A 53,993-nucleotide genomic window follows, 5' to 3' on the forward strand; every position below is an offset into this window, starting at 1 on the left:
TCTATTTTACTGTATTTTTTATACGTTAAAACGGAAGTGCATAATATCACCGTCTTCTACGATATATGTTTTTCCTTCGACAGATAGTTTTCCAGCTTCTTTCACTGCTGCTTCTGAACCATATTTAATAAAGTCTTCATACTTGATAACCTCGGCACGGATAAATCCCTTTTCGAAGTCTGTGTGGATTACACCAGCTGCTTGCGGAGCAGTATATCCTTTCTCAATTGTCCATGCGCGAACTTCCTGAACTCCTGCTGTAAAATAAGTAGCAAGATCTAAAAGCGAGTAGGCTGCGCGAATTAACTTATTAACGCCAGATTCTTCTAGACCTAAATCGTCTAAGAACATCTTGCGTTCTTCGTAATCCTCAAGCTGTGCAATTTCTGATTCAATTTGTGCAGAGATCACTAAGACTTCGGCATTTTCATCTTTTACTGCTTCTTTCACGCGTTCTACATAAGCATTTCCTGTGTTTACAGAAGCCTCATCCACGTTACATACGTAAAGAACAGGTTTTACAGTTAACAATGTAAGATCAGCAATGAATTCAGCATCCTCTTCAGAGATAGGAGCTGTTCTTGCAGATTTACCAGCTTCCAAATGCTCTTTAACAACAGAAAGGATTTCAAATGTTTTCTTAGCATCTTTGTCACCACCTGTTTTAGCCATCTTTTCTACCTTTTGAATACGTTTTACAACAGTATCCAAGTCCTTCAATTGAAGTTCAGTATCAATGATTTCTTTATCACGGATAGGGTCAACCGATCCATCAACGTGTACAACGTTGCCATCATCAAAACATCTCAATACGTGGATAATAGCATTCGTTGTACGAATATTACCCAGGAATTGGTTTCCTAGTCCTTCGCCCTTTGAGGCGCCTTTTACAAGGCCGGCGATATCTACGATCTCTATATTATTTGGAACGATACGTTGTGGATTTACTAACTCAGCTAATTTGTTTAAACGTTCGTCTGGTACAGTGATTACACCTACGTTAGGCTCGATAGTACAGAACGGGAAGTTTGCTGCCTGTGCCTTTGCATTCGATAAACAGTTAAAAAGGGTTGATTTGCCTACGTTCGGTAGGCCAACGATACCACATTGTAATGCCATATTGATTTTTCTTAAAAATTCACGCAAAGATAATAAAAGGAGAGCATATTCGGGACTATCCCATTAGGATAAATTAGCAGCCTTCAAATTGCTTACAATTTTAAGTTAATATGACCTTTTTATGAACTTTAAATTACTTAGAATGAATAGAGTAGCTTGATATTTACAAATTTTAACATTTTCCAATTAATCTTTCGGCATGATTTTGCGGTCATACCATCAAATTAACAATAAAAAACGAACCCAAAATAAGGAGGTTAATATGAAAAAGTTATTCTACGTTGTTGTCTTTCTAAGTGCTTTTGCTTTCGCAAAGCCAGCTAACGCTCAAGTAAATGTTAGTATTAATATCGGTTCACAACCTCTTTGGGGTCCAGGTGGATATGATTACGCGAGGTATTATTACATGCCGGAAATGGATGTTTATTATAATGTTTCCAGCCGTCATTACACTTACTATCATGGCGGACGTTGGGTAACACATCGCAGTCTACCAAGTCGTTACGGACGCTATGACTTGCATAGAACCTATAAAGTGGTGATGAATGATGCGAATCCATGGAGAAATCACCGTCGCCATCGTAGCAACTATCATGGATATGCAAGAAACTATAGCCAAGTTTCCATCCGCGACTATGGTAGAGGCCATAAGCACTACGGAAAGAGCTATAAAAAAGCACATAAAGAATACCGTAAGGCAGAAAAAAGACATGCAAAATACCACAAGCAAAGAGAATCTAGAAGAGATAGAGACTATAGAAATGTAAGAGGAATGTGGTAGAAAAAAATATACCTACAAAAGGGAGCTTAACAGAAAGCTCCCTTTTTTGTACCTCTTTATAAATAGTTAATAATTCGCTACTTTTGTAAAAATTTTAATTGCGCATTGCGAAGCCATGTTGAAAAAGAAATTGCTTATTACCTTTTCCATCTCCCTATTTCTCGGAGCTTTTTATTCATGTAATCAAATTGTAGGCTCGACGACAACGGCGAACGCCGTCGAAACACCGGACCAAAAGCCAGAGATAGAAGAGCCTGTTCAACAGGATACGCTATACCTAATGGATAAATTAGATTCATTAAATCGCAATTTAATTGTATTTCCTGCGGTTGATTCTTTAAATAAGATCGAACCTAAACAAGCAAAACGTAATCTTCGGGATTCTATATACCGCGAGCTGAACAAAAAGTATAAACATATCTACCTTACTTTTGATGATGGTCCTTTGATTGGCTCTCGTGCAATCGATTCTATCGCCACAGCGAAGGATACCAAATTGAGTGCTTTCTTAGTAGCGAAGCATGCAAATATGAGCAAGCGTTTGAAGAATGACTTTGAGCGTTATTCGAAGAACCCACTTGTGGAGTGTTATAATCATAGTTACACGCATGCGAATAATAGATTCCATGCCTTCTATAGCAATCCTGAACTGGCAGTTGCAGATTTCGAACGCTGTGAAGAAGCGTTAGGATTAAAACAAAAGATTGTTCGTATGCCAGGACGTAATATCTGGTTATTTGACGATGTTCGCCGGGTAGACTTAACGAGTGGCAGTCAAACTGCTGACTTGTTAGGAGCAAATGGATACCGTATTTACGGTTGGGATGTCGAGTGGAAAATACACGGATTGTCAGGAAACCCTGTTCAGTCGGTAAACGAAATCTACACACGCATTCGCACCATGTTAGGCAATAAGTCTACTTTAAAACCGAACAATATTGTCCTTTTAATGCACGACGATATGTTTCAGAATAAAAAGGGGCAGCAATTGCTTAGTGGTCTGATTGACAGCTTGAAACAACATAAAGACTATCACTTCGAGTTTATTTCCACTTATCCGCACAAATACTAAACTTCAAATTTCGAGGGAATATTGGTAAATTGATTAAACTTTTCAATGAAAAAGAAGTTTAGTCCATATGACCATATCTCAGTTATTCAAGAAAATTACTCCCTTCACCAAACCCTATAAAAATCTAATTTTTTATACGCTGGTTTTAACGGTTATCGGATCATTTGCCGCACAAGTAAATGCCTTCATCTTAAAATATACCGTCGACTCGATATCCGAACTGCTTGTCAATAAAACACCGCTGCGCATGGGATTGCATTTGCTCGGTATTATTTCGGCAGTTCTGTTGGGTAAAGAGATTATCTATTCCATCGTTCAATTCGGTCAGAAGTTTTATGGAGAAAAGCTTAGGATTATGATTGCACGCGACTTCTCGCAAGCAATAGTCGATAAGATATTAACCTATAAAATGGCGTTCTACACGTCGAGCATCAATGAGTCCGGAAAGTTGCAGACACGAATCGATGCCGGTATCAGCTCACTCACGCGTTTAGTACAGAACTTCTTTATCGATATCTTGCCGCTATTTGCCAATGCTATTATCGCCTTGGTATGCATGTTTATTGCCAATTTCTATGTCGGATTGGTCGGCTTGATCATCATCCCGATTTATTTCTACGTGTCGCAAATGCAAGCGCAAAGGCTATCGGGCTTTCGTAGGAATATGCGTAAGTATAGAGAAAACAAAAATAACCAGATTATCAATCTAATTGATTCCATTACCGTTATCAAGTCGTTCGTTCGGGAGGACTTGGAGGCAGAGCGTCATAAAGAAATACAATATGAGATGACGGAGAATCAGATGGCAACACGCAAGACTAGTTTCATCTTCGACAGCATCAAAAGTTTCATAGAACAGATCGGCGTAGTTATCGTGATCATCCTGACCGCCTACTTTGTGCTGAATGAGCAGATGTCTATTGGTGCAATCATGTTCCATATCATGTTGTTCAACAACGTTTCGGCACCTATCCGACAATTACACCGTATTTACGATGAGGTCAATGATGCATTGATCTATTCCGAGAGCTTCTTCGAGATCTTGGAAGATGAAGGGCAGAAGGAGCCAAGCGGAAACTATAAACCCGATTCTATCAAAGGCTTAATCGAAATCAAGAATATCAACTTCACATATCCTAATGGTCATCAAGCAATTACAGATGTCAGTATGACCATCTGCCCGAATCAAAATACCGCCTTGGTAGGACTATCGGGGGCCGGAAAAAGTACGATTATCAACTTGCTGGATAAGTTTTACGAACCGGATAATGGACAAATCTTATTGGATGGCGTAGATATTAGAGAGTATGATACCGACTTTTTAAGGGAGAATGTGGGATTAGTATTGCAGCGGAACCACATCTTTAAGGGAAGCATTGCCGATAATATCCGCTATGGTAAAACCGAAGCAAGTTTGGAAGATGTAATCGAAGCGGCGAAGAAAGCGTACATACATGAACAAATAATGGAGCTTTCGAATGGTTACGACTCGGAAGCACATCTTTTGTCGGGGGGCCAGCAACAACGTATTGCTATTGCCCGTATGTTTTTAAAGAATCCGCCTATTATCTTCTTGGACGAACCTACTGCTAATCTGGATGCCATTGCCACCGAGCAGATAAAAAACAGCTTAGACGCCATCAAAGTGGGGCGTACGGTAATCATTGTATCCCATAGCATCTCGCAGATTATCGACTCCGAACATATTATTGTTATGGAGAAAGGCCGGCTAGTGGAAGATGGAACGCATGAGGAACTTTTTGATAAACATGGGACCTATCACAAGATTTTTAGCGCTATGGCGAATAGCTTGAACATCCACAAAATAACAGAATCATTGAAAGAAGATTGATAAAACCAATTTCAGGCAAGTTTTTTGTGTTAAATTTACCGATTAAGAAATTTAGCACAAGAAAGAATATATGTTGTACCCGCTTCTTAGATCCTTCGTGAAATTTGGATTAAACTGGTATGTAACGGATTGGCAGTTGAAAAATATGGCGATCGCTAGTCTTCAGCATCCGACTATCGTTGTTTCCAATCATCCGAATTCCTTTTTCGACGCGTTAGTATTGGCGGTCAATAGCCCCAAGGAAACGCGTTTTTTGGTGCGTGGTGATATTTTTAAGAAGGAGTGGGCGAATTGGACATTGCGGACATTATTCATGATTCCCATCTACAAGAAATCGGATGACCCTGATTTTGAGGTCATGAATGCTTTTACCTATGATGAATGTGCTAAATGGTTAAAATCAGCCGAGAATATCGTCATTTTTCCTGAAGGTGTTTCTCGCAACTCGCATTTGTTGCGCCCCTTTATGCCTACGGGTTTTACTTCCCTGATCAAGCGAGCAATCAGCATGGATATCCCGGTTCAGATCCAACCTTTTGTCATTGGCTATAGCTCGTTCGACTATATCCCTAAATCTGTGTCCTTGGAGGCATTGAGTCCGATTGACAGCACCGATTATATCAGTGATGGAGATGTAGACGCTGCGCGCATCCTGCAGTTGGTCCGCGAGGAAATGGAAAGTGCTATGCCTTCAGGCCCTGTTGAACCAAGTATTGATTATTTAAAATCGAGAGAATGGATGAAGATTCCGGCAAAGGCGGGATACTATACGCATAACTGGTTGTATAAATTGGTCAAACAACAAATCGAAAAGAAAACATCGGGAACTATTTTCTATGATTCATTAATGTTCGGCGTGCTATTGTTCGGCTATCCAGTCTTAGTATTGCTAATAAGCCTAATTATCGGAAATATCATCGGCTTTTGGACTGGCCTGCTATTTTTCGTGCTGATGCCTTTTCTTTCCTACTGCTGGGTTCAATATCAACCTGTAAAAATCAATGGCGAGAAAGAAAGTCTTAAGGTGAATCGACTAAATTAGATTAGTTATTAGATTTTAGATATTAGACATTAGAACTGCAGCAATGCATTTTTTTTGTCTCGAACCAGGAGAAGAATGATGTAAGGATATACAGGATCTGACATCATAGGTCTTAATACTAAGTACTATTTCTGGGAACATTTGATTTCAATTTGTTCCCTTTAACTTTGCTCCAAAGTTTCTTACTGTATTTGATGATCAAATAGAAAAATACCGCTACGAGAATGATAGCGAGAATCGGTAGAAAGACCGCTAGAATACTCATTAAAGTCGACCCCACAGTTTCTACCGTTGATATGACGGGATTTCCGATCCCTCCGGTAGTTCCACTCGATGCAGCGCGGGTGCCCGCTAAGGCTGAGCTGATAGTTGCCGCCGTACCTCCACCAGCAATTAATGCCAACGACCATTGCGTCCAATCGTTTACTTCGGTGAATTGCGAAGCAAATAACAAAGAGCCTGCAACCGTTGCTAATGGTACGGATATGGTATCAAGAAGGTTGTCGACAAAAGGAATATAATAAGCAAGAATTTCAATCAAGGTAGCCGTTCCAGCACCAATGACGGCAGGCAAGGTTCCAACCCATGCAAAGCTTTCATTCGCCGGAATCCATCCCATATAGGTTCCTAAGCTAAAGAAGAAAATAGGGAGAAATACACGAAATCCTGTAGCAGCCGCTAGGCCAATACCAACAAAAAGGGAGAGCAAATATTCCATGCTAGATTTGAGATATGAGGTGTAAAACTTTAGACATTTTATTCCACAAAATAAGGTTATCTAAGATTCTTATAGCAAAAATAAGTCCAAGTGATAAGAGGGGCCATAGGTCTTTATACCAAGTACTAAGCATTAACTACTATTTCTGAAAGGAAGGAGAGTTTGTCTTGAACCAGGAAAGGAAGGATTCTAGGATGACCAGGATCTTGCAGAGTTGTTAGCATAGGAGTTTACAAGAAAGCGTTAAATTATTAACTATCTAATAATTTACCACTGCCTTTTCATAAGCGTATCAAACCCTTTCCGGAGCGGCTCTGATAGGGTTATACAATGGGAGTGAAAGGGGAGTGAAAGGGGAGTGAAAGGGTTTTAACTGAACGAAGGTTTGCGGTTTTGCCATAGAAGCAGGAAAGCTAGAGAGAATATTGCATGATCCTGCCCATCCTAAAATCCCTCCTTTCCAGAAATAGTAGTTAGTAGTTAGTAGTTAGTAGTTAGTATTAAGACCTATGGCGGACGATATGGGTAGCAAACCAAACCTCCTGCCCATCCTTTCATCCTTCCTTTCTTGGTTCAAAACAAAGCTCATACAAGAAAGGCGCCTAATCGGCGCCTTGTGTCTTATATCTAATGTCTAAAATCTAATATCTTCCTCACCCTTCCAATTCCATAATCTCTTCAGCAAGTTTTTCCCAATCGCTTTGGAACTGATCGTATCTTGCTTTTTCGGAGTTATAATTTCTGGTTGTCTCCTGGAGCTTGACGGCGTCGGAATAGATTTCTTCTTTTGCGAGCTCGGCTTCCAGATTTTTGACTGCAACTTCTTGGTCGGCAATCTTTTGTTCTAGAGCTGCTAGTTCTCTGTTTTTCTTTTGTAAGGTTTTCTGTAGATCGTCGGTAAGTACCGGTTTTTCCTTTTTAAGCTCTTCTTTGACCTTTTTAGGTTGTTTTTCTTCCGGTTTTACCACGCGTTTGGAATTCCAAACCTCATATTCCTGATAGGTACCAGGATATTCTTTGATTTTCTTGTCTTCGATATACCAAATTTTATTGGCAACATTATCCAGGAAATAACGGTCGTGGGATACGACGATGAACGTTCCTTCGTATTGTTGCAAGGCTTGTATAAGGATGTTTACAGACGCCATATCCAGGTGGTTGGTCGGCTCATCGAGAACTAGGAAGTTAGCATCCGCTGTTAAAGCTTTCGCTAGCGCGACTCTGGATTTCTCGCCTCCCGATAATACTTTGATTTTCTTGAATACATCATCTCCGGTAAATAAGAAACAACCAAGTATCGAGCGAAGTTCCGTTTCGGTATGCTTAGGGGCAAAAGCGACTAACTCCTGAAGAATAGAATTCTCTAGGTGTAAGGCCTCCAGTTGATGCTGGGCGAAGAATGTCTGCGAAACATTATGACCTTTTGTGCTCGTACCGGTATATTCGCTGTCGGCATCTGCTACGATACGTAGCAAGGTTGATTTACCTTTCCCGTTTGCACCAATTAATGCTATTTTGTCGCCCTTTTCGATCAATCCGTCTGTCTTTTCTAAAATTTGAAGATTAGGATAAGATTTAGATATTTGGTCGATCGTCACGACGTGGCGGCCCGAAGGTTTGGAGAACTTGAAGCTGAAGTTTACTTCCGGATTGTCATCATCGATATCATCAACCTTTTCCATACGGTCTAAAGCTTTGATTCTCGACTGTACCATCTTCGCCTTGCTGGCTTTTGCACGGAAGCGTTCGATTAGCTTCTCTTCTTGCTTAATCTTTGCTTGTTGGTTCTTGAATTGATTTCCTTGGATTTCCTCACGTAGGGATTTCTCTTCTAAATAGAAAGAATAGTTCCCAGCATATAGCGTTAGCTTCCCTTTACGAGATTCAACCGTTTTATTGATGATTCTGTCAAGGAAGTAACGGTCGTGGGAGACGATTACAATCGCACCTTCGAATGCCTGTAGATAGTTTTCCAGCCATTTGATAGAGGGTAAGTCTAAGTGGTTGGTAGGCTCATCCAGTAACAGGATATCCGGTGTTTGCAATAAGATTCGCGCAAGCATCACACGCATACGCCATCCTCCGGAGAATGTCGCCAATGGTCGCTGTTGTTCATCTTCAGAAAAACCTAGTCCGGCTAGGATTTCATGGGCGCGGAATTCGATGCTGTAGCCATCCAAGGCTTCAAATTCCATCTGCTTATCGCTTAGTTTATTGAGGATCTCGTCGGAGTAGTCGGTCTCTAGTTTCTTTAATAGAACTTCGATTTCGCTATGCAATTGATTTTGACGTTCGAATGCCTCCATAGCCACGTGCAGGATGCTTTTATCCGAGTGGTAGGATAGGAGGTCCTGGTTCAGATAGCCAATCTTTAAGTCCTTCGCCATCGAAATGGTACCGGCTGTTGGGCTATATTCCCCTACGATGATTTTCAGTAGAGTCGATTTACCAGTACCGTTTGCACCGATCAATCCGACCTTATCTCCTGGCTTAATATGCCAGTTCGCTTCATCGTATAATGCGCGAGCGCCAATTTCAAATGTTAAATTATTTATTGATATCATTTCGACGCAAAAGTAATGAATATTTCTGCTTCTTTGGCTACCTTTGCGGTATGTACAAATTAGTTAAACCACTATTTTTTCAGATGAACCCTGAGCAAGCGCATCATAATGTGACTTCGGGGTTGAAATTTTTTACTAAAATCTGGGGATCTAACGCGCTTTTAAAATCATTATATACCGTTGAAGACCCGAGATTACAAACTACAGTTTTTGGTTTAACGTTCAAGAATCCGGTGGGATTGGCAGCGGGATTTGACAAGAATGCGGATTACATTGAGCAGATGTCAAAGCTGGGGTTTGGATTTATTGAAATCGGAACCGTGACGCCGAAACCGCAACCCGGAAATGATAAGCCGCGTATGTTCAGATTGGTGAACGACCAGGCATTGATCAACCGTATGGGCTTTAACAATCAAGGTGCCGATGTGGCGGCAGGACGATTAAAGCACCTGAAGGAGAAGAATGGCGTTATTATCGGTGGGAACATTGGTAAGAACAAAGTAACTCCAAATGAGGAGGCCGTGAATGATTATATTTATTGCTTTAATTCCTTGTTTGATTATGTAGATTATTTTGTTGTCAATGTAAGTTCTCCAAATACGCCGGGTTTACGTGATTTACAAGAGAAGGAACCGCTGAAGAAGATTTTGAATAAGCTTCAGGATTTAAATAATGCGAAGGCGAGTCCTAAACCTATCTTATTAAAGATAGCTCCCGACTTGACGGATTCGCAATTAGATGATATTGTGGAGATTGTTCAGGACACCAAGATTGCCGGTGTCATTGCAACCAATACGACGATTTCGCGCGAGGGACTCTATAGCGATCCTAATTTAGTGAAGGAAGCAGGTGGGGTTTCAGGAAAGCCGTTGACAAAACGTTCTACCGAAGTCATCAAGTACTTGTCGGATAAGTCAAATAAAGCATTCCCAATTATTGGGGTCGGAGGGATTCATTCGGCCGCAGATGCGATAGAAAAGCTTAATGCTGGTGCTAGCTTGATTCAGATATATACGGGCTTCATCTATGAAGGTCCGGGGCTGGTGGCTGAAATCTGTAAAGGAATATTAAAGGGGAAATAAAATTTCCCCTTTTTTTGATGCTAATTAAAGCTCTTTCTTCAAGATATAATGGTCTTTCAGTGGGCCATCAATTGGGTTTCCATCTTGATCTAGCGAGAATAGCTGATTCTCACCAACCTTCAATTTCATATTGACTTCTTTCCCCATCAGATGTACGACGCTGCCGTTGTCATGCCACATAAATTTACCAGCATCTTCGATTTTAGTATCGCGCTCTTGATAAACTCCAGTGTACTTAAAGGTTAAGTCATTATTTAAAACAACAGTTGTTTCAATTCCTGGACAATCGGCGCAAGGAATAACTCCTTTATATGTACCTGCCCAGTCGACCGAGTTTTGCGAGTTATGCGCATTATCCACAGTGTCAGCGCTCGTGTCGTCAGACATAGTAGTGGTATCAGCTCCGGCACCTTGTTTATTCGCATTCGATTCACAAGCGGCGAAGGTTAGTGCTCCAACGCAGAAGGAAAGTGATAATAATTTCTTCATAATACAACGATTTTTGTTGCTTAAAGTTAACCAAAAACCAGACCAATAGAATTGAATTGTTTTTTTAATTAATAGCAGGCACAAAAAACGTAAGCCTACTTGCTGGAAAAGTAGGCTTACAAAAAGATAATGAAGAACTTTAGTATTGGTCGATGAAATAGTTGAGTAGGTCAGTTGTCGTGACTATACCTACTAGTTCTTCGTTTTCAACGACTGGAATTGAATGAAAGGAATGCTTGGATAAAATTTCTGCAGCTTCTTTAACCGTGCTGCTCGGCAATATGCTGACTGGCGTTTTTGCCATAAGTTGCGTAACGGTGTATGCGTCGTAAACCACTGATTCGATATCGTCGTCTTCAGTTACATCAACATAGCTTATCTTTAACAAGTCGGAATAACTCACTACGCCTACTAATTTCTTGTTTTCTACTACAGGTAGGTGACGAATATTGTGTTTTTTGAAAAGATTTTCCGCGTCGTAAAGACTGTCTTTTTGGGATAGAGTAATCAACTCTTTACTCATGATTTGCGATACTGGGACTCTTTGTTTCATAAACTATCTTATTTGTCTATCGCTCCATTAGCGAATAGTCAAATATCCATCGAATATGATTGAAATACCACGACGCTCATTACATTTTAAAATGATTGTAGTCTTGTGAATTTAATAAAGTATTTCTTACCTTAGTAGTTTGCTCATATCAAATCCCCAATACTTTCTTTTAATCATATAGCAATGCTAATTAAGCATCGGCGTTTTCATTCTTGTAAAGGCAATATTAGCGCTTGAAAAAATGATCCAAGGGGCCATTGCCCTTGCCGAGCGATCTGTCTTTCGCTGCTAATATAGCGTGATGTACATAATCCAACGCTTTTTGGCATGCCCCAGGCAGGGTATCGCCTAGCGCAAGGTAAGATGCAATTGCTGAGGAAAGGGTACATCCCGTTCCGCGAGTGTTTTTGCTCGCTATTCGTTCAGACTCATATATTTCAGGATCTTGGCCTGCTATTTTTAATATGCTGCTAAGTTTTTCGCTATCCAAATGTCCGCCCTTGAGCAATACGGCATGCATCCCCATATGGATAAGCTTATCAGCAGCTTGGTTCATTTCTTCAAGGTTGGAAACTTTACATTCAGTCAGCATACTTGCTTCATCGAGGTTGGGAGTGACTAGGGTAGCCATCGGATAGAGGAGTGCTTTGGACAATGTAATGGTTTCCTGATCTACCAACAGGTGCCCCGATGTAGAAACCATGACGGGGTCAATAACAATGCTTCCCTGATATCCTTTTAATAAACGAGCAACGATTTCGACTTGGTTAGGATTTGGAAGCATACCAATTTTAATGCTGTCGGGATAAATATCGTCGAAAATACAGTTTAATTGATCTTCCACTGCTTGATCAGGAATAGGGTAGACCGATCGAACTCCCATTGTGTTCTGTATAGGCAAGGCCGTCAGTACATTCACGGCATAACAGCCTATTGCAGAGATGGTCTTCATGTCTGCCTGTAAGCCTGCCCCGGCAATGCTGTCAAATCCGGCGATACTTAGAACTGTTTTGGCACTATGGTGGGTTGCTGTGTCTATCATTTACGCACAAAGATAGGGATGTTCGGGAACATTCGCTGAGCCTTTGTCCGTCACAAAATGTTAATAGTTAATTCATACAATAAATGATGTTTTACGATTAGGTAAGCTTAAATTCCTATTTGATAATAGGATAGGATTAAATCGGAACTTAAATCGAGAGAATTTTAACAATTTTATAAATAATGGTAGTTGGCTTGAACGATATAAACGAAATGTTTTATGATTGTATTTTTAGATATTGACGGTGTGATGGTACATGCAAATCCGCATAGACCTGTAGAGCTTGATGCCGACGGATTTTATAAGTTCAACGATGTTGCTGTTAAAATTCTTCAATCGACCATATATTTTACAAAAGATCAAATAGTGCTTTCTAGTTCCCATCGCTATAGATATAGTATTGCAGAATGGAAAGAGATTTTTGGTCGACGTGGATTAAAATTTAAGTTTTTAAGTATTTTAGATTTCGTGAGACGTGGTCCAAACGCGCAAGATTCTGTTGGGAAATTTGATAGAATTAGCAGGAAGGCCGAGATCTTCGGATGGATAGCAGCAAATAAGGTTTCGGAACAAAATGTTGTTATAATTGATGATGATAAGTCGCTAAATGATTTACCAAAAGAACTTAAGAAAAGATTAGTTTTAACCAATCCCTATAATGGTTTAATTGAGCAATCTCAATTGCATCAGGTTCTGAAGAGAAGGGTGAAGAGGAAGTTGTAGTTGATATAGCACACTCCCTCTCTAATGAATCTTATAAAATCTCTTAAATAAGTTTATGGATTCTTAAAATTGTATCCCTATCTTTCTGTTTCTCTGCTTCTGATATCTGCTCCCATGGTACTAAGGAAGGATGCAGTTTAAGATCATCATTTCTGGTTGTTCCAAAATCCCATCCATGTAGATATCGATGCGCCACCCACCTTTTGTGTTCAATTATTGCTAGGTATTCAATTTCTTCAGACGTGAATTGGAAATCCTTAGGGTTCGTTGTTTCCAAGGGTTTTCCGGTCAGTAAAAGTTTGAAAGGAATATGATCTGCCTGCGTTCTATTTGCATCCTTCGCATCTTCGCTAAGTGTGTGCCAGTCGGAGGTATATCGGCTGCTTTCTGTGGCTTCCCCGGAGGTTAGTTTTTGATAATCATCGTGGATTGCCTGCGCTATTTTGTCTTGTTTTTCACCGGTGATAAACTCAATGCTGCAGGTTTCTTCGATCCCTCCAAAGAAGTGAATCCTTTTGTTTTCCTTGCTGCCTTCCATCAATGCTCTTAATCCTTTGCCTTCTGCATTGAGCGTATAAATCGCAAATTCGGATAGTCTACTTTTTTGGAGGAGTTCTAATGCGTTGTTTAGGTTTATTTCATCGTCATCGAAGGCATTGATGACAATTGCTTTTTTATTTAATTCGCCTAAGTTTTGCTCATGCAAAATCGGCGTAAAAGACCCTTCAAATTCGTGAAAACTGATCTCACCAATTTTATGAGCCATAGGATATCTTTCCTGAAATTGGATTTGTGCCTTATTAGCCCCCTCGGTATAAATAGCGATCTTTGGTTCTTTATTCGGGTGCAGGTGCATAATACGAAGTGCCTGCAAAAGGATAGCTTTAGCAAAATCTCCAAATCCAATGAATACTATTTTCTCCAGATCTTGAGATTGTCCGGCTTCCAGATCGTTGACGAGCTTGGTAAAGAATTGCCGAGCAACCATCTTATGGACATTAAAGAAATGTAGGTCTACGCTGTTATTAGCGAATTGGAGATCTGCATTTTTCACTAAGTCGATCAGTCGAGGATCTCTTAGGTGCACATAACAGCGAAGCGCATTATCACAATTGGATTTCTTGTAGATTTGCTGCACTGATTCTACAATCTCAATTACTGTCTGCTCGTTTTCAAGAAATACGATTAGGTCTGAGGCTCTTTTGATACCGGCTTCCAGTAATGTATTTTCATCCTCCGCATTTCCAATGATTACTTTATGTCCCTGTTTTTTAACCGCAGATATGTTGGCATGTTCCGTTTCTTTCTCAATCACAATTCCTTGCTGATTCTTGTCCTCTTTAAGGCTTTGGAGAAGCTGACGTCCTTTTTTTGAAACACCTATGCTGATGAGGTGATTTTGTTTGAAAGAAGCCATCAGGAGCGTGTATTGCTCACTAAAAATCTTTTGTATAATCTTAAAGGCTCCAAATAGTAGAATGAAAATCGTGAATATCTTTGCCACAATGAGTTCCCAAGGGATACTTGCATCTTCCAGTGAGGTTGCAGACGGATCACTCCCGAACACAATTTTGATGATTCGGTAGATGCGATCGGGTAAATATCTGAGCGTATTGCTTTCGGGATAGAGTTTGGATAGCCCTATCCAGGAGAGTACGATCAGTGCGACGATAAATATGATTCCAAATATGCCTTTTTGCCTTCTATTGAGCTTCATGCTTGTTATTGTTTAAGTTTTTGTGCTGCTGTCTGTAAGATTTGTTGTACCTCTTTTTTCAAATTCTCATTCCTAATCTTCGGAAGCTGAATTGTTGTCAATTCATACATTCGTTGCCCTATGTATTTGGTTTCGGGCTTTGCACCGAAGTAGTCTGCAAGGATGGCGCGAGATAGGGGATGCTGTGCATAGTTTACCCCAAGGAACTGTACATCAGCATCGGTTTTGATCGGGTAGTGCTTTTTGATGATTTCGACGATTCCTTCTTTTGAGTTTGGAGAGAGTGTTCTGACATCCGGATCCTGAAAATACCAGGTATTGTAGGTTTTTTTATTATCATTGAACGCTAATATGGCGCCCGTTTCTTCGTCGTATTTTTTTCCATAGAACTTTTCCAGATCTTCAGCAAGTTGATCTTTCGAAGTTTCCACATTCCCTGGAATCTCCCATACGCTTATCGCTTTGCCTTCCATCAAGCCTTCAACGGTGAGTATCTTTTTCTCGCCTGGAAGGATATGGATATAGTCGAATTTCTTGTTGATGAACGGCATAGTTAATACATTGCCATTGCTTGCATCCACAAGTTTGGCAACATAGCCAAAGCCTTCGGCATCGTCCTGAACGAAGATCTTGGAATCATCTTCGGAGAATTGAAAAAACTTAGAGTATTTGCTGATGATGATATTCTGCCCGAACGACTTTTTCGTGTCCAAATTCCACAGACGCATATGGTTTGCATCTTCTGAGATCGCTAGGACATTGCCTTTGTTGTTGAAGACCACAAAAGGGAACTCGATGGTTGGAATTTCGAAGATCGTCTTGTAGTCTTTGGTATTCATCACACTTGCTTTGCCGTCGTTTCGCACGACAACTAATGCTGTTCCTTGTTTATTGAAGGTCCCGCTATTCAAAGTACCCTTTTCTTCTTTTAAGACGCTCTTGGTCTGCACATCGATAATCTTCCAGGAATTCTTATCAACAACTATGATAGTTTTCAGGTCAGGACTGGCGGTGAATCCGCCCAGTACACCTTCAGTTTCGTAACTGATGAGCTTTTTGCCGGTTCTTAAATCCCAAATCCCAAAACCATTGTTTCCTGTACGAGCTAAGACCTGCGTTTGTTCGGCATTGAAAACATAGGTCTTGACCTGACTGTCGAAGGCTTTCCCTATTTCCTTTCCTGTATTGGCATCAAAGGAATGCGTTAAACCATTTTTGTCTTTAGCAATAAAGATATTGGAAACTGGAAGAAAGTGGATAAAGCTAATCTGTTCCTTGATGGAGAAGTATCCTTTTGTAATCTCGCCGGTCTGTGTGTTTAATAAATCAATCGAGTTCCTGTTTCTATTCAATACGTACAGATCGTTTACATTTTTACCGGGAATGCCCGCTAAGAAATTGTCATCCGCATAATATTGGGCTAGTTTTAGGGGTGTGTTTTTCACATTTTTAATGAAGCTTAGCGGATTAGCATTTACGATTTCCTGTGTCCAATCTGGCGAATGGTAATCCATATCCATAGGGTCTTGCGCTAATATCTTTGTTAAATCTGTACTGAAGAATAGATTTTTCGAAAGCTTGGTATATTTGATTCGCTCGCCATTATCGTTGAACAGATCCAGAATATCATCATTACCGGCACTGATTGTCCCATTCTTGTTGATGCCCGCGAAAGAATAGGGAAGACCGGGAGGTTTAATTTCAAACTGTTTCTTTTGTTGATAGTCGACATAATGAAGTCCTTGCTGATTTGTGAATGCAATCTGCTTTCCAGACGCACTGAACATCGGACGCTTAATACTTGAGTTCAAAATTTTGGTAAACACAGGCTTAGGCTCTGCGCGATGCAGGTCGAAGACGCGTAGTTCAGTCGCATCATCTTTTAGCATCGTAACGACCAAAGTCTGGTCAACCTGATCGAAATATGCTGCATTAGGCGTAATAGATGAGAAGCTCAACAGTGGTTTTTCCTGCTTTTTGTCGATATCAAATAAGACGAGTTGATTCGACTGCTGAAATACAAGGTATTTCCCAGAGGGTGCTACAGCGCGAATGGTCAAGAAGACGCTGTCCGGATTGGGTCTTAGCACCTCTATCTTGTCATCAGCGATATGGTATCTGATGATTTTATATTCATCAATTGCCGTATAGATTCTGTTTTTATTGTCGAACTGCGGTCTCGAGGCTTGGCGGCTGCTAATGTCCGCACGCTGTTTGACCAGTTTTCTGTCGATAGCATTCCAGACCTGCAGCACGCTATTATTTGCGCCTACGTTGGCATATGTTGCTATCCATTGGGCATCTGGTGAATAACTGGCATTTCCGGCCATACTGTTTTGCATGACAGTGAGATCATCTTGTATAGCGAGCATAGAGTGTGCAAATAGCTTCGCACTTTCGTCGCCCCGGCGTGTTGCTTCTGCGATATACGCAGCGCCATCCCCGTATTCACTTTCCGTTAATTTGTTGATGCCGGAAGCATAGAGCGAACGAGCAAGATTGCGAAGTGCCGCATTCTTCTGATTCCATGCTACGATACCTGCGATAATGGCAATGATGCCTAAAGCAGCGATTGCGATAGCAATACGCTGTATATTTCTATTCTTCTTCTTGATTTTCTCCAGTTGATAGGCTTGGTCGCGTTTGGTCAGCTCGCCGAGCGGAACGCCGAGAATACCAGCAATAATTTTCAAGAGGGCAAGATCAAGACGTTTCTTATACTCATCCACCGCCATCTTAATTTCATGGTTAGACTTGCCTTCTAGCTGCAGCTGATGCCGATAGGCTTCAGCGGAAGTATAGCCTTCTTTGTCCGTATGAGGAATCCTGACATCAGCAGCGAGGACTTCTTCGGGTTGATCTTTCTGAACGGTGCCATCTGCATCAACGTTATATCGAAGCTCGTCTGGGAAACATTGGTTTTCAGTTTCCTTGCCGCTATATTCAGGTTCTCCTGACAATATTAACGCAATTATCTGCTTCGACTTGCCGGTCTTTTTAAAATAGCGTATCTCGTCCCGAACATAGTTTGACTTTGCAGATCGTGGCGAGCTTAAGTAGATTAAAAATTCAGAGCGATCGAGCGCTTCGGTTAAGGAGCTATTGAGGTTTGAGCTTGCCGATAACTCCTTTTCATCTTGAAAGACCGGGTAGATTTGCCGGGGAATTTCCTGTCCCTGTTCATTCTTCTTCCCAATAAGATCTTCGGGTATCTCGTAAGTCTCTAAAGCATGGTGCAACCAATCTGCCCACTTTCTCCCTTCTCCCTGGTTGTTTCCATGGCTATAGCTAATAAACGCTTTATATCGTTTTGACGTGTCTTTCGATCCTTGCTCCATAATAGGTTATCTATTAGTTTATTGTCGGTCTCTTTTCGATAGCTAATAGTGCAAAAACCAAACCTATTTTTACCGAAAGTGTCATTTTTCAAACGACATCAGGAAATTTTATCCCCGCCCTTTTGTTTCAAGGGAAACGTGGAAGTTTTCTTTACTGTATTATTTTTATCATATTATAGGTGAGAACAATAGATTTTTCTACCTTTAGGCACCTTTTTAAAACTTACGATATAACAGTTGCATAAAAGTAAAGTATCGTAAAAATATGACTTACAAAAACAATAAGATGTTCTGGGCGCTGGCATTATCGCTGTGTATCGCGCAGACATCGGAAGCGAAAGCTATACAATCCGCTGTACCAACTGTTGTATGTGCTACGGACAGTCTTTCTATTTTATCTGCAGAGCAGATAAATGCTACAACAATAGATCTTCTTTTATCCAATCAAAAGCGTATTAGCTTTGATTTCTATGGAGATAATATCTTTCGTGTATTCTTCGATCCGAATGGAGGGATCATTCGAGATCCTCAAGCGAAGCCTGAGGCTAATATACTTGTCGATAATCCTAGAAAGGCCGTCAAAGGCTTAAGATTTGAGGATGCTAATGATAGAATCCTGATCAAAACGGAAAGAATCCGTATTGATATATCTAAAGATAACAGCCTATTCGAGATTACTGATTTGAAATCGGGAAAGACGGTCCTTCAAAGTTTATCTGCTATACAGTTTGGAGATAAGAAGAGTGGTATCAACCTGAAAGAGCAAGACGACGAGTATTTCTTTGGTGGGGGAGTCCAGAATGGGCGCTTCACGCATAAGGGAAAGGCAATTCTGATTGAGAATACCAACTCATGGACCGACGGCGGTGTGGCATCGCCTACACCTTTCTATTGGTCCAATAAGGGATATGGGGTGATGTTCTATACCTTTAAGAAAGGTCGCTACGATTTCGGAGCGAAAGAAAAGGGTACTGTGATGTTATCCCATGACTCGGATTACTTCGACGCCTTTTTTATGGTGAATCCTGATGCAGTATCCCTGCTTAACGACTTCTATCAACTCACAGGGAATCCTGTACTCTTACCTAAGTTTGGTTTCTATCAAGGGCATCTTAATGCCTACAACCGGGACTACTGGAAAGAAGATGAAAATGGAATTCTATTTGAAGACGGAAAGCGCTATAAGGAAAGCCAAAAGGATAAAACCGGTATTCGTGAATCGTTGAATGGAGAGTTGAACAATTACCAGTTTTCAGCGAGAGCAGTTATCGATAGATATAAGAATAACGATATGCCATTAGGTTGGTTATTGCCCAACGATGGTTATGGCGCTGGCTATGGCCAGACCAAAACACTGGATGGCAATATTGCGAATCTAAAAAGCTTGGGCGACTATGCACGCGAAAAGGGAGTAGAGATTGGTCTGTGGACACAATCTGACTTACACCCTAAAGACAGCATCGACGCATTGTTACAGCGTGATATCGTGAAGGAAGTGCGCGATGCAGGAGTGAGAGTGCTCAAGACTGATGTAGCATGGGTTGGGGCAGGCTATTCTTTCGGACTTAATGGCGTATCTGATGTTGGACATATTATGCCGTATTACGGAAAAGATGCACGTCCTTTCATCATCTCATTAGATGGTTGGGCAGGGACGCAGCGTTATGCTGGTATTTGGTCAGGAGACCAAACAGGTGGTGTATGGGAATACATCCGGTTCCATATTCCTACATATATAGGGTCAGGGCTCTCCGGACAGCCTAATATCAGCTCTGATATTGATGGTATCTTCGGAGGCAAAAATAAGATTGTCAATACGCGCGATTTCCAATGGAAGACTTTCTCGCCAATGCAATTGAATATGGATGGCTGGGGTAGTAACGAAAAATATCCACATGCCTTGGGTGAGCCAATCACTTCGATCAACAGACACTATTTAAAGTGGAAGTCGCAGTTGATGCCTTATACTTATAGTATCGCAAAGGAAGCGGTTTCAGGACAACCAATGATACGGGCGATGTTCTTAGACGATCCTAACGCTTATACGTTAAGCACCGCAACGCAGTATCAATACCTATACGGGCCCTCTATATTGGTTGCACCAATCTACCAAGCCACAAAAGCTGACACGCTAGGAAACGATATCCGTAATCATATTTATTTACCTGAAGGACAGTGGGTAGATTATTTTACAGGCGAGGAATACGCAGGAAATCAGGTAATCAACAATTTTAAAGCACCACTTTGGAAACTGCCAGTTTTCATTAAACGAGGAGCCATTATTCCTGTTGTTCCTGCGAATAACAATGTTTCAGAAATAGATCCTGGACTTCGTATTATTGAGTTTTATCCGCATGCGTGGAATACGTTTAAACTCTATGATGATGATGGTACAACGGAGGCTTATCGCAGCGGCAAGTCTGTAGAAACGATTATTACATCTGGAATTGCCAAGAGTGGAGAAGTGCTACTCGAAATCCAGAAAACTACAGGTGATTTTGATGGCTTTCAGAAAAACCAAGCGACAGAGTTTCGGGTAAACTTGACCCAAAAGCCCAAGAAAGTCGTACTGAAAATCAATGGCCGCAAATATAAGTTGCAGGAAGTTGATAGTAGAGAGAAATTAGAATCCATAGACTACGGATATTATTATGAAGCTCGTCCGAATCTTAATCAATTTGCTACTCCAGGTTCTGAGTTCGCAAAGGTTCAGATCATTAAAAACCCGGAATTAATTGTAAAGGTAAAATCTTTAGACATCACTGAAAATGCGCTTGCCTTGGGTATTACAGGCTATCGCTATGAAACCGAGAACAGTTATTTGAAGCAAACCGGTGCCTTATCTGCACCTAGCAATGCGCAGGTAAAGGATGCAAACGCAAAAGCGTATACCTTACGTCCAACATGGGACGCTGTTGCCAATGCTGATTACTACGAGATTGATTTTCAAGACGTACATTATGGATTGATCCAAGATACCACTTTACTGTTTGAAGGATTAAAAGCAGAGCGTGATTATCAGTTCAAGATCCGTGCGGTAAATAAAGACGGCTTTTCGGATTGGACGAGCTTCGCGGCGAAAACTAAGGCTAATCCGCTATTGTATGCAATTCCAGGGATCGTGGGGACTACAACTGTTCCTAATCAAGGAAGTGAGGGGATAGAGAAGTTATTCGACTATGATGAAGGCAATATGTGGCATACGCAATGGGGAAAAGAAGCTGTTCCATTTGATATTGTTATGGATTTAAAATCTTTCAATCAATTGGATAAGTTTCAGTACCTACCTCGTTCCGGACGTGGAAACGGCGTATTGCTGAAAGGTAAAGTAGCATATAGTAGCGATCAATCACATTGGGAGGATGCAGGCGATTTCACGTGGGCTCACAATGATGAGGTGAAGACGTTCGTGTTTGATAAGCAACCTAATGCGCGCTATATCAAAATTTCCGTATCTGAAGCCGTTGGTGATTTCGGATCAGGGCGCGAACTCTATGTTTTCAAAGTTCCGGGAACCGAAAGTTACATCCCGGGAGATATCAACAATGACCGCTTGATCAATCGTAACGATTATACCTCATATATAAACTATACAGGCTTGCGCCAAGGCGATGCGGACTTCGAAGGCTATGTAAGCAATGGCGATGTCAACAAGAATGGACTTATTGACGCTTATGATATTTCGGTAGTAGCTACTCAGTTGGACGGCAAAGTAAAACCGGAGAAAGAAGAGAATCTGAAAGGCACTATTAAATTGTCTACGGCGAAAACTCGTTATGCTGCAGATGATGTAGTAACCATCAAAGTGGAAGGCGTCGATTTAAACGCTGTCAATGCATTGAGTTTCGCGTTGCCATATAGTGCTCAAGATTACGAATATCTAGGAATTGACAACCTAGGTTTGAAGCAAATGGATAACTTAACCAATGACAGGCTTCATACCAACGGACAGAAGGCATTATATCCAACGTTTGTGAATGTGGGCAATAAGGAGACCGCCAAAGGAAGCAATGAACTGTTTGTTATCAAATTGAAAGCAAAACGCAATGTTATTTTTAATCTGAAAGCGATTGATGGCATATTAGTCGATAAAAACTTAAAATCAAAAAGCTTCTAGAATTGGATAAAATAGAATAGAAAAAGGCTGCCTTGATAGGCAGCCTTTCTTATTAATATCGAGAGTAGCATATAAAAACTTTAGGAACCCATGATTCCCTTAGAAGGAGTATCCAAAGCTGACATACGGCCAGTAAGGAATAAAATTCCCACTAGTGATAAGCGGTGCGAAACCTGCTCTGAATAGAAAACCACTATCAACCGGCTGTTTTCTGTAGCCGAATACCAAGTTTCCTGTTATTGTGGTATTGCTATCAGAATCGACGAAAAAGATTTCACCATCCTCTTCCGTACCGGAAATGAATGTAGCGCCGGCGCCCATTTCAAAGTAATGTCCGTTCTTCCCTAACAAGTAGTTTAAGCCTACAGGAAGCGTGAAGAGTTTTTCCCCATCGATAGCATAATAACTCAGACCAATACGAGCACCAAGCCCATCGGGTCTGTTTTGAAAGCGGGTATCGTAGTTGAATGAGTAGGTTAATCCAGTACCTAATATTTCAAAGAATACACCTTGTTTTCTTTTGCTTTCCGTTTGATCTTGTCGGAAAGCCAAATATCCAGACTTATCGTTTTTATTCGATGACATGTTTTGAGCACCATTGTACGTCAAAGTGGACTGAGCTGATAGACTGCTCACGCATAATGCAGCGGTTAAAATGGCTAGTAGATTCTTCTTCATATTTTCGTTATTGGTATAATAGTTTTTTTAAGTAACGTAATCTTTGAGAAAAACGCAACAAGCGGAATGAAAAATCTTTCATCTTTCCTTTTAAAAGCTCTCAAGGATGAAAGTTCTTGATGGCCATTGAAAACAGACACTTTCAGAAAAAACTTTCTTTTTAAAAACTAACAAGAATGAAAGTTTTTGAAGACTTTCGAAAGCAATCACTTCTAAAAAAAAGACAGGCCCTAAAGCCTGCCCTCGACGAAATTAAAATTGAAAACAAATATCTTTTAATCTTTACGATGCGCGTAATAGAAAATAATTGGAATAATGGAAAAGGAGAGGATCAAGCAAATAATAAGCCCGCCAACAATCATAATTGCTAATGGCTTCTGTATTTCAGATCCCATCCCCGTCGACAAGGCCGCCGGTAATAATCCAAAGGACCCCATCGACGCAATCATAACGACCGGTCTTATTCGGCTCCTAACACCTTGAATAATCGCCTCTTTTAATGGGATTCTATGAGCGATATTGTCCCTGATAACACCGATCAGAACAATACCATCAATAGTTGCCACGCCGAATAGAATAATGAATCCTATGCCTGCGGATATACCAAATACAGTTCCTGTTGCCCACAGCGAAAGGAAACCGCCGATGAAGGCAAAGGCCAAGGTTATAGAGCAGATTGCTGTATCCTTGATGTTTCCAAAATTAAAATAAAGCAGCATCAAAATAAGCACTAAGGAAATAGGTACAACGAGTGCTAACTGCTTGCTGGCGCGCTCTTTACTCTCAAATTCGCCTGCCCATTCCATGTGTTTGCCCTTTGGCAATTTAATCTCTTTTGCAACCAGTTGTTTTGCCTCCGCAATGGTGCTCCCTAAATCGCGGCCCTCAATACTGAAACCAACCCCGATATAGCGACTGTTTCCTTCGCGATAAATAAAGGCAGGACCCGTTATATACCCTATGCTAGCAATTTCTTGTAGGGGAATATGCTGTCCATTGCTACTGGGAATCATGATATTGCCTATTTTCTCGGGGCTGTTTCTATATTCTTCTTGGAAACGTAGGACCACATCAAATTGACGATCTCCTTCGTAAAATCTCGTCGCCGCCTGCCCACCAATCGTCATCTCGATCACAGCTTGAACATCAGCCGTACTGATGCCATATTTCGCCATCTTATGGTCATGCAGCTGAATCCTTAGTTCCGGTAGGCCGATATTCTTATAGACGTTGATATCCGTAATACCCTGCACTTTCTCTATCGTACCGGCTAGTTTATTCGCATAACGCTCAAGTTCGTACAGATCATCGCCAAATATTTTAATGACCAGAGCACTCTTTACACCGGCAACATATTCCTCGACATTATCTTGAATTGGCTGACTGAAACCGAAATTAATCCCCGGATAATGCTGTAGTTTAGTTCTGATCTCCTGAATTATATCTTCCTTAGTTACTTTTCTTTTCCATGTTGATGGATCGTTCAGTTGAACCAGAAATTCAATATTGAAAAATCCCGTAGGGTCTGTTCCATCATTAGGTCTACCTGTTTGGGTCAGTATAAAATCAATCTCCTCCGTACCTTTTTGAATAAGCTTCTTCATTTCCACCGTCAATTCCGTCGATTTCTCCAGATTCACACTATTGGGAAGGGTAGCGCGGATGTAGATAGCGCCTTCATTTAGTTTCGGAAGGAACTCCGATCCGTATTGGGAAAACAAGGCTATACAGATCGAGAGTATTCCGATAAAGATGCCAATACTGGCTTTTTTATATTTAAACGAGACTTCATAAAGCCCGAATATTGCTCGTTGAAAGAATTTCGTAATCCAGTTCTCGCGTTCTTCCATCTCCTTTGTGAAGAGAAGCTTGCACATCGCCGGAACATAGGTCAAACTCAGAATGAGTGAACCTAGCAGGGCATAGCCCAAAGTAAAAGCAAGTGGGGTGAACATCTTACCTTCCACCTTTTGAAAGGAGAATATCGGCAATAGCGCAACGATTAGAATCAATAAGGCAAAGAAGATATAAGAAGCAACACTTCCTGTGCTTTTCTTGATGATTCCCATCTTGCTCATTTTTGCAAATCGCTTAGCGCCGACCTTATGCGACATGGTCGCCAAGGCAACAAATACCGTCTCGACAATGACCAATGTGCCTTCTAACAGCAGACCGAAGTCTAAGGAACCCATCGATATCAGATTGGCGGGCAAGCCCTGAATCTTCAACATGATGATGGCAAACAGAAATGCCAAAGGAATTACAGAGGCAACTATTAAAGTAGACTTCCAGTTGTATAAGAAGATAAACACAATCAGAGACACCAATAGTACGCCCTCTATTAGATTTTTCGAAACCGTTTTAACTGTATTGTCGACTAGCGTAGTCCGATCGATGACAGGCTCTATCTGTACATTCTCAGGTAGAATCCGTGTATTGAGTTCTTCAATCTTAATCTTTAAATTTTCAACGACCGACGAGGGATTCTCGCCACGCAACATCACCACAATTCCCTCAATCAAATCGTTGTTATCATTATAGCCTACCTGGCCGAGCTTGGGTTTGTTAGACACCACAACCTCTGCCACATGCTTCACCAGAATAGGCGTGGTACCATTTAGTTCGATAGTTATATTTCCGATATCATCGATGCGGTCTAATAATCCGACACCTCGAACAACATAGGCTTGATCGCCCTGCTGAATCATATCGCCGCCTACATTGATATTAGACTTCGAAACCGCCTCATATACATCCAACGGGGAGAGGTTATAATTCCTCAATTCCGTAGGGTTGATCTTGATTTCATAGATTTTTTCGGCACCCCCAAAACTGATCACGTCGGCGACTCCCGAAACCGAAAGTAGTTCCCGCTCGATAACCCAATCTTGAATAGCTGCGATTTCACGCGTTGGCAAATCCGATTTAATGACGTAGCGGTAAATCTCTCCGGTTGCTCCCGATGGCGGTTCTATACTCGCCTCGGCCCCCTCGGGCAGATTGACAGCCGAAATCTTATTCGATACATATTGCTGAGCAAAGAAATCATCAACCCCATCTTCAAACTGCACGGTCACGACCGATAACCCGAATAGGGAAATCGACCTTATATTAGACTTCTTCGGAATATTATTCATCAGCTTGGAAACTGGCAGGGTGACCATCTTCTCGACTTCCTCCGCACTGCGTCCGGGCCACTGCGTGATAATCCTAGCGCGGGTGTTGGTCACATCGGGGAAGGCTTCAATTGCTGTATGCTTCAAGGCATAAAGCCCAACGAACAATAGGATGAAAGTCGCAAAGAGGATGAACGTACTGTTTCTAAGTGAAAAAGTAACTAAGGCTTGTACAAACTTCTTCATCGCATTAGGGAATTAACTGTTCGAAGAATAGTAGTGCATTTCTAGTGATGATCTGCTGGCCCTCGGCGAACTCTTCCTTCACATAGGTGAATTCCTCATTGCTGGCAATGCTCTTTATTTCTTTCACCTGCAGGTCACAATCTGTATTATACAGAACGACGTATTCTTTGTTATTATGGAATATCTTTGCGCCATTGGGTATCGCGAAAGCATCACCTAGATTTGTACGCTTATTAACGATAATGTCTGCACTTAGGCCCGGAAGGAGCTTAAGATCCTCATTCGATAACACTACCCGTGCTTTTAATACATGTTCATCATCGTCGAACACATTATATATCTTATCGATTCTACCGCGGTAAGTTCGGTCGGGGTAGGCCAGGGTGCGAATTTGTACCTCATCGTTAAGATGGATGTAAGGAAGATTGGTCGCATGTATGTTGATTAATATCCATACCTGTTTCAGGTTTGATATGGCGAATAATGGCGAATCATTATCCTCGGGACTGATTGTTTGACCCGCGCTGATATTCTTCTTGACGATAATACCATTTTTAGGAGCAATTAGTTGAAAGGATCCCTTGCTGGTCGCTTTGAATAACTGTAGTGCTGCATTTATTTTGTCGAGTTCTATTTTCGCTGCCGCAAGTTCATACTCGCTCGTGAGCAGTTCTGGCTTCGCGATTAAACCGTCTTTCAACATTTCCTTTTTGCTGCTGATCTGCTTTTCAAGAAGGCTAATTTGACTTTCCTGATATCGGCGATCTTGAAGAAGTTGCTGGATATCAGATGAGCTCACGGTAGCCAATAGTTGTCCTTTTTTAACTTCGTCGCCCAGTTCGAAGTTCACCTGTTCGACAACCCCCTGAATTAAACTCTTGAAGGAAACGAGGTCGTTCTCATTGTATTCGACTTTGCCGCTAAAGGTCAGTTGTTCTTGAATAGGACGTTGATGAATAATATCAAGACCAATCAAGTTCTTTGATTCCGTCGAGATGCAGTATGTGGTATCCAAGCCGTCAGATTCTGAAACTACCTGATCGTTGCCGTTTTGACAGGCAGATAGCTGTAGAAGCAAAATTGGAATACTTAGCAATAGTGTTTTAATTTTCATAAATAGGAGTTTCAGGGCCAATAAGGAGTTTTAAATCCGCTAATTGATGTTGATAGGTTTCATGGAGCTCGATATATGCAGTTCTGGCATCTTTAAAGGATTCTATGTAATCAATAAATTGAATTAAGGATATCTGTCCTGCCATTAAATTTCTTTGATAGATTTCCAAGATTGCGGACTGATCTTCTTTCAGGTTTTCAGACCAGAGTAGTAGGGTTTTCTCGGTTTCTGATATTTGATTGATCAATTTGCTAAGCTCTGCTCGCAGTTCAAAGTCAACTTGCTTCGCATGAGCTTCCTGCTGATTCAGCTCAAGTCGAGCAGCCTTGATATGCTGTTTATTTCTATCGAATAGTGGAATGTCAAAGGATAGACCGACACCAACGAAGTTTCGCATGATGTTTCCACCCCGGTCGTTGTTTATTATCAGTTGCAAGTTTGGAATCCTATTGGCATGCTCCAGACTCCAATTCGCACGCGCTATTTCTATATTATTTGCTTTTCGGAGAAGCTGGATATTGTTCGCTAGCTTTTGATCGATACCTGAAAGATAATTATGCTCCATGTTGCTTTCCGATGTTGCCTGTAGATTCAGGGAATCGAAGGTCAGCTGCGGCATCTGAGTTAGTACGGCTATTTGATGCACTATTTCTAGTTGCTGATGATGTAGCAACAAGTTCTCGCGCTGTAAACTCAACAGTGCAGCTTGAATTCTTAAATAATCAGCTTTTGAGATATGCTGAGCATCAACATGCTTTTTGAATTTTTCTGTTTGGCGTCGGTATAATGCCTCAATTTGCTTATTTACTTCTTCCTGTTGGTATAAGGCACGGGCAATGTAAAAAGCCTTATGAAGTTCAGATTTTAATTGAAATAATAATTCCAGGTAAGCATATTCCGCGTCTTTCTTTTCAAAGGCTTTAACCTGTATGCGAGATTTACGTTTGCTCGCCGTTTCAATCAATTGCTGCAGCTCGATAGCATATTGTTGCTTTATTCCCTGATCAACGGTTTGATTCGTCCAAAGATTGACCTCACTTAGCTCGAAGCTCGGATTGTTCCAAACCTTGGCCTGCATCCGGTGCGCCTCTGCTTTACTGATATTGAATTTCTCAATAAAGAGGCTCTGATTGTTGAGCACAAAGCTCTTCTCTAAGTCGTCTAGCGTAAGCTCCTGTGAAAAACAGCTAGTCAAGCTATAGAGAATAGAAATAAAGGAAAGAAATGCTTTTTGCCACATACTTTTATTTTTCACAAAAGTATGTTCAGCAAATTAGCTGCGCCTTTAAGCTAGATTAGAATTTGATTAGAAAGTAGGAAACTTCAAGATTACGACCGTGCCATAGGGCTTGTTTTCTTCCAGTGACATTTCAATTTTATGTATATTGAAAATGATATGAGCCATAGACAGACCAATCCCTTTCCCTTGATAATCCTTACTGTTTTGACCTCGGTAGAAGTTTTGCCTAATCTTCTCTATATCTTCTTTTAAAATTCCAATACCCTCGTCTTTAATACTTAGCGCTAACTGATTGTTTATCTCGTATAGTTCAATATGGACCGGACGGTTGTTCGAATACTTGATGGCATTGCCAACAAGATTATTAAGGGCCAACTCAAGTAATTTAGCATCCGCTTTTATTTCCATCAGCTCAGCATTTTGAACGCTTACCTGTACGTTGATCTTTGCCTCATGATAAAGTATGCCATGTTCGGCGACCTCCCAAACTATTTCATCTAGCCGAGTTGGTCTAAACTCGAAACTTTTCTTTGCTCCCGAAAGTATCATCATCTGATCGAGCGCATCGTTCAGATCGAGACTATATTGCTTTAAACTACGGAGCGTATTTTTATATTCTTCGGAAGAGCGATCCTTCGTTTCCGTCACTTCTAACGTTCCTAGTATGGCCGTGATAGGCGTCCTCAGCTCGTGAGAAACATAATCGATGAAGTTTTTTTGAATCTGGAAGTTTTGAGAAAGCCGATCGATGAAGCGATTGTAAGTCCCGATAAGGTCATGTATTTCTGCATAGGATTGCTCTTCTTTTAGCGGCTCGTAAAAGCTATTTCGGTCTCTAGTTTTAATTTGGTCTACGATGCGGTTCACCGGATCGTAAGCAATATTACCCAGATATCTGGAAAATAGGTAGATCAAGATCAATCCGACCAAGGAAACGATGACCAGTATCTTCAATAAGGAGAACATTTGTTCATTGAAAGCAGACTTCGGTTCTCTGGTGATAACGACAAATTCGCCCTGATTATCGAGATAATAAAGCCCGTGATAAAAAAAGTCCTTATTCGAAAAATTCGCCGACTTTGAATTTCTTACTTGCTGTATAAAGGAAGTCGTAATGTTTGAATCGATGAGCATATCACCTTTAAATCGGATGTTTTCACCATCATAAACGGCAATATTTCTTCTTGATATTGTTTTCAGAAGTAGATTCTTCGTTTTCTCATGCTCGGATTCAGTGACCTCATCTTGTTCAAGATAATAGATTGCTGCAAGTACAGATTTGTTGGCCAGGTTTTGTCGTTCCTTGTTCTCCATTTGTTTATAGTAGGAGACATAGATTATTCCAGATGCAATCAGTATGATTACACTGAAAATGACAATGGAATACAATGAAAGTCTGTGTTTCAGTTTCACCCTTTAAGATTTAAATATATACCCAACTCCTTTTACGGTGTATATGAATTTATTGTCTGCGTTTTCAATCTTCGATCGCAAATAGGAGATGTAGACATCCACAACGTTTGTTTGATTATCAAAATTGAGTCCCCAGACGGCGTTTAGAATTTGTGTTCTGCTAACGGCGCGATCTTTATTTTCCACTAAGTAGATCAAGAGCTTGTATTCCCGAGGCGAGAGTTTGACATCCTGATTGTTGAGGGATACCCTAAATTGATCCAAATCGATTTGGAGATCATTGAAAGTACGAATATTGAAACGCTCTTCTACGGCATTGAGTTGGTTTCGACGAGCAAGTGCATTGATTCTGGATAATAATTCATCGAAATGGAAGGGTTTGGTCAGGTAGTCATCAGCACCACTATCCAATGCGGCGACTTTGTCTTGTGTGCTGTTCAGTGCACTCAGCATAATGATCGGGCAATTCACCTTTTTGTAGCGCAGGGTCTGCACCAATTGGATTCCATCCATCTTGGGTAGCATGATGTCACAAATGATGATGTCCCAGGGAAGAGTAGTATAGTTTGCCAATACCTCTTCTGCAGACTTGCATAAGGTCAGTAAATGTCCGTTCTCCTCCAATCCCTTCACCAAGAAATCACTGATCCTTTTATCGTCTTCTATGACTAAAATCTGCATATTTTAATGAATAATTCACAAATTTACTTATTTGTTTAGAATTAAAATAAGCAGGTATCGAATCGTAATAAAAATATTATGATATTAGCTTGGCTTATCTTCCAAATTTAAACGCTTCCGAGAGCTTATGTTTTTTTCCTTTCAGCCACTCAGAAACCATCTCCATACCGGTAACGGAGAATGTAATTCCATTTCCCCCAAAGCCTAATACAAAGTAAGAATTCTTAAAATCCGGATGTGCGCCAATGTAAGGAAGGGCGTCTTTTGTCTCTCCGAAGGTGCCCGCCCAACTAAAGTCTAATTGGAAATCATGATCTGGAAACATTTTTCTGAAACTTTTAACGAGCTTTTGCTCCTTGTCGGCAAGTAATTCATCGCGCTTTTGGGGATTTCTGAAATCCTCATCTTCTCCGCCAACCAAGAAACGATAATCGTCTGACGTGCGCATATAAAGGTAAGGGGAGGAGGTGTTCCACATCAAGACGTCCTTATATTTCTTCCATAGCTCTTTATCTACTTCAGAAATGATGGCGTAAGTGCTCAATAGATTAACAAATTTTTCCTTTATCATGTTCGCACTTTCATATCCTACACAATAGATGATCTTTTTAGCCTTGATGCTGGCCGAAGTGCTCAAGGTACATAAATTGAATCCTCGCTTGTAATCTACCTTCGTCAGTTCGGTCTTATCAAAAATCCTCAATCCTTTTTTCGCATTTATTGCTAATAATTCATGCGCTAGGGTAAACGCATCGACACTGGCTCCCTGTTTCGATAAGATGCCGCCGTGATTCTTCTGTATATCAAATCTTGAGGTTATTTCTTCATCAGTTAACCATTCCACCTTGAAACCTGCCGCCTTCCGGGCTTCGAATTCTTTATAAAGCCATTTGGAATCTTTTTGCGTACTAGCAAAATAAAGGGATTTCTTGCGCTCGAAACCAGCATTCGACTTTATAGATTTTGATATTTCCTCTAAGCGATCAATAGCATCCGAACAGGCTTGATAACTTGCTAAAGCTTTCTCTTCGCCTACAGTCTCCTTCAACTCGTAAAGCGGCGCGTCAATTTCATACTGCAACATGGAAGTGGTGGCCGAGGTACTGCCATTACAAACCTCCCGCTTATCGATCAGTACGGTGTTGTAGCCATCCATAATACATTGATGCGCTATCAGCGAACCGGTGATGCCCGAACCAACAATGAGCACGTCGCATTCCGTATCCTCTTGAAGAGAAGGATAACTGTTTAAAATACCATTCTTAATTAACCAAAAGGGTTCATTCGATTTTAAGTCCATATATCAATTTTGTTAGCTGTGATTTACCTTACACAAGGATTTTATCTTGTCGTAAAACAGCAAATTACTGGTTTTGTTTAGGATATGGCATGAAAAATTATCGGCTTTGAAGCAAGGGTTATCGTTCCAAGACATTTGGACACATAATAAGGCCTAGTTGGAACAAAAGAATAGATCTAAGAGCAGAGATATACAATCTAAAATTTAATCAAACCCCAATCATACCCAATCCCAAACGGTTATGAAAGGGTTTTACATTGGGTTTGAAAGGGCTTTGAATTGGTTTTGTGTCGAATGAGTTGGGACAAGGATGCGATGCTGCCTTTTGCAGAAACCATTTAAAAACAAAGAAGCCGGCTCAAAAGACGGCTTCCTACTTTTATTTCTAGTTTTCTTACGCTAATACAAATTGTAAATCAGCTTGGAATTTCACATCATCACTCACCATCACGCCGCCTGTTTCCAGGGTAGCATTCCAAGTCAATCCGAACTCACTACGATTGATTTTTCCGGTTACTGTGTATCCTGCTTTTTGGTTACCCCAAGGATCTTTTCCGATACCGCCAAATTCAGCTTTAAAAGTTACTGGCTTCGTAACGTCTTTAATCGTTAAATCACCTGAGATTTTATATTCATCATCGTCCTCTTTGGTAATTCCTGTAGATACAAATCTGATTTCCGGGAATGATGAAGCATCGAAAAAGTCACCACTTTTTAAGTGCTGGTCTCTTTGCTCGTTTTTGGTATTGATTGATTCAGTTTTGATATCAACAACTACCTGACCGTTATCTAATTTGTCAGATGCGTTGTCTACAGTTACACCGAAGTCTTGGAAACTTCCTTTTACTGTAGAGATCATCATGTGTTTTACTTTGAATTCGATTTCACTGTGTGCAGTGTCTAATGTCCATTGTGCCATAATATATGCTATTTGTTTTTTCTTAATTTTTGTACAACAAAGGTAGGGGCGTTTTGTGTGTTGTGCATTGATGTATGGTAAGAAATGATTTTTCTATCCGAAGTTCGGATCATCCCTTGATTAGTATTTTCAAGAGAGTGGTTTATTTTTTCACAAAGTATCATTTTTCATGTTATCAATTTGTTAAATTCTTAGTGCAAAACAGTTAAATTAAAATATTTAAAGGTAATTGCTTGATTTCTACTCAACTTATCTGTTTTGAATGGTGTAAATTCTATTCTTTTTCGTATTTTTGAATTAACCAGTTGTTAAACATATTAGATTCCTTTTAATCCAAAAGTTTTCTAGCGATTCCAAGGGAATCAAATTAAAGTTCGATTAATCTCCATAGATTAATATATTAGTTGTTTTGAAGCCTATTGCGGGATGCAATAGGCTCTTTTTATGGTATTCCAATCCTTTTCTCATATATTTTCATCGTTTAGTGCTGATTGAGTTTTGTTGCCATTTATTTAATTTATTATTGTTATTTTGTAATCACTAAGTGATTTTGCGATTTTGGATGATAAAACCCATCCAACTATGTGATTGATTATGAGAATTACCTTAAAAGACATTGCCAAGGCTTTGAATCTGTCTGCATCTACTGTTTCAAAAGCTTTGTCGGATAGTTATGAAATTAGTGCAGAGACCAAGAAGACTGTTAAGGAGTATGCGGCGAAGCATAACTTTCGTCCTAATAAAGTAGCGCAGAATCTCAAAACCGGAAAAACCAATACGGTTGGGGTCGTATTATGTAACATCAGCAATAACTTTGTCGCGCAGTTGCTCGACGGCATACAGACCGCATCAGAGGCCGCTAATTACGATATTATTATTATGCAAAGCCGCAATCAGGAGATGCTGGAAAAGCAAGCGATAGAAGTATTGCGCATGCGTGGTATTGATGGGCTGCTGTTGACTCCGATGGCGTCTGATTCAAGCGAAAGGGAACTAAGGGAGCTGCAGGATGACGGAATACCTGTAGTATTGGTGGATCGCACTTTTCATAGTCTAGAGACGCATAAAGTCGGCGCAAATAATTTTGATGGAGCCTATCAGGCGACCATACACTTAGCAGAGCGTGGAAAAAAACGTATTATGCATATTACCGGCCGTGGTCTTGGGGTGAGCAAAGAACGTTTTAAAGGATTTCTTGCTGGTTTGGAAGATTCTAAACTTAAATTTATTCCCGAATTGAATTTAGAAATCGACTATGCGGGTCAACCCATCGAAGAATTGATCAAGGAGAATTTAGTGCCGATTTTAAAATCGGAGGCGCGGCCAGATGCGATATTCTGTGCTACTGACGAAATCACATCGCGTACATTAGGCGTATTGGCCGATTTAGAAATTGCCGTTCCAACGGATATTGCGGTCATTGGTTTTTCGAATACCCCGAATGCGAATGCACTTAATCCGGCGCTTTCGGCCGTAGTCCAACCGGCAAGGAAGATGGGGGAGCTTGGTTTTCAGAAACTAACCGAGATGATCAACTCCAAAAACAAGGAAGTTACCTTCGAAACAATTGCACTCGATACGGAGTTGGTTATACGGAAATCGTCTTTATAAGATTAACACAGTCTTACTACTGCCGCTTCAACGATTGTTTTAATTTCCATATTTTATCGCTAAAAAGAAGGATCAATACGACATAAACTAACATACTGACTAATTGTATGTTGCTCTTAAGCTGTACGTCGAGTTTGGACTTTTCGACAAAATCTGCTATCAAATAGTTCGATGCCATTCCGAAAAGTGAACCAATGGCGAAAAATATCAAAGCATATTTTCTCGAACTATCCATACGAGCTCTCTGTTCTTCTGCTTCGGCAATCTTATTCATGACGCTATCTTCAAAATCCTGAAAAGGGAGCTTGACAGTTGAAGATTTCATCCATTCTTTTATTTGTTCTTCCTTAGCTTCCATAATTTAAATTTAAAGTGAGACCTTTCATGACGGTGCTTAGGCTCTTGCGAGCACGATGTAAAATCACCTTACTATTGCTTTCTGTCCAGCCTGTGATTTCTACAATTTCCTTCACGCTTAATTCTTCCAAATAAAATAGTCTTAATAGTAGACTCTCGTTTGCAGGGATTTTCAGTAATGCTTCGTTAATAATTTGGCTCTGTTCTTTTTGGAGTAATTGCTGCTCGATATTTTCAAATGCTGATTGATCATGCTTCTCAATGACAAACTCAATATCGCTGATCTTGTTCTTCTGCCTATATTTATAAGCCGTTCGCACGACGATTTTATAGAACCAAGTGCTGAATTTTGCCTGTTTTTTGAAGCTGGCGAGCGATAAATATGCCTCAACGAAAGAGTCTTGTACGACTTCTTCTGCAAAGAGCTCATTCTTTACCATGGAAATAGCAACGGAAAATGCCATGTCCTTATAGGTACTTATGAAATACCTAAAAGCATGGCGATCTCCGGACAATATTTTATCGAGGTAAATATTATCCATCAATTTCTTTCTCGTTCGAGCTGACGCGATCCGCAATGAATAGAGAAGTACCAACGCAGAAGGTTATGGTCCCGATAATAAAAAATCCTCTGCTGTCGTTCGCTTGAATGACATTTAGATTCTGTAATATTCCAACGAGAAGTAAGCCTATAGAGAATCCCAAAACAACGATACCTGTTCTTTTCCATGAAAATCTCGACTTCGAGGATCTCGGAATAGGGCCACCTAGCGTTTTGATGGCATCATAACGGAATTTAGTTACAAAATAAATACTTAATGTCACACAGGCACATAATGCAGCTGGAACCAAAATTCCTACTAATTCTTTCATAGCTTATTTGTTTTTCTTCATTAGTGTATACCAATAAAGAAAAGGTTACAAGAATTTGAAAAATTAATTCAGGGATGCTAATATATGGGATTTGTTGCTGTGCTATTGGGAAGTCGAGCCTCGAAGTATCTTCTCCATTTTTTTGCCTTTGGCTAGTTCGTCGATAATCTTATCAAGATATCTTGCCTTCTGGGTCAGCGGGTTTTCAATTTCTTCCACTCGGTCCCCACAGATGACACCAGTAATCAGATGCGCATTCGGATTCAGCTTCGCCTGATCGAAGAATTCTTCAAAGGTTACCTTTTGATCTATAAGTTCTTGAATTTTCTTCTTATCGAAGCCGGTGAGCCAAGTGATAACCTGATCGAGCTCTTCTATCGTTCTTCCTTTCGCTTCTACCTTCTGCACATACATGGGGTAGACCGATCCGAAAACCATCTTGGCAATACGTTCATTATGTTTATCTGTCGTTTTCATAGTTTAAGCTGCTTATCTTGCAAGTTTACAAATTGTTTGATAATACAGCAATACGGACATAAAACTATACTGTGAAAGAAAGCTCCTTAGGATATAATGACTTTAGCTTAAATGATAGCTTTGGTTCTTAAACTCCATGGACGCATAAACGGCATACTTATCTTTATCCAACGGATAATCCCAGCAGCCCATTCTATGGTATATCTGTCCACCAAATCCGGACTTGAAGCGATATAATCCATACATAGGGTGTGCGGGGTCTGCTTGAGGTGAGATCCCAAAGAAATCATATTCTGTACAGCCTTTTTCCTTCGCAATCTGCATGGCTTTCCATTGCAGGGCGTAAGTTGCCATGTAATTGCGGTTTTCGGTCGCCGAGGCACCATACAAGTAAGTCCCTCTAGTTCCGGTCATCACGAGAAACATCGCTGCTAAGGGTTGCTCATCAACTTCAGCAATCAATAGGTATACATCTGCAGGCGATTGCGTATCATTGGCCCTTGCCGTTAGCACAATACGGAAATAATTGATGTCGTGCAATACGAAGTTATTGCGTTGCGCCGTCTGTCTATAGAGCTCATACCATATATCCAAACTATCTAAACCGAGCGATTTGATCTTTACGCCCTTTCGTGCAGCAAGATTAATATTATAGCGCGTTTTCGGTTTCATGTTCCCTAAAAGCGTTTCTGAATCTTTTTTCAGATCCATAAATATCGTATTGGAAGGTAAGATATCCGTATTGGCCTTTCGTAGATTCCAATGCTCCGTACTATAGTTTAATCGGATTTCTTGCAATCGCTTATCTGGCGCTCCTAACCAGTTGCCATGAAGGTCATAGCAGTCATCATCCTTTGCCCATAAGGATTGCCATGAAAGATCATACCGGATCATGATACAGGTAGCAGGTAGGAAGGTTCGTAAAGCTTCCGACAATTGCTCTAAGAAGTATCCCTGCATATCTTCAGCAGGTTCAATTTCCGGGCCGTAAGGTACGTAGGCAATGCAATGTTCAGCGTCGAGTTTCTGTAAAATAATCAATAAGTCGCCGATAAAGAAGGTATCAGATTGATATTGTGAAATGCCCAAGTCTTCGGGGTCAAGTTTAAAGTTGAATGCTAATGTTTCTACACCCTGCAATAATTTGACTTTCGACCAATATGCGGTTTGTTGAATAATAGACGTCCTGTAAATATCTTTGATTTCCTTTTCCTGTAAATCTGCAACCATGATTATGTTCTTCTAAAGTCTTGACCATCGGAAACTGCCGAATAGGCCAAAAATGGCAAACATAGCCATTATAAAGGAGAATAACATCCCCGTTTGTCAGGACTTTGTTAAAACTGGTTAACTTGTTACCGTAGGATTCCTTTGATGTACCTAAAAGTCGTCTTCGATAATTTCAGCGACGCGTCCGACGGATCCATCGGTCAAGCGCACTTTGATTCCACGGCTATGGTAAGGGGCAGATGTAAGAATGTCTTTTACTTCGCCTTCGGTCAAATTACCTGTGCGTTGATCCTTCTTTAGGATGATATTCACGATCATTCCCGGTTTGATATTCGCTCTCGTATTTCCTTCGCTCATGTTATTTGTTTTTTACAAAAATAAGCGAAGCTTTAGAAATTAGATCTATTTATGGAATTCTTTCCTAAATTTAATCTTATCTATGATATGTTCATAAAGCTACAAACAGAAAGATTAGACATCCGTCCGTTGGACGCATTTGATGCAGCATTCATTCTTAAGTTGTTGAATACCCCGGGCTGGCTTCAGTTTATCGGGGACAAAGAGGTACATGACTTAGTGGATGCCCTAGGTTATATCAGATGGATTTCTGAAAAGGATGGGTTTTTCTATCATGTTGTGAGGACGCAGGAAGATTATGAGCCAATTGGTGTTGTTACTTTGCTATATAGGGATAACCAAGAACATCCAGACATAGGATTTGCATTTTTACCGGAGTTCTTTGGAAAAGGCTATGCCTTCGAAGCGGTGAGCGCCTATATGAATGCGTTGTGCGCTAAACTTCCGGATTTAATTCTGCAAGCGATTGTTATGCCTGCAAATCATCGCTCAGTTAGACTGATCGAAAAGCTTGGTTTTATATTCTATGAGCGCTTTCTAGAAGCTGCAGATGAATTAGATATCTATCGCCTGAAGGGGCAGCACAGATAAGTAGCGATAAATGTGTACCTTGAACACAGTTTTATGAAATTAATTTGTTTAGAAAGATTCTAAACAGCTATATTTGCCATTGAAATATAGGGACGTTCTTCACATCTATCGGCCCGAAAAACATTTATTGATTTATACTCGCATTTTTGCAGATGAAATTTAATACCATTACGCTCGGAATTATCGGGACTTGCTTTAGTATTTTTTCTTCCCATCACCTAGCCGCTCAAGAGAAAAAAGCAAATCTTACAGGTACAGCCTTCGAAACTGTTAATGGGCAATTACGCCCTTTAAGACAGGCCACGCTTAGTATTCAAAATATGGGTATCAGTCTTTCGACGGACGGTTCTGGCCGATTCGAATTTAAGGATATTCCTTATGGGAGATTGAGCTTGCAAGGTCAGTATGTTGGGAAAGTACCACTAGACACTGTCTTTACGCTATCTGGTAATCAAGATATTCAGTTGGTTTTCAAGGACAATTCCTTTAGGTTGGAAGAGGTCGGGGTAACGGCAGAGGCTTCGAATAAAAATTTAGCGACAAGCTCTGTTATCGGGCGGTCAGCAATCGAACATTTACAAGCGAACAGCTTAGCCGATGTGATGAGCTTAATGCCTGGGGCAAGAGCTTCCAATCCGGATTTAACCAATGCTAAGGAAATTCAGATCCGTAATTTCGAAAGTAACAATCGGAATCCAAATTCACAGGCCGCCAATGAATTTAATGCGTTCGGAACTTCGATTATCGTGAATGGAGCGCCTACATCAAATAACGCGAATTTGCAGGTTATGAATACCGTTGGATCTGGAGGATCAGCGTCCATGTCGGGCGGAGCAGCCCCTTCAGGAGGGATTGACGTACGAAATATTCCGATTCAGAACATCGAATCTATTGAGGTAATCCGCGGAATTCCTTCCGTTGAGTACGGAGATGTGGCATCAGGAGCAGTCATTGTTAATCAAAAAGCTGGAAAGCAACCACTTGTTATCGAAGCAAGAACAAATCCTAATCTGTATTCCATAACCATGAACCAAGGGATACAGTTAGCAGAGTCTAAAGGTGCTGTGAATTTTGGTGCGGATTACAGCTATAATGTGACCAAGCCGGAGGAAGCCTATGTGTCCTATCAACGAGCAACTTTTAATACGTTGTACAGTAATCAATTCTTCAATAATAAGCTCTCGACGAACAGCTCATTCGCATTTAATTATGGAAAGAATAAGCGAGACCTTAACCCGGACGACATCCGTACGTTGACAGAATCATACGGCAAGGAAGTCGGTTTCACATTGAATACCAACGGGACGCTAAACTTTAATGAGAAATGGCTGAAGAATATCCGCTACACGCTAAACGGAAGTTATCAAAATAAAGATTCTTATTTATCTGAGCAGAAAAACAATGCCACCGCTCCATATTCCATGACTTATACGGACGGTGCAGTTTTATCGAACCGACCGGGTGTGCCGGTTTATGATGCGAATGGCAACGAGATTACCAATATTCCGGCTAGCGAGGAAAACTTATATGCAGTGTACCTACCTTCGACCTATGTTGGTCAGTACACCATTGATGGGCGTGAGTTTTCAGGATTTGCAAAAGCGATTGCTTCATTTTACAATAAAGTAGGGAACACTGAACATAAATGGTTTTTAGGAGCTGATTTTAAATACGATAAGAACTTTGGTGATGGCAAGCAATTTGTTGATTCATTGCCACCGGTACGGCCAGCTCAAGTGCCCAATGCCACTTTCCGCAGACGTACATTTCGCGAGATTCCGGCGCTACAGCAGTTCGGATTATTTGCGCAAGAGAATTTTACTGCCCATATGGGTGACCATAAGTTAAACATTGAAGCGGGCTTACGCTATGATTTGTTTAGCGAAGGCAAGTCAGCCTTGTCGCCACGTATCAATGCGACTATCGATGTTATACCGCGGGTACTGAGCCTTCGCGGGGGCTATGGTTTGTTAGCGAAGGGGCCAAGCTTAATGTATTTGTATCCAGAGCGCGCCTATTTTGAATATATCAACCTGAATGAATTAGCAAGTACGAGCATTCCTGAAGAAGAACGTTTATTCTTGACGACTACGCGTGTATTCAACACCGAGAATGCAGATCTTAAGATTGCGAAGAATAAGAAGGCAGAAGTCGGATTCGACCTGACTATTGGGAAATCCTTATTACGCGTTACGGGCTTCAGCGAGGAGCTGATCGACGGCTATAGTTTTAGCTATACGCCCAATTCATTTCAACCGGTAGACTACGTAGAATATAAACGTGCAAGCGCCAATTCTCCATCTTTGGTCGGTACTTCAAATCCGGTATTAGCAAAATATACGATGCCAAACAATACGGGTCGTTTTCAAAAGAAAGGGGTTGAGATGGAGTTACAACTGAAACGAATTGACGCAATCCGTACGCAATTTAGTGTCAACGGTATCTATTTATGGCGGAAATCATTTTCTTCAAACTACAATTATTATGATGATGAGAGCGGTCTTGGTGCCGCAAATAGAACGCATATTGGATTATATGCGCCAGATATGGAAGTCGGATACGACAGGGCATTGAATACTTCGATTCGTGCTACTCACAACATCCCTTCGATCGGATTAGTGGTTACTCTGACGGCCGAAGGAATTTGGCAAGAGTCGGATTGGACCGTTTATGGAAATGATTCCATTCCGACAAGTTACATCAGCAAGTATGATGGACAGGTTTATGACTTTGATGTAACTAAAAAAGATGACCCAGAATTCAAATCAATTATGCGTAAAGTGGCTAGACCATACGCAGTGATGGAAAGTCTTCCGACATTCTTTAATTTCAATATCAATATTACCAAAGAGATCAGAGACTTTATGCGTGTATCCTTCTTTGCGAACAATATGTTCAGGTCTTATCCTAACCACCGCTCGGATCGTAACAAGACACAGTACATCAGCAGAAATGCAAGCAATCCTTTCTTCTTTGGGTTGAATCTAGGTCTTACCATTAAATAATGCTTATCATGAACAGAAAATATACTTTATATGGATTGTTGGCTGCGGCGAGCTTATTCAGTTCCTGTAGCCGAATAGATAATGGACTCGATACGGACGATATAGCCTATATGACGTTGAATATTACGGCGAATCCTGTAGCAGAAGGGATTGAGCGCACCGAAGGCTTGAAAATAGTTTTAGAAAACTTTACAGAAGGCTATCGTATCGAGCAGGAAATGACAAATGGGGTCAATCGTATTGAAAAATTGATACCAGGAACCTATTCGATTAATATCACCGGCAATGTAGAGCAGGAAGGAAAGACCTTTTATCTAATTGGAAGCAAAGTCAATTATCTTGTTGTGAAAGACGGGGAATCGCTAAGTATTGATGTTAATGGAGCTTCAGTTGGGCCATTGGCCTTTAGTGAGTTGTTCTACGCCGGAACAGAACCATTTTACTTCAGAAATCAATTTTACGAAATCATCAATAACTCCGATGAAACCGTTTATCTTGATGGTCTTCATTTCGCGAACTTGGTACCGAGTGCTGCAACGGTTAACTTACCTGTTTGGCCAGAGTCAGATGCGGGGAAATATGTTTATGCAGAGCGAATTTGGAAGATTCCGGGAACCGGAAAGGATTATCCTTTGGCACCTGGAGAATCCTTCAGTATGGCTCAGTTTGCCGCAAATCATCAGTTAGCGCAATATAATCCGAAATCTCCGATCGACTGTTCTACATCGGAATTCGAGTTCAACATGAACAATGCGAACTTCCCAGACCAGCCGGCGACGGATATGCAGCATGTCTTTTATAATGGTTTAGCTGGAAAAGGTAGCCTTCCGCAGTATTTGACCTCCGTAATGGGGGGAGCTTATGTCATCTTCCGTGTACCGGAAGGCGAAAGCTACGACCCGGTAAACAACAAGTCTTTGCAAACGAGAAACTTAGCGACAACTTCGGCGAATCTCTATGCAAAAATACCGTTGACCTATATAATGGATGCCGTTGAGTGCGGACAGAACGAAAATATGATTACTGCCAAGCGGGTACCATCGTTGTTGGATGCGGGGATGACCTACGTTGGGGCAACTTACAATTCTAAAGGCGTTAGACGTAAGAAATCGGGTGTTGACAATGCAGGTCGTCCAATCTTACAAGATACCAACAACAGTACCGAAGACTTCGAACGTCTTGTGACACCTGAATTTCGTCATTATGGCGAGGGGATTCCTAGTTGGTCAACCGCAAAATAAACAGCTAAGCAAAACATCATGAGCATACCATATAACAATTTATATAAAATACTTTCACTATCTGCTTGTTTCGCTTGGGCAATGCCTAGCTTAGGGCAGGAGGGGAACCACTCCATTATCGAACAGGAGCAGGAAATAGAATATTTACAATGGGAGCATAGTCAGAACGCAGCCGGTCTACAGCTTGATAAGCCGAAGCAGCATTCCAGCCTAGCCGCGGGCTATAAGAAAACTGACGGTAATTTCCGTCGTCCGCAAGCTGGTGAGAGCATGGGCAATCTGCATCTTTATACACGCGGGAATGTATATTTAAAGAAAGGCTACCTGCAAGGTTATTTTGATTATTCGCGAAATAATATTCGCAATGCGGAATACAATTCATCACTGATCGATCCATTTCGAGAGATGCCCTATGTGACAGCAGATACTAATGCATCGGATTGGCTGAATCAGCACTATAAGATAGGATTTAAGGCTTCCAGTGCGCCTATCGCCGAGAAGTTACATTTAGGTTTAGGGGCTAACTTTATTGCTTCTTCGGGCGCAAAGCAGCGTGACATCCGTACCGTCAATCGCTATTATCAACTCGATTTGCAACCTAGTTTGAGCTACAGTCTAAATGATCAGCATCACTTGGGCGCTAATTTCATGTATAAGAACTTTAAAGAGGAGGCCAATAACTCCAATTCTGTGACGCATATTTCACAAGGTTACTTTGCTTTATTGGGATTAGGGAATTCCATTAGCGGATTGGGAGCGGGTCGTACAATGAACTATCAAGGAGATGCTTTTGGCGGAGGCGTACAATATCAGTACCAGAGTGCAATCAACGTGTTTTTGAATGCGAACTATACCGTACAGGCAGAAGACGCGAACATCACATTCTCTAACCCAAGACCCGGGGGCTCTATTTTAATGAAGAAATGGGATGCGAGCCTTCATCTTCAAAAAGACGGTGAAGCTTTTTTACACGGTTTCAAGGCCTACTTGTTACACTCGAATATGAATGGCATTGAATATATCAACGAGTTTATCAGTGGTACAGAAAGCGAAGGTTTTTACACGAGGTTTCAAAGCGTACGATCGAAATATAAGTGTCAAGCGGTTTCCGGTCGTTATGAGCTTTTGCGTAAATCCGGAGATGCGTACAATTGGAAAGCAGCAGCAATTTTAAGATATAACAAGTTGGATGATCGCTATCTGATTCCTGCATCCCAAATGTTTACAGAAAATATGGGATATGGACTTGAGGGTCATAAATTATTTTCGCTGTCTGCCAATTTAAAATCTCAGTTATCCCTTGGCGTCCGTGTATTATTGAATAATAACCTCGATGCAGCTTATGAGTATTCTGGGGCGGATGCAGAAACCCTGCCTGTTATGGATTTAGAGCAACGTAATTATCAATTCTATAAAGCGGATTATCAGCAATTCGAAGTGCCGATTTACTATGCGCAGCAATTGCGTTCGAACTCGAACGTACAGGTCTTCGTGAAAGGAAATTTACAGTTGATCAAAACCAATAGTTTTACATTCAACGATAGAAAGCATTTTAATTTAAGCATAGGGGCGACCTTTTAATGTAATTAAGGCTTTATATTTGTAGTAATAGCAAGGATTAATAATAAAAAAAGAATAAGATGAAAAGATTGATGAGTTTGATCGTGCTGATCGCAGCGATGGCGATGAATGCACAAGCACAACAGACGAAAGAAGTAAAACCAAGAGCGGTATTGCCTGCGGAGGTTCAGATTAAAATTGCAGAACACGCAGCACCTGCGGAGTTCCGTGCCGGTTCTAAAGTATTGGGATATGATCAAGAAGGTAAATTTGTAACCCTTCGTGAGGGTTCGAACGGCTATATTTGTTTGGCTCCAGATTATAAAATGTCGGTTTATTACGCTTACTGTTATCCAGAGAGCTTGGAGCCATTTATGGCTAGAGGGCGTGAGCTGACAGCTGAAGGAAAGCGCAAGCAACGTGATGAAATCCGCGAAGCTGAGTTTAAGGCTGGCAAATTAGCAATTCCGCAAACACCAAGCATGCTTTACGGATACTGGGGGCCTGCGGATAGGTTAAATCCTGAGACTGGCGAAATCGCAGACGCTAAGCGCCGTTACGTTATTTATGTACCATATGCTAAAGCGGCGGATTATGGTATGTCGAATAAAGGAAACAACATCGGAATGCCTTGGTTAATGGACGAAGGAACTTACAAAGCACATATTATGATTACGCCTCCATTGGATCATAATCACTAATATATTCAACAATAAAAAAAGCCGGTTTTGAATGAAACCGGCTTTTTTTATTGTTATCCTATGCTAAATCTTATGCGATGCAGCATGAATTCTATTTTTTGTTTTCAATGCTTCTTTCTTTACTGCTTCAGGAGCCTCTGAACTTAATATGGCTTCACAACCTTCCACAATGGCGTCGCGTTGATACGATAGGGTGAACCATCCTAATGCTTCCAAAGCGGTGGTTCGAACCACATCTGAATTCTTATTGTTCTTAGCCACTTCGATCACTGCCGGAACTACTTTATGATGTCTGTACAGTCTCAAGGTGGTCAATTCGCTTAGCTTTTCTTTCTCCGATAATTCTGGATTTTGAATAGCTTTTAATAAATCATCCGATTTCTTTTTATAGTAATCTAAATCTTTGTCCAATTTGCTTGCCAGGGCATCACGTCCAGCTACTGCAGGATTATTGCGGATCAATGCATCCACATGTTGCTTTGCAAGATCGGGATTTATAAATTGAAGGGCCCAACGCGCACGGTACGCGATACGCTCAGAGTGCGGATCGTTAATGTAGAATTCAATTAAGTCTTTTGTGAAGTCGTCAGAGCCGAAGTCTGTTAAGTCGTATATCGCACGGCGGCGGATGTATTCATATGAATCACCTTTTGCGGCATGCAATACATCTTGATAATCTTTATTCTCGAAGCGGCGCAGCAGTTGGAAAGCTTGCATACGCGTTGGTTCAAATGCCGAATTGAAATAATATTCCTTCAGAATTGGAGAAACCTCTTTTTCAGGAAGGATGTTGGTCAATTTATTTAAAGCTAAAGATTGCAGATCAGCGTCATTTTCATTCAATACTTTTTTCCAATAGCTTGCTGATTGATTTAATACTGTAGCTTCATTCAATTCCTTTGCTTTATCTGAAGCATAGTGGAACGTAGGATCTCCGAAGATATGGGTTTCTAAGTAAGCAATATGCTTCAACCAATTACCAACGCGATAACCATCTTTCAAAAGTCCCATCATTTCCGTAGGCCATAAATCTTGTAATACGCCTACTGAATTCGCAATTGTTGCAATGTTCTCGTTGTTCGAGAAAGGGTAGTAGCCAGCGATATAATTGTCAAGGTGGAACGAACCGGTCAGACAACTATTCAAGTAGGCTACCTTCGCCTTGATGCCTGCATCTTTCAGGTCATCGATCTGCACATCTAAGTTGATATTATAAATAGAATCTGCTTCGATAGACTTTTGGTCGAATGCATCTGCAAACCATTTATCCGAAACGCCTAAAGAATTCTTAAAGCCATCGATTGTTTTTTCAACATCGCGTCCATCTTCCTTCGCGCTGCGAACTTTGGAGCGTAAATATCTTGCGACATTCTCCATTGATGGTTGTGGGCTAGATACATAAGGGTAACCATTGATCAGTTGCAGAGTAGATGTTCCGTGTCCGGTCATATATGCAAAATCAATTTGGTCGCGTTTCAATTCCGATAAAAGGTTGAACTTCATGAAATCTGCATTTCTAAAGTTCAAGAATTTGATCGAACCTCCCGGTTTAAACAGTTGCGGCATTTGAGCTTTCAACGCGATTGCTTCGCCAGCGATGGAGTTTACCGCATTGGAATTATAACCATGTCCATACGATGCAATCATATCATCCAGAGGGTATTGCTTGCTGCGCAATGCTACTAAACGTGTGAGGTATTCTTTAATTTTCTGAACTCGATCTTCGCCTTCAGTCACCGGTGGTTTAATTCGTGCAGAATAGATGTCCATCTCCAAGAACTGCGGAGACTCGGCTTTTAACGAATAATAGTGAAGTAATTTTCTCGACGCTGCTGTATCTTGCTTCAGATAATCAAATTGCAGGTCAAAGTCGTCATAGAATCTATCTGACGGTACCGACGAACGATCCCATCTAATCTTTTGGTTGATTTTCAATGCTGAGGTCATAAACTGCGCATCACGAATCATCGGAATAGGAATTTCGCCGACAAACACAGTACCCTCCAATGGGGCTTTTTTATTCTGATATAATCCTTTGAGGATCTCTCTGATTTTATCAGGAGACTCCCAGTTTGAATGTATAATGTATGTTCCAAGTCCGTCTTTTTCAACAAGTTTCTTATACGCGGCAATTTCATCTTTTGCAGCCTGATATGTTTTACTATCGACAACGATAGCGAAGCTTGTTTTTGACGAGATGTTTGGTTTTTCAATTTCTTGTCCTGTTGCTGCCAGCGCTGAGATTGCCAGAGCAAAGGTTAGGGTAGATTTAATTTTTTTAAAGAACATTGCTAATCATTTCGTTTACACATTACAAAAATGCAATAAAAAGGTAATGAAATGATAATATATGTGTAAAGATTTGGATAGTAATTAGTAGTTAGTATTTAGTAGTTAGTATTTAGACTTGTCTTTGAACCAGGAAAGGAGGGATGCAAGGATTGGCAGGATTGGTTGTCTTGAACCTTTGGTTTAAACTTGAAAAGAAGGAGGGTTTGTTTTAACGAGAAAAGGAAGGAAAGGTTGTCTTTGAACCAGGAACGGAAGGATTTAAGGATTGGCAGGATTGGTTGTCTTGAACCAGGAAAGGAAGGATGAGAAGATTTACAGGATCCTGCCAATCCTTAAATCCTTCCTTTCCTGGTTCAAAACAAATTTCCTTCCTTTCCTGGTTCAGAAAAAATCTTATGTCTAATATCTAACGTCTAATATCTAATCAAATTTATATATCAAGTTTTCCGCGTTGTCGGTCATCGAGATCGCTGTTGCCGGCTGGATTGTCTCGGTAGTCATCGTCGTTAAACATATCGTCTTCTTCTTCCTCCTCTTCTTCTTGTTCGAAAAAGTCTTGTTGATTTCTACGTTCGTTTCTGTCGTTATTGAAATCGCGATCATCGAATGTTTTTGGTTTTGGCGATGATTCGGGATTACTGTCGTTGTATTCTTCATCATCTTCTTCGCTGTCCTCTTCTTCCTCTTCTTCGTAATCCTCCTCAGGATATTGCGAAATTTCTTCTTCTTCTTCGATTTGTTCTACGCTTTCAGCGGGCATATCCATATCTCGGGGACTTACGGGAGGGTTGTTCTCGTCGATTTCGGGCTGGTCTTCGTCGCGGTTCTCTGGTTGAGGCCGCTTATCAGCTTCAGGAATGATATCATTAGGAAGTTTATCATTTTCTTCTTCGCCTCCTCGTCTAGGATTATGAGGGTCATGATTATCCGCTATAGCTGCAAATGCAAGTATTAAACCTAGTTTATTACTTACTTCATTTTGAATCTTTCTCATCGATCTATGTTTTTAAAGGGAACAGCTAGCCGCAGAAATAGTTAGATGAATTTATCGCCCTTTTGGATGATTTATACTTGTTTTAGAATGATAAATACCTATACAGATAACGGATTACGCTCTTGTGACGAAATAAATACGGGAATGTAGAATGATGCCAACGAATTAAACTGTGATGTTTCCAATAACTGTAGTTATCAACAAGAATACGTAAAATTTAAATTTCAGAAAATATGGAAGATTTAATGAACAACCCCGCCTTAAAAGAAGGCGAAATGACCAGAAAGATTGAAAACGAAACGGCTAAACTTCCTTCAAAGTTTTATCTATGTTTGGGTATTTCGGCCATGATAGGTGCAGCGGTATTAAAATGTTGCAAAAGAAACCATGATGCTCTGTTTGTAGGGCAGTGGGTAGCACCATTTTTATTGTTTGGAATTTATAATAAAATCGTGAAAACGGAAGGGCATGATTAGGTACAAACGGTTTTTGTTTCTCGTTTAAACCAAAGTTTCAACGGAACGAAGTTCAATTAATTTGAACGATTTTCTGCTGTAGCTGTTCAATTAGTAAAACGACTAAAGTTATGGCTACAAAGAATGAAAGCGAAAAAGTTGGGATAGTCGATAAAGACAGACATCCTAAGAAACAAAAGACCTTAACGTCTGTGATGGAAAAACGAGAGAAGAAGCGTGACGCTGACGGTGAGGCGGGTGTAGATCCGCAGGTTGATCAATTGAATACCATGCCTGATCCGGATGTGCATCCTAAAGAGCCTAAGGGCACAAAGAAAAAATTATAGATCGGAGTTAATATGAAATTAAATAAAAGAAATGGTTTACGGATGTTCGGATTAGGCTTAGGCGTGTTAAGCATCATGTCTTGCAATAATCCGGCAAATGATAACGACAGGAGAGTAGATCCCGTTAATCCAGATACGATGTTGGACGAGCGAGACACATCTATGCGTGATACCGTACTCAGCGACACAACTGGACTACAAGATTCTATCATTATCAGTCCAGCAAACCCACCCATGTAAATTTGATAGAATATCCATTTTCTATATTTGTGTGTAGTTTTCTATGAATGATTATTCATAGTAAATAATAAGACAGGATGCTAGGCAGTAGCATCCTGTTCTGTAATTTTAGACACTTACTGTGTTCCTAGAATAAGTTAAAGTTTACAAACCCGCCAATGTTATGGTCGCGCATTTTTTGCGGGCCGTAGTAATCCAGGTTGCCACCAACGCCGAAGGTCACATCTTTGAATGTTACACCAGCTCTTAGCATAACATAGCTTCTCGCATGGTAATCATCCGGTAGATTTTGTGTGTAAAGTGCTTGCGCTCGGGTGTACAGTTTTAACTTTTCATTCAACTGCGGCTTGTATTCCACTAAAGCTAATATCTCTCCGTTAGTTTTCTTATGCAAGTCTACACGTGGATTCGCCACCAATAACCATTCTCTGTTGGCGTAGGTATACATAATTCCGGCAGAAGGGCGTATTCCCTGAAACGGTACCCAAATAAAGCCGGAAGAAATATCCAGTCCCTTGATAAGATTAAAGGTTAGATTTCCCTGAATCATATAATCATTCATTTGAGAGGATTTCCAATCTGTTTGAAAATTCATAACCGAGAAGACGCCTAGTCTTGGAACACTTTGGAACTTCTTATTGATGATAGCCTGATAAGAAAGGCCTCTATCGCCCACTAGCATTTCCATGTTTACGGGAGGATTCGGGATAGGGTTTGGAGGTGCTTGCTGTGCGAATGAGTTCAAGCTCAACATGCAAGTCAAGCTGATGACAAGTAAATAGTATTTCATGCTCTCTAATTTTAAAACACTGCAAAATTAGTGACGAGCATCACGATTTAACACGACAAAAGGAGCGGTAATTAGTACGAATCAATCATTTTTCTATACTTGGATGGACTTGATCCGGTTTGTCTATTAAAAACTTCCCGAAATGTGCTACATCATAATAGCCGAGTTGTCCGGCAATTTGTGAGATTGTCAAGTCAGTTTGCAAGAGTAATACCTTTGCTTCCTGTATGATGATCTCGTTCAGTATTTGGGAGGCCGTCATCTGCATATTTGCTTTGACCGATTTATTTAAGTGGTTTGCTGTGACGGAGAGCCTATCGGCATATGTCGTTAGTGGCCATGCTTCCATATAATGTTTTCTGGCAAGTTGTAGAAAGGCTTGTGTAAGCTTGGTCTTTTTATCAACTATATCTTTTTTAGTTCGTTTTCCGATCTGATAAATTTCTGCCAGGATAGTTTGCAAATAAAAGGGAATAAGTTTGAATTTATCGGACAGGCTTGGCGGCTGTTGATAGAGTTCATGCATGGTGTGGAAAAGAGTTTCCAATCGCTGCTGCTCCTGAGGCGTTAGTTTGAGCTTCAGCGGGAAATTTGGATCGAGGAACATATCCAAGAGAAAAGGTGCATGCTCAAGGAAGTCGTCGGCGAAATGGCAATAATAACCATCTAGATCATCTGACATGTCTATTGTGCTGGTGATCGTTCCTTTCGCAACCAGTAGGAACTCGCCGGCTTGGAGGGTGTGTTTTTCAATGCCGGAAAGGCGAGTAGTGCTTCCCTTTGTGATGAGCATAAGATCAGACACCGTTTTTTTATGAACAGGCAATGGAAGGCGCAGGTTCACCTTTGTTTTTTGGAAAGAATGAATAAAGAAACGATCTACCTGCTCTCTAAAAACCGAAGGGTCCTCCGAATTATCGATGAAGACCAATCTGAAGTCAATGGGGTGATAAGTAGAAATTCTTGTTTTCTTGCTCATGTGCTTACTAATATAGGAATGTATATAGTTATTTATAGCTATAGTGGTAACAAAAAGCTATTGTTTATTTAATAATTACGAAATGATAATTTGTTAATTATTAATTAAGTTTGATTATAATCAATTTTTTGAAATTGAAAGTGGTTGATATTCAATTTTTTAAATTAAAAATAATAGTATATGAAGACCTTGCTACTTCAGACGAAAATATCAGTAGATAAAGTTTTGACTTTATTGACTGAGCATATCGAATCGCAAAAAAAACTAGAAGGGCAGGGTGGTGACCCAAGCGATATGATGGGAGGAGAACGCACAAAAATCGTTCTTTATGATGCACATGATGTTCGCGAGATATTGCGTATTGAGCGAAGTACATATTACCGTTGGTTGAAGAGCGGTTTGCTAAAGCCTATACAAATTAAAGGCAAGCATTATTATACCTCGCGATTTATTGAGGACTTGAAGCGAGCACAGGGGAAATAGCTGTGGGATATATTAAAAGAGCCCTTCATCTGATGGTGAAGGGCTCCTGATATTTTTGCAGTTCTCTTTGTCGATTATTTTAGATGAGGCATCGGCTTACTTTTCAATTTCTTTTAAGCTCGCCATTTTCTTGTATTCCAAGAATCCCTTGATATCTTCAAAGTGTTCTCTAACTCGTTTGTTACCGAATTCAAACACCTTCGTTGCTAATCCGTCTAAGAAATCGCGGTCGTGGGAAACAAGAATCAGTGTTCCGTCGAAATCTTGTAGTGCATCTTTAATGATGTCTTTGGTTTTCATGTCGAGGTGGTTGGTAGGCTCATCCAGAATCAGCACGTTGACAGGTTCTAACAAAAGTTTGATCATTGCCAAACGAGTTTTCTCACCTCCGGATAATACTTTTACTTTCTTTGTTGTATCATCGCCACTGAACATAAAGGCGCCCAATAGATCTTTTATCTTCACGCGTACATCGCCTACGGCAATTTGATCGATCGTCTCAAATACCGTTAATTCTTCATCGAGTAGAGCAGCTTGGTTCTGTGCGAAGTACCCTATTTTTGCATTATGACCAACCTTCAATGTTCCCTCGAAGTCGATCTCTCCCATAATGGCTTTGATCATGGTAGATTTACCCTCACCATTTTTCCCAACGAAAGCAACCTTCTGTCCGCGCTCGATCACCATATTCGCGTCCTTAAAAACTAGATGGTCGCCATAAGATTTGCATAAGTCTTCGACAATAACAGGATAGGTCCCTGAACGTGGGGAAGGCGGGAACTTTAGGCGTAATGCCGAAGTGTCTACCTCATCAATTTGTATGATTTCCAATTTCTCCAACATTTTTACGCGCGATTGTACCTGCAAGGTTTTAGAATATGTTCCTTTGAATCGGTCAATAAACTCTTGGTTATCGGCGATAAATCGTTGTTGCTCTTCGTATGCTTTCTGCTGGTGCATTCTACGCTCTTTACGGAGCTCTAAGTAATGGCTATATTTTGCTTTATAATCATAGATTTTGCCCATCGTCACTTCAATCGTGCGGTTGGTGATATTATCAACAAATGCCCGGTCGTGAGAAATTACAATAACGGCTTTAGCTTGGGTGACTAAGAAATCCTCAAGCCATTGTATACTCTCGATATCCATGTGGTTGGTAGGCTCATCGAGTAGAATAAGGTCTGGTTTTTTTAATAGGATTTTCGCCAATTCGATGCGCATACGCCATCCGCCTGAAAATTCCGATGTTTGACGCGTAAAGTCTGTTCTTTCAAAACCTAAGCCCTTTAATACCTTTTCTACTTCTGCATCGTAGTTCGTCTCCTCGATGGAATAGAATTTCTCGCTCAATTCTGAAACGCGTTCGATCAGCTTCATGTAATCATCGGATTCGTAGTCGGTACGAACATTTAACTGCTCATTTAATTCCTCCAACTCATCACGCATTTTATATACCTCGTCGAAAGCCTTTGATGTTTCTTCAAAAACCGTCAAGTTGTCTTTGGTCAATAGGTGTTGTGGTAGGTAGGCAATTACTGCATCCTTAGGACCAGTTACCGATCCTGTTGTGGGTTTGCCAACGCCAGCAATAATTTTTAACAAAGTTGATTTTCCAGCACCATTTTTACCCATTAAGGCGATTTTGTCATTTTCATTGATTGCGAAAGATACATCGCTGAAAAGAGTTGTTCCACCAAAGGAAACTGAGATATTATTTACGTTGATCACTATAGCTTTTTTTAAATCAGCTGCAAAGATAATTATTAGAGATTAGATTTCAGACATTAGATATTAGAGCGTGGGGTGATAGAGTGAGGGGGGATATATGAATTAGAAAGTAATTGTTTTGAAATAGGAAAGGAAGAAAAGCTTGTTTTGAACCGAGAAAGGATGGATGTAAGGATTAGCAGGATACTTTGTTTTTGAGCTAAGAAAGGAAGGATGTGAGGGTTTAAGGATGATTTGTCTTTGAACCAGGAAAGGAAGGATTTAAGGATTGACAGGATGTTTCGTCTTTGAACCAGGAAAGAAAGGATTTATGGATTAGCAGGATACTTTGTCTTTGAACGAGGAAAGAATGGATTTGAGGATTAGCAGGATACTTTGTCTTTGAACCAGGAAAGAAAGGATTTATGGATGAGCAGGATCGGGGCTAGTATCTGAAATTTAATTCTAGTCCGAATAGTAAAGAACATAGATTTTTATACTTTTCGATGCGCTTATTTTTCCTTTCGACAAATTAACTCGTTGTCATAATGATAGATTACCTTCCGTATCTGCGTACTAGTTATAGGGGCATTTTGCTCGAACAAGAGTGAAAGGCTAAAAAGATGACCAAAATTTTAGTCTGTTATTATATTAAATTAAATTTTTTATGCGCGATCCTGCTCATCCTCACATCCTTTCTTTCTTGGTTCAGACAAAAGCTATCGAAAAAAGGTAAGCGTGCTTGATCCTGTCAATCTTTGTATCCTTTCTTTCCTGGTATTCTAGG

Annotated in this window: 44 protein-coding genes; 17 read left to right on the forward strand and 27 right to left on the reverse strand. The window is 40.6% G+C overall.

The features are described 5' to 3' along the window. Positions 1-18 precede the first annotated feature (18 nt). The gene (gene ychF, locus B2400_RS11755) at positions 19-1,119 is read right to left on the reverse strand and encodes a redox-regulated ATPase YchF (protein WP_149526187.1); all 1,101 of its coding nucleotides are present in this window, start codon (positions 1,117-1,119) and stop codon (positions 19-21) included. 262 nt (positions 1,120-1,381) lie between these two features. Between ychF and B2400_RS11760 the strand changes: the two genes are divergently transcribed. From B2400_RS11760 to B2400_RS11775, 4 genes are all read left to right on the forward strand, one after another. Then, positions 1,382-1,900 (forward strand): hypothetical protein, encoded by a 519-nt coding sequence (locus B2400_RS11760; protein WP_149526186.1) that lies wholly within the window; start codon positions 1,382-1,384, stop codon positions 1,898-1,900. Between the two features lie 115 nt (positions 1,901-2,015). After that, positions 2,016-2,972, forward strand: a complete 957-nt coding sequence (locus B2400_RS11765) for a polysaccharide deacetylase family protein (protein WP_293933566.1) — start codon at positions 2,016-2,018, stop codon at positions 2,970-2,972. 67 nt (positions 2,973-3,039) lie between these two features. After that, a complete protein-coding gene (locus B2400_RS11770; protein WP_286652133.1) occupies positions 3,040-4,824 on the forward strand; it encodes an ABC transporter ATP-binding protein in 1,785 nt (594 codons plus the stop codon). Positions 4,825-4,894: 70 nt separating this feature from the next. Beyond that, positions 4,895-5,866, forward strand: coding sequence for a 1-acyl-sn-glycerol-3-phosphate acyltransferase (locus tag B2400_RS11775; RefSeq protein WP_293933571.1), 972 nt, complete (start codon positions 4,895-4,897; stop codon positions 5,864-5,866). Between the two features lie 118 nt (positions 5,867-5,984). Here the strand turns inward: B2400_RS11775 and B2400_RS11780 are convergent, their stop codons facing one another. Together B2400_RS11780 and B2400_RS11785 are read right to left on the reverse strand one after the other, a co-directional pair. Then, positions 5,985-6,584, reverse strand: coding sequence for a DUF4126 domain-containing protein (locus B2400_RS11780; protein WP_149526182.1), 600 nt, complete (start codon positions 6,582-6,584; stop codon positions 5,985-5,987). A 653-nt stretch (positions 6,585-7,237) separates the two neighbouring features. After that, on the reverse strand, positions 7,238-9,148 hold the full coding sequence (locus B2400_RS11785) for an ABC-F family ATP-binding cassette domain-containing protein (protein WP_149526181.1): 1,911 nt from the start codon (positions 9,146-9,148) through the stop codon (positions 7,238-7,240). A 50-nt stretch (positions 9,149-9,198) separates the two neighbouring features. On the opposite strand from B2400_RS11785, the gene B2400_RS11790 reads away from it, so the two are divergent. Continuing rightward, a complete protein-coding gene (locus tag B2400_RS11790; protein WP_286652405.1) occupies positions 9,199-10,230 on the forward strand; it encodes a quinone-dependent dihydroorotate dehydrogenase in 1,032 nt (343 codons plus the stop codon). Positions 10,231-10,254: 24 nt separating this feature from the next. On the opposite strand, the gene B2400_RS11795 is transcribed toward B2400_RS11790, so the two are convergent. From B2400_RS11795 to thiD, 3 genes are all read right to left on the reverse strand, one after another. Continuing rightward, positions 10,255-10,719 (reverse strand): copper resistance protein NlpE, encoded by a 465-nt coding sequence (locus B2400_RS11795; RefSeq protein ID WP_286652406.1) that lies wholly within the window; start codon positions 10,717-10,719, stop codon positions 10,255-10,257. A 139-nt stretch (positions 10,720-10,858) separates the two neighbouring features. Continuing rightward, on the reverse strand, positions 10,859-11,272 hold the full coding sequence (locus B2400_RS11800; protein WP_149526178.1) for a CBS domain-containing protein: 414 nt from the start codon (positions 11,270-11,272) through the stop codon (positions 10,859-10,861). A gap of 226 nt (positions 11,273-11,498) precedes the next feature. Beyond that, positions 11,499-12,314 (reverse strand): bifunctional hydroxymethylpyrimidine kinase/phosphomethylpyrimidine kinase, encoded by an 816-nt coding sequence (gene thiD / locus B2400_RS11805; protein ID WP_293933578.1) that lies wholly within the window; start codon positions 12,312-12,314, stop codon positions 11,499-11,501. Positions 12,315-12,533: 219 nt separating this feature from the next. Between thiD and B2400_RS11810 the strand changes: the two genes are divergently transcribed. Then, on the forward strand, positions 12,534-13,037 hold the full coding sequence (locus tag B2400_RS11810; RefSeq protein WP_286652408.1) for an HAD domain-containing protein: 504 nt from the start codon (positions 12,534-12,536) through the stop codon (positions 13,035-13,037). Between the two features lie 43 nt (positions 13,038-13,080). On the opposite strand, the gene B2400_RS11815 is transcribed toward B2400_RS11810, so the two are convergent. Together B2400_RS11815 and B2400_RS11820 are read right to left on the reverse strand one after the other, a co-directional pair. Beyond that, positions 13,081-14,754: an NAD-binding protein gene (locus B2400_RS11815; RefSeq protein ID WP_293933580.1), complete on the reverse strand. Its 1,674-nt coding sequence runs from the start codon at positions 14,752-14,754 to the stop codon at positions 13,081-13,083. A 5-nt stretch (positions 14,755-14,759) separates the two neighbouring features. Further along, positions 14,760-18,092 (reverse strand): toll/interleukin-1 receptor domain-containing protein, encoded by a 3,333-nt coding sequence (locus B2400_RS11820; protein ID WP_286652410.1) that lies wholly within the window; start codon positions 18,090-18,092, stop codon positions 14,760-14,762. 265 nt (positions 18,093-18,357) lie between these two features. Between B2400_RS11820 and B2400_RS11825 the strand changes: the two genes are divergently transcribed. Continuing rightward, positions 18,358-22,209: a TIM-barrel domain-containing protein gene (locus B2400_RS11825; protein ID WP_293933583.1), complete on the forward strand. Its 3,852-nt coding sequence runs from the start codon at positions 18,358-18,360 to the stop codon at positions 22,207-22,209. 99 nt (positions 22,210-22,308) lie between these two features. Here the strand turns inward: B2400_RS11825 and B2400_RS11830 are convergent, their stop codons facing one another. The 8 genes from B2400_RS11830 to B2400_RS11865 all read right to left on the reverse strand — a co-directional run bounded on the left by B2400_RS11830 (position 22,309) and on the right by B2400_RS11865 (position 32,916). Beyond that, the gene (locus B2400_RS11830) at positions 22,309-22,887 is read right to left on the reverse strand and encodes a hypothetical protein (RefSeq protein ID WP_149526171.1); all 579 of its coding nucleotides are present in this window, start codon (positions 22,885-22,887) and stop codon (positions 22,309-22,311) included. A 275-nt stretch (positions 22,888-23,162) separates the two neighbouring features. After that, positions 23,163-26,249, reverse strand: a complete 3,087-nt coding sequence (locus tag B2400_RS11835; RefSeq protein WP_293933585.1) for an efflux RND transporter permease subunit — start codon at positions 26,247-26,249, stop codon at positions 23,163-23,165. 4 nt (positions 26,250-26,253) lie between these two features. Next, the gene (locus tag B2400_RS11840; protein WP_149526169.1) at positions 26,254-27,363 is read right to left on the reverse strand and encodes an efflux RND transporter periplasmic adaptor subunit; all 1,110 of its coding nucleotides are present in this window, start codon (positions 27,361-27,363) and stop codon (positions 26,254-26,256) included. Beyond that, positions 27,353-28,603, reverse strand: coding sequence for a TolC family protein (locus tag B2400_RS11845; RefSeq protein WP_293933590.1), 1,251 nt, complete (start codon positions 28,601-28,603; stop codon positions 27,353-27,355). Before B2400_RS11845 ends, B2400_RS11840 begins: the two co-directional genes overlap by 11 nt. Positions 28,604-28,669: 66 nt before the next feature. After that, positions 28,670-29,917: a sensor histidine kinase gene (locus B2400_RS11850; protein ID WP_293933593.1), complete on the reverse strand. Its 1,248-nt coding sequence runs from the start codon at positions 29,915-29,917 to the stop codon at positions 28,670-28,672. 102 nt (positions 29,918-30,019) lie between these two features. Beyond that, positions 30,020-30,697 (reverse strand): response regulator transcription factor, encoded by a 678-nt coding sequence (locus B2400_RS11855; RefSeq protein WP_149526166.1) that lies wholly within the window; start codon positions 30,695-30,697, stop codon positions 30,020-30,022. Between the two features lie 94 nt (positions 30,698-30,791). Then, the gene (locus B2400_RS11860; protein WP_149526165.1) at positions 30,792-31,997 is read right to left on the reverse strand and encodes an NAD(P)/FAD-dependent oxidoreductase; all 1,206 of its coding nucleotides are present in this window, start codon (positions 31,995-31,997) and stop codon (positions 30,792-30,794) included. Positions 31,998-32,391: 394 nt separating this feature from the next. Further along, the gene (locus tag B2400_RS11865; protein ID WP_293933596.1) at positions 32,392-32,916 is read right to left on the reverse strand and encodes a YceI family protein; all 525 of its coding nucleotides are present in this window, start codon (positions 32,914-32,916) and stop codon (positions 32,392-32,394) included. Positions 32,917-33,510: 594 nt separating this feature from the next. Here B2400_RS11865 and B2400_RS11870 point away from each other — a divergent pair. Beyond that, complete coding sequence (locus tag B2400_RS11870; RefSeq protein ID WP_286652072.1) at positions 33,511-34,527, forward strand: LacI family DNA-binding transcriptional regulator; 1,017 nt, start codon at positions 33,511-33,513, stop codon at positions 34,525-34,527. Positions 34,528-34,543: 16 nt separating this feature from the next. Here the strand turns inward: B2400_RS11870 and B2400_RS11875 are convergent, their stop codons facing one another. The 6 genes from B2400_RS11875 to B2400_RS11900 all read right to left on the reverse strand — a co-directional run bounded on the left by B2400_RS11875 (position 34,544) and on the right by B2400_RS11900 (position 37,821). Beyond that, positions 34,544-34,885 carry a hypothetical protein gene (locus B2400_RS11875; protein WP_149526162.1) on the reverse strand — a complete coding sequence of 114 codons (342 nt, stop codon included), beginning with the start codon at positions 34,883-34,885 and terminating at the stop codon, positions 34,544-34,546. Further along, positions 34,875-35,426: an RNA polymerase sigma factor gene (locus B2400_RS11880; RefSeq protein WP_286652071.1), complete on the reverse strand. Its 552-nt coding sequence runs from the start codon at positions 35,424-35,426 to the stop codon at positions 34,875-34,877. The genes B2400_RS11875 and B2400_RS11880 overlap by 11 nt, the downstream gene beginning before the upstream one ends. Continuing rightward, the gene (locus B2400_RS11885; protein WP_293933599.1) at positions 35,419-35,757 is read right to left on the reverse strand and encodes a hypothetical protein; all 339 of its coding nucleotides are present in this window, start codon (positions 35,755-35,757) and stop codon (positions 35,419-35,421) included. Before B2400_RS11885 ends, B2400_RS11880 begins: the two co-directional genes overlap by 8 nt. A 102-nt stretch (positions 35,758-35,859) precedes the next feature. Further along, positions 35,860-36,234 carry a DUF2200 domain-containing protein gene (locus B2400_RS11890; RefSeq protein ID WP_149526159.1) on the reverse strand — a complete coding sequence of 125 codons (375 nt, stop codon included), beginning with the start codon at positions 36,232-36,234 and terminating at the stop codon, positions 35,860-35,862. A gap of 102 nt (positions 36,235-36,336) precedes the next feature. Further along, the gene (locus B2400_RS11895; protein WP_293933601.1) at positions 36,337-37,464 is read right to left on the reverse strand and encodes a lipid II:glycine glycyltransferase FemX; all 1,128 of its coding nucleotides are present in this window, start codon (positions 37,462-37,464) and stop codon (positions 36,337-36,339) included. A gap of 150 nt (positions 37,465-37,614) precedes the next feature. Next, positions 37,615-37,821: a YwbE family protein gene (locus tag B2400_RS11900; protein ID WP_149526157.1), complete on the reverse strand. Its 207-nt coding sequence runs from the start codon at positions 37,819-37,821 to the stop codon at positions 37,615-37,617. A gap of 87 nt (positions 37,822-37,908) precedes the next feature. On the opposite strand from B2400_RS11900, the gene B2400_RS11905 reads away from it, so the two are divergent. The 5 genes from B2400_RS11905 to B2400_RS11925 all read left to right on the forward strand — a co-directional run bounded on the left by B2400_RS11905 (position 37,909) and on the right by B2400_RS11925 (position 44,919). Next, positions 37,909-38,412, forward strand: coding sequence for a GNAT family N-acetyltransferase (locus B2400_RS11905; RefSeq protein ID WP_286652069.1), 504 nt, complete (start codon positions 37,909-37,911; stop codon positions 38,410-38,412). 152 nt (positions 38,413-38,564) lie between these two features. After that, entirely contained in the window at positions 38,565-41,417 is a 2,853-nt protein-coding gene (locus tag B2400_RS11910) for a TonB-dependent receptor (RefSeq protein ID WP_293933603.1), read from the forward strand. Positions 41,418-41,425: 8 nt separating this feature from the next. Continuing rightward, positions 41,426-42,658, forward strand: a complete 1,233-nt coding sequence (locus B2400_RS11915; RefSeq protein WP_293933605.1) for a DUF4876 domain-containing protein — start codon at positions 41,426-41,428, stop codon at positions 42,656-42,658. A gap of 18 nt (positions 42,659-42,676) precedes the next feature. Further along, positions 42,677-44,239 carry a DUF6850 family outer membrane beta-barrel protein gene (locus tag B2400_RS11920; protein ID WP_293933607.1) on the forward strand — a complete coding sequence of 521 codons (1,563 nt, stop codon included), beginning with the start codon at positions 42,677-42,679 and terminating at the stop codon, positions 44,237-44,239. 59 nt (positions 44,240-44,298) lie between these two features. Then, entirely contained in the window at positions 44,299-44,919 is a 621-nt protein-coding gene (locus B2400_RS11925; protein WP_293933609.1) for a hypothetical protein, read from the forward strand. Between the two features lie 63 nt (positions 44,920-44,982). Here the strand turns inward: B2400_RS11925 and B2400_RS11930 are convergent, their stop codons facing one another. Both B2400_RS11930 and B2400_RS11935 read right to left on the reverse strand, forming a co-directional pair. Further along, positions 44,983-47,208: a HEAT repeat domain-containing protein gene (locus tag B2400_RS11930; RefSeq protein WP_286652067.1), complete on the reverse strand. Its 2,226-nt coding sequence runs from the start codon at positions 47,206-47,208 to the stop codon at positions 44,983-44,985. Between the two features lie 433 nt (positions 47,209-47,641). After that, the gene (locus B2400_RS11935) at positions 47,642-48,205 is read right to left on the reverse strand and encodes a hypothetical protein (protein WP_293933612.1); all 564 of its coding nucleotides are present in this window, start codon (positions 48,203-48,205) and stop codon (positions 47,642-47,644) included. A gap of 233 nt (positions 48,206-48,438) precedes the next feature. Between B2400_RS11935 and B2400_RS11940 the strand changes: the two genes are divergently transcribed. The 3 genes from B2400_RS11940 (at position 48,439) to B2400_RS11950 (ending at position 49,247) form a co-directional block, all read left to right on the forward strand. Then, positions 48,439-48,681 (forward strand): hypothetical protein, encoded by a 243-nt coding sequence (locus tag B2400_RS11940; protein WP_286652065.1) that lies wholly within the window; start codon positions 48,439-48,441, stop codon positions 48,679-48,681. A gap of 110 nt (positions 48,682-48,791) precedes the next feature. Beyond that, positions 48,792-49,007 carry a hypothetical protein gene (locus tag B2400_RS11945; RefSeq protein ID WP_149526149.1) on the forward strand — a complete coding sequence of 72 codons (216 nt, stop codon included), beginning with the start codon at positions 48,792-48,794 and terminating at the stop codon, positions 49,005-49,007. Between the two features lie 12 nt (positions 49,008-49,019). Beyond that, positions 49,020-49,247 (forward strand): hypothetical protein, encoded by a 228-nt coding sequence (locus B2400_RS11950; RefSeq protein WP_149526148.1) that lies wholly within the window; start codon positions 49,020-49,022, stop codon positions 49,245-49,247. Between the two features lie 127 nt (positions 49,248-49,374). Here B2400_RS11950 and B2400_RS11955 read toward each other — a convergent pair whose 3' ends face one another. Both B2400_RS11955 and B2400_RS11960 read right to left on the reverse strand, forming a co-directional pair. Further along, on the reverse strand, positions 49,375-50,037 hold the full coding sequence (locus tag B2400_RS11955; RefSeq protein WP_293933616.1) for a hypothetical protein: 663 nt from the start codon (positions 50,035-50,037) through the stop codon (positions 49,375-49,377). A gap of 85 nt (positions 50,038-50,122) precedes the next feature. Further along, positions 50,123-51,016, reverse strand: a complete 894-nt coding sequence (locus B2400_RS11960) for a helix-turn-helix domain-containing protein (protein ID WP_293933619.1) — start codon at positions 51,014-51,016, stop codon at positions 50,123-50,125. 180 nt (positions 51,017-51,196) lie between these two features. On the opposite strand from B2400_RS11960, the gene B2400_RS11965 reads away from it, so the two are divergent. Further along, entirely contained in the window at positions 51,197-51,499 is a 303-nt protein-coding gene (locus B2400_RS11965) for a helix-turn-helix domain-containing protein (protein ID WP_260041759.1), read from the forward strand. A 96-nt stretch (positions 51,500-51,595) separates the two neighbouring features. Here the strand turns inward: B2400_RS11965 and B2400_RS11970 are convergent, their stop codons facing one another. Next, positions 51,596-53,227 carry an ABC-F family ATP-binding cassette domain-containing protein gene (locus B2400_RS11970; protein ID WP_149526145.1) on the reverse strand — a complete coding sequence of 544 codons (1,632 nt, stop codon included), beginning with the start codon at positions 53,225-53,227 and terminating at the stop codon, positions 51,596-51,598. Positions 53,228-53,993: the final 766 nt, after the last annotated feature.

It is taken from the genome of Sphingobacterium sp. UBA6645, from assembly GCF_002455685.1.
GTDB classification, from domain to species: Bacteria; Bacteroidota; Bacteroidia; order Sphingobacteriales; family Sphingobacteriaceae; genus Sphingobacterium; species Sphingobacterium hotanense.

Bases quoted from the DNA above. Each gene is read 5' to 3' on its own strand.
- ychF (WP_149526187.1), bottom strand. From the start codon at position 1,119: ATGGCATTACAATGTGGTATCGTTGGCCTACCGAACGTAGGCAAATCA.
- B2400_RS11760 (WP_149526186.1), top strand. From the start codon at position 1,382: ATGAAAAAGTTATTCTACGTTGTTGTCTTTCTAAGTGCTTTTGCTTTC.
- B2400_RS11765 (WP_293933566.1), top strand. From the start codon at position 2,016: ATGTTGAAAAAGAAATTGCTTATTACCTTTTCCATCTCCCTATTTCTC.
- B2400_RS11770 (WP_286652133.1), top strand. From the start codon at position 3,040: ATGACCATATCTCAGTTATTCAAGAAAATTACTCCCTTCACCAAACCC.
- B2400_RS11775 (WP_293933571.1), top strand. From the start codon at position 4,895: ATGTTGTACCCGCTTCTTAGATCCTTCGTGAAATTTGGATTAAACTGG.
- B2400_RS11780 (WP_149526182.1), bottom strand. From the start codon at position 6,584: ATGGAATATTTGCTCTCCCTTTTTGTTGGTATTGGCCTAGCGGCTGCT.
- B2400_RS11785 (WP_149526181.1), bottom strand. From the start codon at position 9,148: ATGATATCAATAAATAATTTAACATTTGAAATTGGCGCTCGCGCATTA.
- B2400_RS11790 (WP_286652405.1), top strand. From the start codon at position 9,199: ATGTACAAATTAGTTAAACCACTATTTTTTCAGATGAACCCTGAGCAA.
- B2400_RS11795 (WP_286652406.1), bottom strand. From the start codon at position 10,719: ATGAAGAAATTATTATCACTTTCCTTCTGCGTTGGAGCACTAACCTTC.
- B2400_RS11800 (WP_149526178.1), bottom strand. From the start codon at position 11,272: ATGAAACAAAGAGTCCCAGTATCGCAAATCATGAGTAAAGAGTTGATT.
- thiD (WP_293933578.1), bottom strand. From the start codon at position 12,314: ATGATAGACACAGCAACCCACCATAGTGCCAAAACAGTTCTAAGTATC.
- B2400_RS11810 (WP_286652408.1), top strand. From the start codon at position 12,534: ATGATTGTATTTTTAGATATTGACGGTGTGATGGTACATGCAAATCCG.
- B2400_RS11815 (WP_293933580.1), bottom strand. From the start codon at position 14,754: ATGAAGCTCAATAGAAGGCAAAAAGGCATATTTGGAATCATATTTATC.
- B2400_RS11820 (WP_286652410.1), bottom strand. From the start codon at position 18,092: ATGGAGCAAGGATCGAAAGACACGTCAAAACGATATAAAGCGTTTATT.
- B2400_RS11825 (WP_293933583.1), top strand. From the start codon at position 18,358: ATGACTTACAAAAACAATAAGATGTTCTGGGCGCTGGCATTATCGCTG.
- B2400_RS11830 (WP_149526171.1), bottom strand. From the start codon at position 22,887: ATGAAGAAGAATCTACTAGCCATTTTAACCGCTGCATTATGCGTGAGC.
- B2400_RS11835 (WP_293933585.1), bottom strand. From the start codon at position 26,249: ATGAAGAAGTTTGTACAAGCCTTAGTTACTTTTTCACTTAGAAACAGT.
- B2400_RS11840 (WP_149526169.1), bottom strand. From the start codon at position 27,363: ATGAAAATTAAAACACTATTGCTAAGTATTCCAATTTTGCTTCTACAG.
- B2400_RS11845 (WP_293933590.1), bottom strand. From the start codon at position 28,603: ATGTGGCAAAAAGCATTTCTTTCCTTTATTTCTATTCTCTATAGCTTG.
- B2400_RS11850 (WP_293933593.1), bottom strand. From the start codon at position 29,917: ATGGAGAACAAGGAACGACAAAACCTGGCCAACAAATCTGTACTTGCA.
- B2400_RS11855 (WP_149526166.1), bottom strand. From the start codon at position 30,697: ATGCAGATTTTAGTCATAGAAGACGATAAAAGGATCAGTGATTTCTTG.
- B2400_RS11860 (WP_149526165.1), bottom strand. From the start codon at position 31,997: ATGGACTTAAAATCGAATGAACCCTTTTGGTTAATTAAGAATGGTATT.
- B2400_RS11865 (WP_293933596.1), bottom strand. From the start codon at position 32,916: ATGGCACAATGGACATTAGACACTGCACACAGTGAAATCGAATTCAAA.
- B2400_RS11870 (WP_286652072.1), top strand. From the start codon at position 33,511: ATGAGAATTACCTTAAAAGACATTGCCAAGGCTTTGAATCTGTCTGCA.
- B2400_RS11875 (WP_149526162.1), bottom strand. From the start codon at position 34,885: ATGGAAGCTAAGGAAGAACAAATAAAAGAATGGATGAAATCTTCAACT.
- B2400_RS11880 (WP_286652071.1), bottom strand. From the start codon at position 35,426: ATGGATAATATTTACCTCGATAAAATATTGTCCGGAGATCGCCATGCT.
- B2400_RS11885 (WP_293933599.1), bottom strand. From the start codon at position 35,757: ATGAAAGAATTAGTAGGAATTTTGGTTCCAGCTGCATTATGTGCCTGT.
- B2400_RS11890 (WP_149526159.1), bottom strand. From the start codon at position 36,234: ATGAAAACGACAGATAAACATAATGAACGTATTGCCAAGATGGTTTTC.
- B2400_RS11895 (WP_293933601.1), bottom strand. From the start codon at position 37,464: ATGGTTGCAGATTTACAGGAAAAGGAAATCAAAGATATTTACAGGACG.
- B2400_RS11900 (WP_149526157.1), bottom strand. From the start codon at position 37,821: ATGAGCGAAGGAAATACGAGAGCGAATATCAAACCGGGAATGATCGTG.
- B2400_RS11905 (WP_286652069.1), top strand. From the start codon at position 37,909: ATGTTCATAAAGCTACAAACAGAAAGATTAGACATCCGTCCGTTGGAC.
- B2400_RS11910 (WP_293933603.1), top strand. From the start codon at position 38,565: ATGAAATTTAATACCATTACGCTCGGAATTATCGGGACTTGCTTTAGT.
- B2400_RS11915 (WP_293933605.1), top strand. From the start codon at position 41,426: ATGAACAGAAAATATACTTTATATGGATTGTTGGCTGCGGCGAGCTTA.
- B2400_RS11920 (WP_293933607.1), top strand. From the start codon at position 42,677: ATGAGCATACCATATAACAATTTATATAAAATACTTTCACTATCTGCT.
- B2400_RS11925 (WP_293933609.1), top strand. From the start codon at position 44,299: ATGAAAAGATTGATGAGTTTGATCGTGCTGATCGCAGCGATGGCGATG.
- B2400_RS11930 (WP_286652067.1), bottom strand. From the start codon at position 47,208: ATGTTCTTTAAAAAAATTAAATCTACCCTAACCTTTGCTCTGGCAATC.
- B2400_RS11935 (WP_293933612.1), bottom strand. From the start codon at position 48,205: ATGAGAAAGATTCAAAATGAAGTAAGTAATAAACTAGGTTTAATACTT.
- B2400_RS11940 (WP_286652065.1), top strand. From the start codon at position 48,439: ATGGAAGATTTAATGAACAACCCCGCCTTAAAAGAAGGCGAAATGACC.
- B2400_RS11945 (WP_149526149.1), top strand. From the start codon at position 48,792: ATGGCTACAAAGAATGAAAGCGAAAAAGTTGGGATAGTCGATAAAGAC.
- B2400_RS11950 (WP_149526148.1), top strand. From the start codon at position 49,020: ATGAAATTAAATAAAAGAAATGGTTTACGGATGTTCGGATTAGGCTTA.
- B2400_RS11955 (WP_293933616.1), bottom strand. From the start codon at position 50,037: ATGAAATACTATTTACTTGTCATCAGCTTGACTTGCATGTTGAGCTTG.
- B2400_RS11960 (WP_293933619.1), bottom strand. From the start codon at position 51,016: ATGAGCAAGAAAACAAGAATTTCTACTTATCACCCCATTGACTTCAGA.
- B2400_RS11965 (WP_260041759.1), top strand. From the start codon at position 51,197: ATGAAGACCTTGCTACTTCAGACGAAAATATCAGTAGATAAAGTTTTG.